Raw genomic sequence first — 55798 nt, 5'->3', positions numbered from 1 at the left:
GATGAATATAGACACCGAGAGAACCAATGCTATTTTGTACCACATGTTTCTCTCATCATTTCTCCCAGTCATACTTTCAATTCTGTCCTGGTATCGTATTAATTCGTGGTAATAAGCTAATTTAGTTTTTTCTTCCGTAGCATACGATTTGTTGTCTAAATAGGAAATGAAAATTTCTTTTGGGGAAGACCCCCTGTAAATCACTTTTTTAGGTGAAAGTAGATAAATATAAATTGAAAATGTTACCACAAAGAGAATTGCTGCAATCCATATAAATCTGTGATACGAAGGGGTTTTGAGAAAGTAAACCGTTGCGGCAATAGAGGATGCGGTCGTCGTTTTAATGAAGAAAAATGTTTTGTTGGTTATTGATTCAGATTCGGATAAAAGTTCTTCATACCGATCTTTTGCCTGGGTAAATATAAATATTAATGTTTCTAATGGGAGTAGTTCCCAGTCCTTTACAATGTCGTCCCAGGTATTTATTATTTCAGTCTCTTTTTTAGGCATTTGAGTTATGGTTTTTTGTTGCAAAATGATCGCTAATTTGATTTTTCACTTCTTTGGCTATGATGTCTATAAGTTGATTCGATAGCGGGATATTTACGGTGTTTCGAGTGTCTATAATGCCTGCGATCCAATCCAGTGAAACCCCAAAGAGCCGCGCAGCAGAAACAATCTGATCTACTGTAAAGGACTGCTTCCCGTTGCGGACAGCGTGAGCATTAGAGGCCTCAAGACCAATCAGGGCAAAGATTTCCTTTTCGGGTTCGCGGGTTAGGGAAACACGCTCAGCAACAAGTTCAAAAATCCTTTTATTCCAGATTTTTTCTGAATGAGCTGTTTTACTTTTTCTCTTCGCGATTCCCATTTGTGATATTTTGCGAGATAAGCGAACCGGGGAATAACATCATCCAGTACCTGTAGTTCAATCTCATAGTTTTTGTTTTTTCTAAGTATGATTAACACCCGTTCAAATAATGTAGCCCACCGGTGCGGCTCCCATTTTGCCTTCCAGGCCGCCTGCATGCCGATCCAATAGAGCGACATAGCAGTTTGTTTATCCTTTTTCTTAGTATCTGCCACAAAGCCCGCCCACATAAACTCCCTGGCAATATCCTCATCTTTCATCTTGTCGAACTGATGACGGGTTAAGCCTACATGCTTTAATAAGTCGTATTTATTGTACAAATCAGGTAACACGAGGCAAAAATAAGGCCCCTGTACCCCAATACAATCAATTTAGCCATTAATGACTATTAGAAGTTATAAAAATAATAAGTTTGATTATTGAATAAATAATTTGTATTTTGCACGTAAAACATTCAAGCTTTGAAGATAGGCGGGTTAAAGATGTCAAAAAGCACAGCGGCGCTGAAGATGTGGTACAGAAGTAACCCGGTTGAAGCTGCGGCGGCAATTAGCAAGCTAAACGCAATGGATGCGGCTTATAGGTTTGATAGTTTGAGGTTCTTGAAAGAACGGTTTGAGGGTAAGTATGGGACTATTTCGGATTTAAAAGGCGATGATCGGTGGTTGTTTATTGCATTAGCGTTTAAAGTGTTTTACCCCCAAGCGTACAAGAGCGATGATAAGGCGCTAAAGTTTGTAGGATTTGGAGAGCGGATGTGTGAGCTGCTACACATGCAGCCGCCGAACTTTTCAGACGCATTTAAGGCGGTCAGGCTAAACCTGACTACAAAAGATAGTGATTTACGAAAATTGGCTGATGAGGTGTTTTTTAAGTTAGGATACACTGAACCCTGTCAGCAGACTTTATTTGATCTTTAATATCGCGGGGTAGAGAAGTGGTTATCTCGCCTCTCCGACTAAGAGGAAATCGCAGTTTCGATTACTGCCCCCGCAACCAAATTGTTATTTGAAAATTTTAATTCTTGATGGAGTACAAAAACTCAAAAGAACTATGTCAGTTAATGGCTGAACGACAGAGTGGTATTACGTTGCTTCGCTTTTCATGCGGAAAGGACGCAATAGCTTCTTATATCCAGCTGAAACGTTACTTTCATACCATTATTCCGATTTACCATTACCTACACCCTGATTTGGATTTTATAAACAAGTCGCTGGAATACTATGAGGGGGTAATGGGGACACATATTTACCGGGTGCCGAACCAGATGCTTTACAAGCACCTCAACAGTGGGTTATTCCAGGATAAGCTAAATTGGGCGGTGATAAAAAAAATGGGGCTTCCTAATTTTGATAATGATGATGTAAATACAATGATTAAAGAAGATTTAGGCATTGATCAGAATGTTTACACGGCAATCGGGGTCAGATCATCGGATTCACTCAATAGGCGGCGGGCAATAATGATGTATGGGGCTGTGAACGATAAACGACAAACGTTTTACCCTGTTTACGACTGGAATATGGAAAAGCTCGTTCAGGAAATAGAGGATTCGGGTATTAAACTTCCTGTTGACTATAAGATTTGGGGAAAGTCGTTTGACGGGTTGGATTTCAGGTTTATTAAGCCATTAAAGGATAATTTCCCGAATGATTATGAAAAACTGAAACAATTATTCCCATTAATTGACGTAGAATTGAAAAGATATGGCTATTAATTACTCAAATAACAAAATATCAAAGAAAGCCCCTGTAAAGAAATCCGAAGGTAACCCGGGCAACATTGAGCAGGATAGCCTGGAAGAGGTGATGGAATATTCAGCTAAGGCTAAGGCTGAACGCGATAAGTTCAAGGACAATGTGGATGCCAATTACTTCACAGTAGTGACGTTTAATAATTCAAAGCAGCTGACAGAGTTCTTTAATAAGTTAGGGATAAACCCGTCTGACAAGCAGTACATTGACGGGAAAGCCCTGGCAAAGAAACTGGGAATTGAAATAACAACTCCAGACAAAAATCCTCCGGGATCGTTTAAGGTTAATAGCAAATTAAAGGATATGACATTGTAACATATTTCTTAACCAATAAATCTTAAAACACATGCGCAGACGTATCAGAAGGGTCGCCCCTATCACATCCCGTAGGAGCAGAGCGGCCGGAGGAAGGCCAAGAGTGAGTAGATCAACTCAGGGTAGCTAAACTTAACAGGGCTTCGGCCCTTTTTTACTATGGCAAAAAAGGATAACATAAGGAAGGTTCCAGCTAAGAAAAAAGCGGTTCATAAGCAGGAAAAGACCGGAGGCGTAAGGTTCAAGCCGGGGAATCAGGCAGCGGTGAAGTGGACGGACGAAACAATGATTCCTGAACTCAACAAGATACTTGCTGTGTTAGGGACGGATGATAACGGCCTGGAAAACACGAATATCGTAAGAGCGAATGATATAAAGTTCGCCGAAGAGGCTGTTATGTGCGCAGGCGTAGATCTTCGTTCCTGGGACTATTGGAATGAGAAAGAATTTCAAAGTAAACTACCAAAAGATGGGGTCGTTTTGGGGCTAATAAAGAAAATAAAGGATATTTGCCGCTTACGTTTAGCCTATTCGGGGGAAATAATGGATATATTTCTGCTCAAAAACCATTACGGGTATATGGATAAGATGGTGCAGGAGGTTGACGCTAACGTTAAAACTGAAAATACAAATACCACTACTGTTAAGCTGGACAATCTTAGTCAATCAACCATAAAAGAGCTGATAAAGTTAAAAGGTGTCGCGAAATAATGAACTCGAAGATCTGATTAATAGCATTCCGGTAACACTGCTTTATAAGCAATTGTTTGCCGGAGAATCTGGATTTTACGAGTTTGTTAAATACTTTTGGGACACAATAATAGCCGAAGATCCTATTTGGAATTGGCATATCAAACTAATTTGCGATGAGCTGCAGTGTGTCGTTGAACGCCTGGCCCGGAGAGAAAAGAAAGAATACGATTACTTTATCATCAATGTTCCCCCTGGATCCTCAAAATCAACTATAATATCCGAAATGCTGCCAATATGGGGCTGGACGGTCGATCCGTCATTTAGGTACATATGTGGATCTTACGCCTCAACACCGGCTGAGGATATAGCCGATAAGTGTTACAAGATCTACACGAGCGATAAATTCAGGGAGATGTACCCGGACCTGGTGAAAAACACCACCGGGGGTAAAACAAACTTCAAAAATGGATTAAAGGGCGAAAGGTATACTACCTCAACCGGATCGGGAATTACTGGGATTCACGCCCATTTGAAGATTGTGGATGATCCGATGTCACCGCAAATTGCTGCGTCTGATTTGGAAAGAGACAGGGCTAACAAATGGATAAGTCAAACGTTAGGTTCCCGGAATGTGGACAAGGATTTGACAGTGACCATAATCGTTATGCAGCGGCTCCACGAGGCTGATACTACCGGGTATTTGCTTGCTAAAAAGGGATTAAGGATAAAACACATCTGCATTCCTGCCGAATTGTCTGAAGATGTAAAACCTGCCGAACTAAAAGAGTATTACCAGGACGGACTATTTGACCCCGTAAGGGCATCCCGGCAGGTGCTAATCACACAAAAGGAGGATTTGGGTAGTTATGGGTACGCTGGTCAGATGATGCAGCGCCCGGCACCGGAAGGCGGTGGGATACTTAAGAAAGAATGGTTTCCAGTGGTTAATTCTCGCCCGCCAAAAGTGAGGATGTGCTTCCAGATAGATCCGGCGTACACAGAAAAAACAACTAATGACCCTACCGGTATATTGGGGTACTATGTTTTAAACAATCAGGTTTTTTTGACATCTGCAATAAGCGTTTGGAAGGAATTCCCGGACTTTATCGCATGGCTACCGAGCTATTTAACCGGAGTTGGATATACGCAAGGATCAATGATATACACGGAGCCTAAAGCATCAGGCCTCAGCGTTGTGCAGCAGGTTAAGAAAACAACCAATCTGAACATGACAATATCTGATCCCCCCAAGGAGGATAAATTAACCAATGTCCACATAATAAGCCCGAAGGTGGAGGCGGGCCGCGTCTCTTTGGAGTTTGGCGGATGGAACGATGAGTTTGTAAGCCAGGTTATTTCATTTCCTAAAGCATTACATGACGAATACGCCGACTGCCTGAGCGCAATAGTGAAAAGGGAGCTGTTAAAAGGAGCCCAGGATCTTTCCAAGGTTTTTGCTGGAGGGTTTTAAAAATTGTAAATTTGGAATATGAAGCAGTACACAATAAAACCGTTGGAGTGGGTGTTTAATAACTTGATTTCGATTAAGGCTGTCAATTGCCCGATCGACTTGAGAATTTATAAAGAAGGTCATCTGTATTGTGTGTATTCTGATCCGTCAACCGCTGGGCCCAATGGCTTTATTAGTTTGGATCATGCAAAAGAAAGAGCGCAGGAGATTTGGGAGAGGCACATTAATCAGTATTTGAATGGCATGGATCAACCCAAGTCTTCGGTATTTTGCAGGCAAGACGAGCCCCCTAATCCAAAGGACGGAGATGTATGGGTGCCTTTGAATCAGCCTGCATACAAGAGGGGTGTCTTTCTACGCGAAAACGGGCATTGGAACTTCAAAATGGTTATGACTAATGGAAATTGAATACGACTGCCCTTCTTGTGGGCTAAATATTGAATTGGAAGCTAAAAGGTATGAGAGCGTAAATGCAAAGTGTCCTGAATGTTTAGCCGATTTAATTATCGAATATGATTCGTATTTTGGTGAGGATTTGAGTATGGAATTTGATTTATGGACCGTAAGGCTGGGTAAATAATACAGAACTTAGCAACCACGTGTTGCTGTAGTATAGAAGCCGTTCTAAGAGAGCGGCTTTCGCTTTTAATAATTATTGCAATCCTTATCTTATCATATTTCGTTACCCTTAAAACATAAACCAACTTGCATGAAACGCATAATTCATGCAGATTGAGGAAATACTACAGGAAGAAGATCTTAATAAAAGGATACAATACTTACAGTCCCAAAGAAAAACCACTGATGATAAAATTGAGGAGGCCAAGAAGCAATTGGATCCCAATTTGCATGCTGTTACTGATCTTACTAAGAGAGAGAAACGAAAAGTAACCAAGGTTGAAGGCTCTGAAACTAAGGTCGAATATAAAGAGGTTAACCGAACTCCATTTGCCTATCAATCAGATATTATTGATAAGCGCGTTTCCTTTATGTTTGGGAATCCATTGCTTGTAAGCACCAATTCAACTAACGCCAACGCAAAGAAGGTTCTCGAAGCAATCCAGAAAGTAAATGAAGACGTAAAGATTGATAGCCGGAACAGAGAAATAGCAAGAACAAAGTTCTCTTACTATGAGGTCGCTGAATATTGGGCGACATCGCAAGCGGATAAGCAAGACAGATATGGATTTGAAAGCGAAATTAAGTTTCGTTTACAGGTTTTTAAGCCTGATGACGGAGATAGGCTCTATCCGTTTTTTGATGATCTTGGAGATCTGGTCGCTTTTTCCCGTGGGTATGTGATTACAAATGTTGAAGGAAAAGAAATAGAATATTTTGAGACATGGACCAAAGATAGCTACGCGCGATATTTTAAATCAGATACTGGATGGACTCAAGATGTATCCCCGTTCGTTAGCCTTGAAAACTCCAGAGTAAAGGAGCTGGGGTTAATTCCTGTGGTTTGGGGGTACCAAAAGCACACTGAATATTATAAAGTACAGCGCCTTTGCGATAGAAACGACACGCTTGCGTCTAACCATGGCGACATTAATGACCGTCACTCGATACCCATTCTTAAAGCGAAAAATGCAACAGTTACCTCCAAAATAGACGACTTTGTACAGATCGAGGGGCCGGATGCCGACTTGGATTATATCGCATGGGACAACGCGACACAATCTGTGGATTCTGAGTTCAGCCGAAATGAAAGCAAAATCTACTCCCTTACCAGAACACCAATGATGTCATTTGACGCCATGAAAGGGATGGGTAACATTCTTTCTGGTGAGGGGCTGAAAACTGCACTTATGGACCCGCATTTGGAGGTGTTCAACAAAATGGAGGATTTTGATGTGTATTTCACTCGCAGATATAATATTGTGAAGCGCATCCTTGGTGTAATGAATAAGGCTTGGTCTAATTCAATGAATGAAATTAAAGTCAGCGTCAAGGTTATACCGTATATGGCTGGGGACGATATAACCAAAATACAAACACTGATAGAGTTGTATCAGGCCGGCATGATCTCCCTGGAAACAGCATGTAAGCTCAATCCGTGGTTTGAAGATGCTTTAGCTGAATACAACCGTATAAAAAAGGAAAAGGAGGCGAAGGACTCAGACCCAGCCGAGTTGGATATGCAAATGAATCAGGATGAGTAATATTCTGCATTCCCACTGCTGCTACTGCAGGCGGAGATTTTCGGATGCTAACCCACGCACCAGGGATCATTTTATCCCAAAGAGCAGAACGGGGAATGATACGGATAATATACTTCAATGCTGCCACGAGTGCAACCAGTGGAAAGCTGACAAACAGCCGGACATATGGCTTACCGAGGTGCAGCGGCTATTAAAACACAGAACCAGGGTGAAAAACTACCAGATAATTGACTACAAACAGATAATTGGCAGCATTAACCACTGGATGAAATTCTTTAAGGGCAAGCAAATATGTAAATATAAACTATGACTGAGAGATTGCCATCAATAGACAGGCCTCACACAACAAAGGACAGTCCGGAAGTCGGCATCAGCGATAAATTGGACAACTTCCCAATCAATGAGGCTGAATACAGACTCAAGACTGATTTTACGAGCTATTTCAGACTTGTTGGGGTTCCTTACCCGGCATCTGAAAAGTTTCATGTGAAAATATTAAACCGGGATATAAGGGGGGCACTCATGGCTGTGAGACGATATTTAAGCCGGGCAGGACGCGTGGGAGTATTCAGGCACCTTGTCAATGCGGTTGAGCGCCTGGATGGACGAAAAGTTTATATCCGAAGAAAAAAGGGGCCTAAAAAGAGCAGCGGGGTAGCTGCGGATGTTGAGCGGTCATCTAAAGCTTTTAGTGAAAAACAGAAGACGATAAAACAAAATGCGAAGTCATTTATAGAGCGAATGAGGGCGCCGGTATTTACGGTAGCCGAAGCTAAACGCCACATTGCTGCACTAAGATAAAACTATTTTTATGATGAATCAAACGAAAAGTTATTCAATTGGCTTACTGTTCACGAAGGTGTTTTGCGGATTTGGCTTTATGATTAACAGATGCGGGCTTCAGCCTGGAATAAAAGTATCTTTTCAGGTAGAAGTAAAGGTGTTTTTTATAACCTTTTGGTTCGCGAAATTCATAAAGGAACGCCATGAAATAAACAAGCGAAAGTTGATAAGAGATTTTAAAGAAGCAGTACAGAAACACGATGACATAAATCGTGTTGAAATATCTACCGACGGCGACATGGGTATATATATTGTACCATACAAGAAATGACCCAGCGCGACCTTGAAAGAATAATTAAAGCCTACGAAGCAAAGAAGCGTGGCGATATATTGAGGCTGGTTAATAAAATTAACCGGCTTTTTGGCCGTTCGTTTACGGATGTTGGTCAACTTATTGCAAAAGCCAGGCTGATCAATGGCCGCAGGTTGGACGCGCTTACAAGAAATAAGATCGCCAAACTTGTAGATGAGCTGTTTAAGACCATCGGAGCGGAAATTGAACGCCAGGTATTAAACGCCGGTACATTTTCATCCAATTTCAATTATTCCGTCGAGAAAAACCTGTTTAAACGCCTGAAGGTACCGGCAAAGGCGATATTTCAAAAAGGAAGCGGCGCTGCAGTAAGATCGATCCTAAAAGAAAAGGACTTTGGCAAGAAGTTCTCAGATCGGATCTGGAAACAGAATAAGAACTACCGTAAGCGCATCGAAAACGTAATGGTGGACACCCTGAAGACAGGTAGATCCGCCAAGAGTGCTGCTAAAATGCTCGTTACGGCGCATTATAAAAACGCAGGCAGCGGTCCCGGAGTGTACAACGACCCGCGCAAGAACGCTGAGAGGCTTACTCGGACAACGATCAATAAAGCCTATCAGAAAGCAGACTATGAACGCTGGAAAGACGCGTGGTACATTAAGTGTATTGAGGTGAGGTTGAGTAACTCTCACCCACGGTATGATATCTGCGATAAGCTAGCCCGCCGGTATCCCAGAGACTTTCTTTTCCCAGGATGGCATACACAATGCCTCTGCGCAGCCATTCCTATTCTTGTTTCCGAGGCCGAGCAGTCCAGGTATGAGGACTATATGCTTGGGCTGCGCAAAGATCCGCCAAAGATCAGGTATGTGATCGATCCGCCGTCCTCAATGATTGAATGGATATCCGAAAATAAAGAGCGCATGAGCGGATGGAAGAACTTACCCGACTGGGTTACGGAAAACTCGAAATATATTAAAACTAAATTTTGATTATGGAATATTTATTTGAATACAAAGATGGGGATGTCGCATCTGATTATGTTATCGCCTGCTTTAATCGCAGCCTGCATTTTAATCTACCAATGATCGGAGGCAATAAATTGGTATATGGGATTAGGGATGGAGTTCCTTTTTATCGTGACAAAAAAGAGGACGATAACTTTTCCAAAGTATCAGATTTTATTATTGAGGCTCAAAAACTGGCCAACATAAAAGAATAAATGTTTTTTCTCATAGATAGTTTACCCCGGCTTAGTCTTAGGCTGGGGTTTTATTATGACCCTATCTACCGGAAGTTGGTGCCATTTACGTATGGCCCATAGCTATTGCTATAACTATTTCAACTATTGTACACATGCGCTTTCAGGCGCTTCATGCATTTCCAATTTTTGCCTTGAAATAGTTCTTTAAAACAAACTTTCAAAAAGCATGAAGGAAAAGATTGTAGCGGCTATTAAAGCCAAATTCCCGGCTTTGAATCTGCGCAAAACAAGGTTGGACGCTATTGCGGCTAAACTTGAAGCAAGGGTTAAAGACGAAACAGAAATAGACGCAGCGGTGACGGACTTTGATTCGCTATTCCCGTTCGCAGACATTGCAAAGCAAGACGACAAAATCGCTGAGCTGGAAAACAAATTAAAGGCACCTCCTAAAGCAGACCCGGCACCCACTCCAACACCTGAAGATCCGAAGCCTGCACCAGATCCAAAACCTAACCCAGGTGAAGAAGCGCCTGCATGGTTTAAGGATTACGCGGCAAAGAATGATCAACGTTTTGACTCACTCCTGAAGGAGAAGCAGACAAATACGCGGAAATCAGGCTATGAAGCTCTTTTTGCCGATGTGAAAGACGATAAAATGAAAGCCAATAAACTGGAGCATTTCGATCGCCTGGCATTCAAAGATGATGAGGATTACAATTCGTTCATCGAAAAAGAAAAAGAGTACCTCACTCAACACAATCAGGAAGTTTTAAAGACCGGCGGTCTGATGAAGGGCAGCCAACCCACCAGCGGCAAGGTGCCCGATGCAGAGCTTGACGCCGTTGTGGACACTTTTAAAATTTAAAACAAAAAATTAAATGGCAACAGTTGATTTAATAAACCCCCAGGAGGACTTTATCAATCCGAATGACAGCATTGTCATCGTTGATAACTTCCAAACTATCCGGGGCGGACGTACACTCGATGTTACGGGTTTTGCGCCATCTCACGTCTGGGGTGGTCATCCGATCATCAAGGAAACCGCCACAAGCGAGTATAAGCCGCTACCCGTCGTTCTGTCTGGTGCTATTCTGGCTTTAGGGACACTTACTCCCGGATCCGGATACACCAATGCGGGGACATATACTAATGTATCTCTTACAGGAGGTTCTGGAAGTGGCGCACAAGCTACGGTAGTTGTAGCCGGCGGGGCTGTGACCGGCGTGACAATTACAAATCCTGGATCCGGTTATGCCGCGAATGATAATCTTAGCGCCTCTGCTGCAAACATTGGTACAGGTGGTTCTGGGTTCGCTATTCGCGTGGCATCTGTTAGCATGGATGCGGTTTCCTATGGGGCACTTCCCGGCGGTCATACTTATGCCGGTATCCTAATTGCAACCATTCCCGCTAAGGCTCCTTTCGCCGGTATCATGGTGCGCGGTACAGTGAACCCCAAGGCTATGCAGTTTGACTCATCCAGCATTTTATCAGCTCTCAAAACAGCATTATCGCCGGCAATTGATTTCCGCAGCGATGACAAGTAATTGACAATTAAAATTAACCGATTAAATGGCACAAGATTTATTTATAAAATGGGCTGAAAAATACCTGCCAGGCATTACGATCCGGGTGGTTAATAAGCTGAACGATGAAAAACGTTTGCAGCCCTACCGTTTCACTCAAATGCTTACGCCTAAGTATTCCGCAACAGGTATGTGGAATACGGTTATCATAAATAACCGGATGGTGATGGCCGATGTGGTAGCAATGGATTCATCCTTGCCGCTGAAAAGCCGACCCACCTCATCCAGAGCGTCCGGGCGTATTGCGAAAATGGGTATGGAGTTTAGCCTGAATGAAACCCAACTTACAGAACTGGATACGATGGTAGCAACAGGTGTACCCGATAGGCAGATTGTAGCCGCTCTGTTTGCTGATGCGGTGAACGTTGTATCTGGTATTTATGAACGATTGGAATACATGCTGCTGGAAGGACTTTCCACCGGGGTATGTCTTACCAAAGATGATGACAATACCGGAACTGATGGTGTTCGTCTGAATTACCAGGTTCCTGTTGACCACAAGCGCGGTGTTGGGATCGTTTGGTCGGATCCGACTGCAAAGCGGATGGATGACATTCAGAAGGTTGTTGACGCGGCCGATCTGAATGGAGACGTGTTCGTTCATGCTATGGCAGACCGCACCGCAGTGACCGCCCTTCTTTCCGACCCTCAATTCATGCAATATTTTGCATTTGTTAGGGGTTTTGCAGGAGATAAGGCCATTATCCCTGTTTTGGACGAGGAAACTGTAATCGCACTGTTTCAGCGCAAATGGGGCATTACATTGGAAATCGTAAACCGGAAGTTTAAGGCGCAAAAGAACAGCGTTATTTCCAATAAAACCCCGTGGCAGGATGGTGTAATTACTTTCCTTACCGACAGGAATGTTGGGGACCTGGTTTATGCAACTTTGGCCGAAGATAACCACAGAGACGAGTCCGTTGTATACACAAAGCCGAATGAGTACATCCTGGTATCTCACGGGGTTGACTCTAAACCGTCGCTGCGTGAATACAATAAGTCTCAGGCCCGTGTAGCTCCTGCGATTAATGGAGATGCCCTCTATATTCTTGACACTAAAACAGTACAAGCATAATGGCACGACCAAGAAAACAGGCCCAGTTTGATCCGGGTATTGAGGGTTCAATTGTTGACCCGGTAATCCCGGATTCCGATTCGGTAGTGGATGGCGAAGGAATTACAACGGGTTTAATACCTGCCGACAGCTCGGTGATTATTGAAGCACCGGATCCATCACAGTCAAAATCCTATGTCATCGCGGCTCAATTTGTCGATAAAGACAACTTCAGCAAGGCGTATAACGTGGGGGATGACATCCCGGCCTCTTTCGATAAGCAAAGGATCGCAGATCTTTTAAAGCTCGGACTGATTAAAGAAAAATAATGACCAACCTGGAAGCCTTCAAGGTGTTACTGGACGATTCGGCAATTCCGGATCAGCGTATTTCGGATATACTGAATGTGTCTGGTATAGATCCTAACGGCTCCTGGGTAAAGTCAAAATCGAACCCTATCAATTGCGCCTTTTATGATGCGCTGATCAATCAGGTTTTGAAATCGGCGAACGCTAATACAGGCATTCGATCAATTTCAGAAGGCGGGATGAGTATCTCTTACGATTCGGCATCCCCTTATTTGAAAGCCAGAATAAACGGTTTGGTAAGTGATAGTGGTTGTAGCTCTTTGATTGATAGGTATAGCATGCGTCCAAAAATTAGGGACATTTCACACTTACTCTACCGTCCATGATTTGGTATGATGACACAGCGACGTTCACACAAGTAACAGGCGGCGGGTACGATCCGGAAAGCGGACTACCTACTTCTGGAACGAGTGTTGTTGTGAATTTGACAGGTAGGTATGATACGAATGTTAAGCGTTTTATCCAGCGTGGCGAAGATGGTAATTACACGGCCCCATCGTTTGTGTTTTACATGCCCTTGAGTACTCCGGTTGTTCCACTCGACGTAGAATTGAGTGTTTTCGATAGCACGTCCGGACAAACTTACAAAGGTGTTGTAACCCAGTTCAATAAAGGTCGCTTAAACGCTTACGTGTTATGCCAATAGTACCGCAGTTTACCACATTCCAGATAAAGGAATACATGCTGAAGAATATTGAGCGGTATGAAGCTACTATTCTGGATGCGTTCAAGAGAACAGGAGAGAAGGCCGTTGCTTACATGAGGTCGTTAAACACGTTTAAAGACCAGACAGCGAACCTGCGCAACTCGGAAGGGTATATTATATACAAGGACGGGGAGCTGGCTTTTGAAAGCTACCCTAATGATGCTTCTGGGCCAAAAGAAGGCCCAAAGGTGGGCGCATCGATTGGCAAAGGATTAGCGATTGAAGTAGCTCAGCAATTTGCGCCACGTAAAGGATTTATCATAGTAGTTACTGCTGGAATGGAGTACGCTCTATATGTCGAAGCAAAAGGATATGACGTGATAACTGGCGGAGCAAGAGAAGCCGCCAGGTTTATTAAGGATAGGATGTTTAAAATTCACAAGAAGATCAGTAGAGCCGCATGACCCCATTCCAAGCCATACAAGAAGTCCGATCCCTTATTTGGGTGCCATTGGTGAAAGCCCTGGTAAAGAATGTTTATCCTGGTGAAGTAGCATTGAGTGAATACGATCGGGCCTTTAATGCAAAAGAGAAGTTTGTGGTTGTCAATTTCCTTACCGGCGATTTTGAGCAGCTTCAGGATGTGATTTTGAATGTCAACATATACGCTCCGGACTTATATGGAGTAATGGACGGGAACGGATTGGATGTTGTCCACAATGCCATTAAGCCGCTACTTGAAGATGCGTACACTTCTTTAATCAATACAAAACTTGGAAGGATTAATATCCTTAGAGAGGAAGATAAACAATATACTTTTTATAATCAACGCCTGTTAGTTCAGGCGGTTAATTTGAATCAACAACAAAATATAAAATTGTAAACATGGCAAATTTCAAACCGTTTTATGGTATTAAAATATTAAAGGTGGGTGATGCGGTGGCAAACAATACGCCCCCCGCCTCATTAAAGGAGTTGCCCTTCACAAAGGTTGACACAGCGGTATACGGCAAGGCCGAAGATTCGTTTAACGATATTCCCGTTGAAGAGAGTGATATTCCGCTGACGCGCTTGAAAACGCAAGTTGGTCCGCGGACTTATCTTGTAACCACCTATTGCAACGACCTTGAATTAAAGGCGTACCTGGAAGGCGGAACATATACGGCCGGATCTGCCGGACCTCCTGCGGTGGGGGCAAAGTATTCCCCCCCGGTTCAGCAGCAAGCGATTAACCGGTATATCAAAATTGAATTGATTCAGGGTAAGACTATTGAGATTTTCAATGCGAGTGTTTCTTTCGTTGAAAATACGATTACCCAAAAATCTGGATTACCTGAATGGCAGGTCACATTTACGGCTCAGGCTGTTGACGCAACCTACTTCCCGGTTATCGAAACAGAACCTCCGGTAGCTTAATTAATTAACCTAATCTGAACCCAATGGGCGGTGAGCTAATCGCCGCCCTATTTATTTTATGGACATAAGAAAAGAGTATATCGACCGGAGGGAAGCGGAGGTTCTGCTGGAAAGGTCTGCGGTCGTTTCGGCTGTAGTGAAAGAAACCCCGAAATGGTGGCAGTTTTGGAAAAAGGAAAGGGTTGTAAAGTATTCCTTTGATGTGGTACCCATTCGGGGCGCACAACAGCACCGGATCCAAAACCGGTTGGCTGATCTTGACGAAACTCCATTTCATAACAATGAGCCCTTAGCATTGGTGTTTTCAAAGATGATCACGGCCCACTACGAGGATATTGTTTACTGCATTGCCGTGCTGTTATCCCATCCCAGGAAGGAACCTACAAAATGGCTTATTGATTTTGTTAAAACAGAGTTGAGCCATGAACAGTACGCCCAGATATTAAATATCGCTTACAGGGATTCGGATATGGTCCCTTTCGTCAATGGTATAATCTTGATGAAAGGCATAAGCCTAAACAAGGTGAACCCCAGCGCCTGAGTGAGAGCTATAGCACTTGGGAAACAATAGGAGGAGTAATGAAGTATTTCAGGATGTCATGGGATGAGATTATGCATGAACGTAGCTGGGCCAACATCTGCATGCTCATGGCAACGATTCCGGATCATTCAGTAGATAACGAAAGCGATGGGCTTTCTCCGGCAGCAAGAATGGCCAATTCATTAATGCAACAATAAAAATAAATGGCAGAGATAGAAGAAGGTAGCGCGCATTATAAAATTACGGCAGATACGTCAGACCTGCATGGCAAGGGGGTGAAAGATGCTGTTGATGCATTTCAGAAGATTTCTTCTGAGGCCGAGAAGGCTGGGAGCAAGATGGATCAGGCTTTCAAGGCTAAGCATGTTGAGCAGTACAAAAATGTTATTGATCGCCTGACGGGGACAATAGCTGAGAATGAAAAATTCTTAGCCACACTCATAAATGAGCAAAACGCTCACTCAGCATCCCTAAAAAATGGAGAAAAGGTTACCGCCGAATATCTTGCGAAGGAAGCTCAGCTGGCAAGTGAAGTGTCTTTTGTCACAAAAGTGTTGCAACAACAACGTATAGAACAGACTGCGGGCGCTGGATCCGTGGCGGCCTTAGATGCCCGGGTTAAACTTCTTACGCTAAGTTATAATCAGCTATCTCAAGCGGAACAGAAAGCACTTGTCGGGCAAACACTTCAGAAGGAACTCGGAACGGCTAAGGTAGCCCTTGAGCAAGCTAAAAAGCCACTTGACGATGTAGGAAAGACGGCGACAACCATGGGGAGTAAGGTTTCTTCGGGCGCTTCTGCTGCGTGGGGAGCGCTTAGAAAACTAGCCTACATAATACCTGGGTTGGGTATTGCAGGTTTGATAGGTATTTTAATTGACCCGATAGTTAACCTGTTTTCAAGGATATTAAAGGGGAGTGAGGCTGTTCAGCGATTGAAGAAAGAACTGGATGATTTGAAATCAGCCCAAAAGGATGCAAACAAAACGGCTGGAGAGCAAATAGGGCAACTGCATTCATTAAACGCAGTTTTACAGTCAACCACCGCATCGGCTAAGGCAAAAAAGGGGGCATATGATGAGCTGGTTAAACTTTATCCTTCGTATGCGGATCAACTCCGGGACGAGTACGAAAAGACGGGAAATGTAGCAAATGTTATAAACACGCAGCTTATACCTGCGATAGTAGCAGCTTCAAAAGCCAGAGCGTTGCAATCCAGAATGGATGCCCTTACTACACAAAACCTGGATCTCGATGACGAGATGTTGCGTATAGCGAAAGAGCAGAACAAAGCAGAGCAGGACCTTGCAGAAATACGCAAAAAGAATAAACGGGAGGGAAATGATGTTGGATTTGCTGCCGTGAACAGGGGTCCTGATCAGGAGGATATCGCTTCGACTAAAGTAAAAGCAATAAAGGATAGCTGGAAGGAGGTTTACACCCAACAGCAAGCGAATACTAAGCAGCTGGATGCCTATGCGGGGCAGATTACATCTATTCAGGCAAAAATGGGTAATCTCACCACCTCCGGAACAGATGCTGGACGAGGGTCAGGTAAGGGCAGAACGCCAAAAAATACAGACCAGGCCGAATTTGCGGCTAAAAAGGCGCTTGAAGACCTACGTCAGAAAATAGCAGACTCTAAAGGGAAATTTGATATTCAATTCGGAAGCAATATCGAGAGCGAACAGGATAAGATTAATGGATACTTCAACGGCCTGAAGCGTGATGTAATAGCATTTAATTCTAACCCAAAGAATAAACTACACCTTATTGATTCCAAGACCGCTTTTGCAGATATAGAAAATAACAGAAAGCATGCGCTTGGTCTCGCTGATTTTGACCAGGGGTCTCAAAATTTATTTAAACAACTTCAACAGGATAAGGCCGCATACAAGGACTATGAAGATTTTAAGTTAAAATACGGTAAAGATTCGGCTGATCGCCTGTATTCAGACCTTCTTACAAAAGGGGAGTCGTATTATCAAGAATTGAAGCTGTTAGAATACAGTATGACTAAAGCCGACGAGTCTGGAAGGCTGGATTCAGCGGGTAAGGCAAGATTGGTGCAGGTTAAGCAATTGGCTACTGAAGCAGCATTTGAGAGCGAACAAATGGCCAAGCGGCGCGTAGAAATCGAAACCAAAATGTATCTGGATCTACTTCAAAAGGCCGGGAACTACCAGGTGCAGGTCGATTTACTTGAAAAGGAACGCACCGCCCGTATGGCCGCACTGGAACGGGACAGAACGCATATAGGTGAAGAAGAGTATAAACGCCGGTTCGCGATAATAAATAAGGCCTATGAGAAGGGCACCAAGGAGCTGAGCATTTTCGAATCCGATCTATTTAAAAAGCTAAATAGCGATGTAGAAACCGGATCTAAGGAGCAGATTCAGGGAATCATTAAAGATCTGGATGAAGCTCTTCGCACCGGTAAATTAAAAGACGCCACCGGCAAAATGGTTGACGTTCCACCTGATGTGTTAATAAGGCTGGCTTCGGCCAAGGAGCAATTAAAAGGTATTATTGAGCAGATTATTGGCATACAGATCACAAGCTCTAAGATAGGCAGGGTTGCGGTTGATTTGGATAAAGTTGGGCAAGCGCTGACAGGAATAGGGGGCGCGTTGTCGAGCGCCGGAGATGGGAGTATGGGGGAGACGGTTTCTCGAATGGGTGAGTTGCTAATAAATATAAGCACCGCATATACGAGTATTAGCAAGGTCGTGAAAACGGCAAAGGATGCAATTAAATCTGGCAAAGACGTAGTAACGAACTTGCTGGAGTCAAATGACCTTTGGGGCGCGATTCTGGCTATTATCAATATTGTTGTTAGCCTGTTTGGGGCTGGAAAACGATACAAGGATTCTCTTATAGAAGCCCAAAGGGCGCTTGCCGATCAAAATTCGGACCTGATTCTTGGAGAGTATAAGATATCTGAGCAATTGCGTGAGCAAAATATGCTTCGAGCAGAAGGCATCAAGCTGACGAAAGAGCAGCTTGCGGCACGCAGGAAGGTTGCAGAGGAAAATGATAAGCAAATCCAGGACGAGACTAAGCGTCTGCTGGAGGAAATCCAGGGCGGCGAACAGGTTTATTATCGCTATATCGACAAACCGGGTGGGCTTAATAAACTTTTTGGCGGGAAAGCTACAACGAAAACAAGGTACGGCGGTTTAGGATCATATAAAACGGAGGATTTTATAGCCTATATGAAGGCGGCTGGGTATGGAGATCTTAATATTTTGAATGATATCGTAAATAAGTATGGGCAGGGAGGTACAATATCAAGAGCAGCCTTGGACGACTTAGATATTAAGGGATTGTTTGGGCAGAAGAACTCGCAGGGCATGAAGTCTTTTCATGAAGCCATAAGCCAGCTCGATGCTTCAGGTAAGCGAATTAAGGTCACTTGGGATGAATTGAAGGACCTTAACGCTAAGGGTCTTCTCGAGGGATCAACAAAAGCGCTATATGATCAGCTCGCCGCACTTGAACAACAGGGGGTGGATGTTCGCAATGTGCTAGCCGATATTGCGGCTGAAGAAAAGGAAATAGCAACCGCCACCACCGCCTCTGCCATCTCCGATTCAATCGTTCAGGGGTTCCGCGACGGCAAGAGATCCGCAGCTGATTTTGCCGGGGATTTTGAGTTACTTATGCGCGAAGCATTACTGAACAGCCTGCGGTACGATCCGGCTATGGAAAAAGCCGCCCAGGATTGGTATGATCAGTTTGCCGCCGCTGCTGCGGATGGCGTTATCGATGCTACTGAAAAGAATGTTTTGAATCAGGGGTATAAGGACATGATTGAACGAAACAATGCCCGGGCTAAAATGCTGGAAGAATCTACCGGCATCAGTCTTTCTGATCCGAAGGGCGGGAAATCAGTAAATAATTTGTCGGGGGCTTATGCTCAGGCATCACAGCAAAGCATTGATCTACTGACGGCGCAGTCAATGGGAATGCGTGTTGCCCAGCTAACTACCAATGACCTTTTAAAAACGGGCTTTGTGTCGCTGAACGACATTGCAAACAGAAGTCTGGACAACCTTCAAAAGATCGAGAGGAATACGTATAACACAGTTGAACGCCTGGATAATGCTGTAAAGTATTTGAAAAGCATGGACGGTAAAATGACCGATACTACAAATAATAACAGGCTAACAGGAATATAATGAAGTACACGATATACAGAGGGGCGACGAAGATTATTGAAAACCTGAAAGTAACCGGGGCGGCGAAGACTACGGTGATGCAGAACGATTACGTGGAGGTGAGCTTTCGGCTAACGGCTCCCGTGGAATTTAAGCCCGGGGATAAGATCACTGTTTTTGGCAAGGATTACTTTTTGAATATACCCGGAGAATACGAAAAGCAATCATCGAGGGATCATGTTTACAAACTTATTTTTGAAGCTAAATGGTACGATCTGAACCGGGTGCTGTTCAAGTTTCCGGATAGCTTCGATAATTTGACTGTTACCGAAAGCTCGGTTACTATCGATGCGGCGGGGGTGCTTGCTCTAATCGTTTCGAACATGACGGCCGCCGGTTATACCGGCTACACGGTTGGCCAGTGCGACGCCACCGACGAAAAGCAGTTTGATTTTTCGAACCAAAACTGTATGGAGGCTTTGGTTAAGCTTTTTGATACCTATAAGCTGGAGTTCTGGATCAGCGGCACGACGATAAATTTCGGATTGCGGACCTTGGCCACCGCCTACACAATGAAATACGGTCGCGGGAACGGATTGTACTCTCTTTCCCGTAAGAATAAATTCACTGCAAATCCGTTTAATAAGCTATATGTAAAGGGCGGTACGCGCAATATCCCGCCGGATTATGGGTCTGACCGCCTGCGGTTACCATCGGGGACGTTCATTAAGGATGACGCACTGATTACTGAGTATGGGGGAGTAATAGAGCAGGAAAAGACATTTGACGACATTTTTCCGAAGCGATATGGTACGGTGACCGCCATCGACGCCGGCAACCGGCTGGTATTTAATGATAGCTCCATCGACTTCGATATTAACGATCACATACTGGGAACGCCGGAGCAACCGGTTAAGCCAGTGATCCATTTTGAAACCGGCCTCCTGGCGGGTTATGACCTCTCTTTGGTTTCATATGATCATGCCACTAAGACCATCACCTTAGAGGTTAATACCAGCGAAAAACTGGCTGAAAAACCCGGCGCAACATTCTACCCTCAGGTCGGAGATAAGTACGGGATTTACGACATCCTGATGCCTCAGACCTATATCGACAATGCGGAGCTTGAGCTACTTACGGAAGGACAGAATTATTTTGATGAAAACAAAGCGCTCGAAAAGCGCTACCTGTATGGTTTGGAAGTAGATCCCCTGCACATCCGCCGGAATTATATTGAGCCAACTACGGAGAAAAATATTCGGGTAATTGACGAGGCTTTGGGTATTGATGAGGTCCTTCGGGTGAATTCCGTTTCCCGGCCGATAAGTAATGCTGATTCCCCGGTTGATATTTACAAGATTAATTGCGAACTATCTTCCGTTGTTTCTGCTTCTTATCAGTCGCTGACCCAGCTGGAAGAAAAGGAGAATGAAATCTACAAAAACGGGGTGACTGCCCGACTGAATATTAATACCCGGACTGCGAGACAGTACTATGCCGACTTTAACGACCTGCTGAAAACGTTGTTTGACCCTACCGGTGGGGATCTTCAGAATATATTGGCCCTGGCCGCTAAATTCGGCACCGACAACCAGAACCTGGACTTTGACGGCGTTACCTTTTCGCCAAATTTTGAAAACGACGAGAACAAAATCAATATCTCTGCCGGCAGCCTGATTCATTACATCTATAAAGTAGATGAGACGCATTACACCTGGACAATGTCGGCAACGACGGTTTCCGGGCTGGATCCCACGAAGCTGTACTATGTATATGCGAAAATCAGCAAAACAAGCGTGGTGGATACGGATTGGATCATCAGCGAGAATAAAATGCTGTACGATGCTGTTACCGGGTACTATATCATCCACATCGGTACACTCATGAAAGTGGTGGACGGCAAACGCCGGTACTACTTTGTAAAGGGGGTGACCACGATCCTGGGGGATACGATTACCACAGGTAAGATCCAAAGCGCCGATGGAACATCGTTTGTTATTGACCTGGACAATAATACACTCACGATCGGTGGAGGATCCGGAGGCGGTATGATAACCGTTTATACTGCCACTCCGACGGCTTACAAAGTTCAGGATCGATGGATCCCCGCGGCTGATACAACTATTAGCGAGGTGGTATTTAAAGCCGGAAAAACCTACGTAACCCAGTTCACCCGGTCATCCTTCACGGCAGCCGACTGGAAGATGGACACGATGGTGTATGTACAGTCCACCCAGCCGCAAAATTCAACAACGTTTGTTGGGGCAATATGGATCGATACATCGATAGGTAACATCACAAAAACCTACAACGGATCAACCTGGACTATAACGGATGCGTCCGGGGCAACGGTGTTCACAACTTTGCCCAGTGGATATAAGACTGGAGATCTGTACATCCCTTCCGCCAATCAAACGATCAACGGCCGGACATTCTACGCCAATAAAGTGTACAGGGCAACTACCAATGCCGGTACAGTGGACACCGATTTTGCTGAAATCGACTACACCGGAGCGACCATTTTTACCAGCCTGCCATCCGGGTGGAAGGTTGGCGATCTATATATCCCGTCTACGCAAGTAACTATCAACGGCAAAACATTCTACATAGGCAAGGTATACCGGGCCACAAGCGCCTCCGGGACCGTTGATACGGCATTTGTGGAAGTGGATTATAAGCCGGGCGCTCAGATTTACACAACGCAGCCTACAAGCTATGTAAAGGGTGATATCTGGGATGTAGCATCATCAACCGTTATAAGCGGTATCCAGTTTACAGCTGGCGATCGGTATATTTCCCAAATGACGGCCACATCTTTCAGTGCAACCCACTGGAAGAACGAGAAAATGATCTATGTACAGGGTACGGCGCCACAAACGAAAACGGCCCTGACGAACGCTCTATGGGTTGACACTTCTAAAGGCAATATTCAAAAGTTCTTCGACGGATCCAATTGGATTGAAAAAGGATCGCCCGACTCTAAAGTATATTCCCAATCGCCGGTGGCTTACGAAATCGGCAGCCTGTTCATCCCGAATACAACGACAGCCATAGGGAGTACAATATTCTATGTTGATAAAGCGTACCGGGCAGCTTCCAAGACGGGCGATATTCCGGCCGACTTTTTAGAAGTGACATCGGGAGATTATTACCGCTCCGCTCCTTCAGGGTGGAGTACAGACGATCTTTTTAGGCCCACGACTACAACGGTTATTGGCGGTATCACATTTTCCAGCGACAAAGTTTACCAGGCAACAGGGAATACCGGAAGTGTTTCGGCTGACTTTTTAGAAGTGCCTGCAGCTAATGTGTTTTGGACTAACCCCATGCCCTACAAAGCGGGGGATATGATTATCCCGTCTTCCAATTTCACAATTGGGTCCAAGACGTTTTATTCGGGCAAGATATACCGCGCGTCTGGAAATACGGGTGATGTGGTAACCGACTTTGGCGAAGTGAATTATGGTGCCAGCACTTCATATGTGGGGAACACCGCACCATCCGGTTCCGATTTTAAATTGTATGATACCTGGCTGGAAACAAATGCCAGCGGAGGCAAACTGTGGTATTGGAATGGATCTGCATGGACCGAAGGGGTAGTAGGGTCTGATCCATCCGGGGCTGTGGCCGATTATTTGAATGACGCGCTACTGGATATTAGTACCGAAATTACAAAGGGGCTTGTTTTGTCCGGTGTAATAGGCGCAAAAAACTCTTCAGGGACCGTTACAGCTTATATGAACGGATCAGATTACACAATCGGGTCAAGCCCTTCGCAAATCTGTTTTGCAGCCGGGGTTTCCAATTTTGGGCTGACAACCGAAACGCAGAAAGTGGCGATCCTGCGGGATGGTTCCGGATGGCTGGCTGGAGGGAATATAAGTTGGAATACTGCTGGGGATTTGACCGTAGATGCGACTGTTTATGCGACAAGCGGGGAAATAGGGTCTCTTTCGATCAATAATGACGGGTTATTTGCTGATGGCGTAAGTATAAATGCGACCGGAATTAGTTACGGCGTAATTAGCGAGGTTTCGGGTTGGTTTTATAGCAAAGGCTTCAACCTGGGAAAAGAGACTTCTTCTTATAAATCTGACTTCAACGAGAATAAGACGCTATTGTCGCTGAATGCAGAAAAACACTCATTGGATTCTTCTGGTAAATACGATTCAGGCGACATAGCGTTGCGTGTGCTTAATGGGTTTATCTACATGGATAATGTCAAGAACTCATCCGGGACATCGGCCAAGGGTCGCGTAAAATGGAAGTCAGACGGGACGAATAAAGTATTGTATATCGACGACTCAACTTTTTAAATAATAAGTATAATCATTATGAATAAAAGAGTAATTTTGAATCTGCTAACAACAAACTTTGTTGACCTATGACACTGGATTTAACCAACTTCGCGTTTACGGACGCCGGGGGTAAAAAGCGGGTAGTATTAACAGACGCCCAGCATCACCAATTTATTGCAAACACGGTCTGTTTCAATGTTAAAGATATTGGACTGTTTGAAAAGATGCGGGCACTTTACAATAATGGGTCGGTTGAACTAACAGATACCGAAAAAGACGCCGTTCTGTCTGTGATTAAAGATAAATTAAGCCCGTTCCTGGCTTATCAATTCACAAACTTTATCAATGGCTCCATGTAACGATCTATATTACTTAGATGGGGTGGATATGTACACTGCCTATGGGTTCGTTCCGGAGCCACAGTGCTCTATTGATATAATTTCCGACTTCCCCTTCAAAGAGCGCTATTCTCACGACTGGAAAGACGAGAACGGCACAGAAACAGATCTGGACGTACCGCCACAACTCGCTAATAAACCGATCACTTTAAAAGGCTACATACAGGCGGTTTCGGAAAGTGACTACGCGTCTAAAAGGGCGGCATTAGCCAATAAGCTAAAGTCTGCGGGCACAATGGCATTGTATCACACCGAGAGCAATCTTACGCACTATGTGTTTTGTAAGCAGCCCGTAAGGGTTCCAGAAAGGTTAACGCGCATCAGGTTTACTAATCCGGTATACATTAAAGTTGAAATTTATTTAGAAGCGCAGCACGAAAACCAAACAGGCATACCCGTAGTTGGTGCAGGCGGTGGCGCATACAACATAATTGGTGCATCATGAGTACAACAGTTAGAGTAAAAGATTTAATAACCGGCAACGATACAGACTTAGTAATCATGTCACCGGGGGAGCTATCGCAGTCAACAAAAGAGCAGCTAGACCCAACAAATCTATTTATTGTGGGTACGGTAACATCGGGTTCCTCCCCATCCGTTTCTATTATTGGCAGGACTGTAAATTTTGTTTTGCAGCAAGGGCCGCAGGGGCCGAAGGGCGCAGATGGCTCAATGAATTTTGAGGACCTTACACCGGAGCAAAAAGAGGAGCTTAAAGGAGATACTGGCGCGACCGGCCCGGCCGGAGAAACCGGAGCTACAGGGGAAAAAGGCGACACTGGCGCAACCGGATCCACCGGCCCTGCCAACACTTTGAGCATCGGAACGGTTGCGGGCGGCGCTTCTGCTGGAGCAACAATAACCGGCACCGCTCCAAACCAAACACTAAACCTTACCCTTCCGAAGGGCGATAAGGGTGACAAAGGCGACACCGGTGCAACGGGCCCCGGTGCAATTACTCCGTTTCTTTTATCGTTGGGTATTTCTTCGGCGCAGACACTGGTTTCGCAGGCCTTTGAATCGATAGCTTTCGTAAATGCTGCGGCCGAATGGGATAATACGAATAAGAAGTTCATTATCCCCGCTACAGGGACATACCTCTTTGTCTTAAAGGCAAGAGTAGTCGACGACGACTCAACAACCTCCTTCGGGCTTGGGGTTCATACCGCGATTGCAGACAACTCAACCTTTTCCTGGTCAACAAACGTCCCGGTAGGCCGAACGTCATTTTCGAATTCGCGTATTATGGCGTTGTCTGAAGGCGTCTCTGTGTATCCATTTGTCTTTTCGCAGGAGGTTGTCGATCTGGATGTGAATGGGACGAGCCTTGAAATCGTTCGTGTTTCTTAAAAAGTATCAAAGTACAGTAAAATGGCAGAATTAAACTTAACACAAAGAGCTGCGTTGAAAAACAGCACCCGTTTTCAGAACCGATTACACGCCGCAGCAACAAAGACGGCGCAGTATTGGAATAGCTTCCCGATCTCCACTTTTGAGGGGTATAATGAGGCGACCCGGAAAAGAAAAGAGTTAGCCAAGCGGATCCTGGAAAGAGGCATCGTGTCTGCGGGATACATTTCGGATTTCGTGAGCTCTTATAACAACTCAACGCCCGTTTTGGAGACGGCAGATCCGTTTGACGCAGAAAACAACCAGCTGGCCGATAACGAGCTTGCAGATAGCCCTACCAGCGCGTCCGTATTCGACCGGCAGGCTGGTGTAATCCCCGGCGATGACATACGGCAAATTGTATTATAGATAATAAACTGAAACCCGATGTCGGAGAGTGATTTAAATAAATACGGATTTATAAGTGCCGCGTGGAAGCGGGGGTTAGTCATCGGCATATTGACGTTGCAGACGATTGCCATTGTGTGGCTGGCGAAAACAACGGTGCCTAAATCATCATACAAGGATTGCATGGATGAGGCCGTTAGGAGGGAGGCGAAGTTGTATAAGTATGAGCGGGTACTAAATCCCAAGCTCGATTCTTTGGAGATGCGTCTTGAGCAGGTGAGGCAAAAGACCGACGACAATGAAACTATTTTAAATAAAGCAATAAAAATTAAAAACAATGCAGACAAATAAACACTTTGTGCTGCCCATTGTTGCAGCATTCGTTTTTGGTGTCATTATTTCGTTTATTCCGCCGTATCAGTCGCCTGCACAGCCGATACGCACTGATTCGGTTTCCACAAAAATAAACCGGATTGAAAGCAAAATTGAGGTTACGGAGAATAAGGTCGATTCTAATACAATTAAGACGCAGATACTACTCGCTTTCCTAAGCAAGCCCGATACTAAGCCAAAGGTTGTAACAAGGACGCAGATAAAGAAAATAATTGTGAGGGTGCCGGTTGAAGTTCCTGTTTGTCGGGATGAGAACATCTGGCTAACGGAAGGCCAGTACGTTAATCGCGCAATCATTATTTACCAGGCGTGCAGGTCTTACGGCGGCGATTCCTTCCGGCCGTATAGTTACGCAGAATGGAAGATGCAGCGGGGCTTACTTCAAAATAAATCCTATCGACTTTACGAAAAATATTTACATGAAGAAGCTAAGCAATAATACAGCGTTCTGGTGGATTGTGGTAATTGTTATGTGGATCTTAATGGGCATTGGACTACTGTCCTGCAATCCAGCTAAGCGGGCCGCAAATAAGCTGCAATGGGCGTACAGACATAGTCCCGGAATGGTAGCAAGGTTCGCCCGCGATTCGTTTCCCTGTATTGACAAGCCGGTTGATTCGGTGATCAGGTTTGTACCCGGTAAGCAAGATACAGTGACCGATTGGCAATATATATTCCTGAAGGATAATGACGGCAAAATTGATACAGTTCTGGCGCCTTGCAAATGCGCTGAAAAGGCCCCCGATACTGTGTATTACGACATTAATCACCGGGTACTGGACAGCGCGGCGGTTGATTTAGAAAGGAAGCGTGCTGATTCGTTAAGCAAGGTTGTGGCTGAAATAAGCAAGGCAAAAAAAGGCGCTCAAAAAACAAATAAGGTCCTGTGGTGGGTGGCCGGTGCCGGGATCCTGGGCACTGTCTTAATGGGCTTCGTCGGCTCAAAAGGCGGCTGGATCGTGGCGCTGATCAAGGGAATTCCTAAAATTATTCAACTATTTAAAAAGAAATAAATGGCAACAGTTAAATTAGATCCGGCAGGGATCGTAACAATAAACGGCAGGAGGTACCCGGCTGCCAAAGGCCAGGTAAGAGCCTATGAGGATGCGACTGACACCGGCGTCGTGTTCGCAATATCGGCGCTGACGAACTTCGACCGGTACGAATACACCGACTTTATTGACGAGAGTGGCAACCCATTTGCCTCCCGGCAGGCGGTGATCGAATATATCAACACAAATTTTCCTAAAGCATCCGGTGTGACCGCCGAGCAGTTGGATGCGAAGATCCAGAACAAAACCCAGGCGGAGTACGACGGGCTGACGACGGAAGAAAAAGAAAACGGAACGCTTTACTTAATCCCTATTGTGTAAGCCATGTATTATTTAGGACAGGAAACAGCGAGAATCTACCACGGAGGCGTCGAGATTGGTAAAGCGTACCGGAACGGATCCCTGGTGTTTGACAACAGCCTGCACGCGATTACGCAGGCGGTATTATCCTATGCCACAGGGCAGGGCTATACATTGCCGTCTGATCTTGGGGCTTATGATGCACATATCCGGGGCGTGGAGGTGGTCCTTGCAAAACTGGATCTGTATTATATCTTATGCGGCGATGGCGGGACGGGCTTTAAGCTGATCAACGTCGTGAAACCGGGAACCTACAACGGAACCGGTTTAGGGGGTCTTACCTGGTTGAGCGGGGGCGTGCAGGGCAACGGAACGAACGCCTACGTAAACACGAATTTCAATCCTTCTTTGCTGCCTGCGGGGCAAAAGTACCAACTGAACGACGCGGTGCATGGTGGCGTAGTGTATGCAGTTAACGGCGCGAATTGGTATGACAACATTGTCGATATTTCCGGTGGCGCTTCCAACGCGAACAGCCTTTTTTCTCTTTCGGCATCCGGCCACAAGATCAACCAGTCCGGAAACAGCCTGCCGGCAGCCGTGGACCTGGGAGGAACGGGACTAAAGATCATTCAGAGGAAGACGAGCGCCGGGGTGGAGCTGTACAATAAAGGCGTCATGTCAACGGCAACGATCGCCTCAACAGTGATCGACAATAGCACGCAGCGGCTGTTGTCTACCGGGTCCGTGAATTTCGGAAAGGGCACGATCGCCAGCTACCTGATGGGTGCAGCGCTGACGAGCACGAATGTTTCCACGCTCCGTTCCGCAACGAACACTTATTTAACCGCCTTGGGTTTAACCGCAGTGGCATAATAAAACAATATGATAGTAGCAATAATCACAGAAGAAAAAGCCGGGGAACTTGCCGGTACGGAATACGGACCAGGTGTGCAGTACAACCCAGTGCAGATGCCGGATACGCGGTGGTTCATATCCCTAGTGGAGGCGCAATACCTAACCGTTGGCGACATCGTGGATCTGATCGACTACACGCCGGATTCGGATTTGGAACCTTAATTTAAAAACAACAAAACAATATCATGAAAAAAATAATCAATTGGTTTATGAGCCTGTTTAATTCAGCCAAAAGAGCAATCGAAAAGGCAAGACCTTTCGCTCATGTTGCGGTGGACGCGGTAAACATATTCAAAAGCATCGTGGAAGGAAAGGAGTTTCAGTGGTTTTCGGAATTACTGCCTGATGATTTAGGGCAAGAGATAAAAAGCCGGCTAATGAAGGCCTATGAGAAGGCCGCCCCGGAAATACTGGCTGCAGTTGGAATACTAGAGTCCAACACCCCAATACTTTCCTTGATCGATTTTTTGAAGACAAAGATTGAGTCCGATCGGGGGGATTTTTACGCGGAGCTCGCCGGGCGGCTGATTCAGCATTTGGCAGATGGAAAGATCGATTTGAGCGAGGCTATCGACCTTGGGCAGATGGTTTATAAAGGAATTGTCAAAAAATGAGCGATAAACCTGTAAAAGCTAAGCCTCATTTTTATGCCTGCTGCCTGCTTCCGATGCAGGAAATCGCAAAAGATTTGGGCTATAACTTAATTGTTCACGGAAGCCTGAACCGGGATATGGACCTGGTGGCAATCCCTTGGGTTGATGATCCGAAGCCGGAAGCTGAATTAATTCAAGCATTGGATCGCTGGTTGCGTGGAGTTTCCTATACTGACGAATCAGTGGAAAGAGGGTACTTGTTCTCCGTGTTACCAGGTGGTCGGCACGGTTACGTCATCAACCTGAACCGGGGAGGTAGGTATAATCAATACACTGATGAGCAGTGGTATCTGGACATTTCAATTACTCCGTTACCAACAAAACAAATTTTTATTAATTCTTGCGATCCGTTTATGCCGGGACAGGAAAAAATATACTAAATGAAGTCTATTCTTACAGATAAAGACTACCAGGATGCGGCCCGAATATTGGGCGTGGAGGTGGCCGCGATAAAAGCCGTGGCACAGGTGGAAAGCGCAGGGGCTGGGTTCCTGCCGGATGGACAGCCGAAAATCCTTTTTGAACGGCATTATTTCCACCGGTTGACCGGAGGTAAGTATGATAAAGTTGGTCCGGATATTTCCGGACCATACAAGACCGGATCATACGGACCCGGCGGCCAGCACCAGCACGACCGGTTAGAAAAGGCTGCCGCCCTGGACCGGGACGCAGCGCTACAATCGGCAAGCTACGGGAAATTTCAGATCATGGGATCAAACTTCAAACTGGCAGGGTTCGCGACACTGCAGCTGTTCATAAACGCAATGTATTCCGGAGAACCCGCGCACCTAATGGCCTTCTGTAATTTCATCCGGAATACCGGCCTTCTGCCGGCCTTAAAGGCTAAAAACTGGGCGGCATTCGCACGGGGATACAATGGTACTGGGTACGCGAAGAACCGGTATGATGAGAAGATGGCAGCGGCGTATAGGAAGTATTCGCAATAAATATATCGGGGTAGTTCAATGGTAGAACAAGGGCCTCCAAAACCTTTGATGTGGGTTCGATTCCTACCCCCGGTGCTTCATATGGCAAGCAATCGTTTACCCGGTGTTTCTACGCCGGGTTTTTAGTGATAAAAAATATTTTTCAAAAAAAACTATAAAATATTTGGTGTAACTAAAACGTTACACTATCTTTGTTTTAACAAAAACAAATAACAATGGAACTTTACATCGAAACAAAACAGAAAAACCAAGGGGCAACTTCAATTATGGTTAACAAAATGTACATTACTGTTGACGATGTACATAATATTGAGTCTACGGTGATTGAGAAATTCGTAAAAAATACTACCTGGTCAACCCTTTTGTCTTGGAAAGTGGTAGCACGTTTAGATGGTGCCTGCAATACTATCGCTAAAGAGTATTACGCAGACCAGGCTGTGTGTGTAGAGGCAGCCAAAGAATACTACGCAGATACAAAAGAAGGGATGAAACTAATAAAAAGAACAGAAGCCATAATATATCATAAATTAGCTGCATGATTTGGGAATACATAAAGGCAGATAGTTTTTTTAGAGACTATCTGCCACATATAAAAAGCCACAAGCACAAAATTAGAGGCAAGAACGGTCGTGGTAATCCAACTGAATTTTCTACAGAAGAAAAAAGGGCCATTCGTGCCGCAATTAAAAAAATGCTGAAAAATGCAACACTGCCGTAAAACCCCGGCCCAGCGCCGGGTTTTTCATTTTCCGGTATTTAAAAGAAGCCTTATCTTTATTACCTACTCTTTAGTTAAATCTATAGAGTTACTGGTACTCCCGGCTTTTTCAGGCTGGGATTTTTGCTTATACCACATCTGGGGTATTTTTTTAAAATAATTGCTCTTCTTCTTGTTTTCTGTACGTACAAATACTATATTTGCTGTACAATTATTAACCGCCGCTGCAACGGCACAAAACAAAACAAAATGGAAGCTTACAAAAACGAAATCATCAGACAATTGGATGGCCTTAACAACGGTGGGCACTACGGTCCTTTTTCCGATTTATTAAGAAAGATAGATGAAGCGTTGTGCTGGGCCTGGAGAAATTGGGATGATGATATTATCGCGACCTACTACGAATTTGAAAAACCTGAAAGACCGAACGAAAAATTTATAACCAACTGGGTTGAAAACGAGGATTTTGAAGCAGACGGCTACGATAAAGAAGAATTAGAAGAAACTTTCGGTTAAAACAAAATCCCCCAGCCTGCAAGCCGGGGGCTAAATTTTTGAGCGACAAAACAATTATTAACCAGCTCAAAGAACAAAGATATGGCAAAGAAAAACAAGCGTATAGATCTGCGCACCACGAAACAGATTTTCGATTTGCTGCAGGAAAGCTCCGAAAGCATGAATGTGCCTCGGAATGAAATAATTGAAGATGCAGTATTCTTGTATTTAACAGAGGATAGTAATTTTATTAACTGTCCTAAATGCCGTGCCCGCCTGTTCCGGAAACACCGGATAAGTGTTGGGGGTGTGGTTACTTTTAATTGCAGTTGCGGCAATACCGTTGTGTGGGACGAAGAAGAGCAGGTGTATCTAAAAGGGACCTAATTCCGGATTCCCGTAAAAATCCCCCTTCCCGGCGCCTTACCTTGCGCCGATGATACTATGCACTGTTTACATCACCCATCGCGAACTGGACACCCTGGACCAAGTAAAAGAAGCGCTGCAGCTGGCCGGCTTTGAAGTCTTCCTGATCCATTCGGGGAGAGACCGGCAGCTGGCCGTCCCGGAGAAAGACCAGGACCGGGCTTGGGAGGTGGTGTGGGAGGTGCTCACCCGACAATAAAGCCGGAACTTTCGCCCCGGCCGGTAAATGAGAAATAATGGTCTTTATCTTGATGTCTCTTATTATTTGCTTCGCTAATATATAACGTTATTAGCCAATTTGCTTATAAAATACTTGACAAAAATTACATAAATTCGAACGAAAGTTTGATTTATGCCGTTTTTCAGGTTGCCGGATTCACGTATTGTTGATGTTCAGATAAAGTTTGATCCTCATTCTGACTCGTTTGCCGTTTCCTATGAAGGGAGATCTGCTGTTATGGAGCATGATCCGAATTTGGATCTTTATCTCCGGGTTTCAGGTGATTTGCTTCCGGACGAGATCGTGGTCCAGGTGAATGAGTACATAAAAAATGACAAGGTCGATTATACGCTTTATGGTCATTTTATTGTGCCGTTGGAGGATGAAAATAATAGGTATTACGCCTCCTGCAACTTTCATTATTTTGAGGATTATGACGGAATTGCGCCCGACGGGTCGGTGGATGTTTATCTCCTTCACCCGAAAAAAGGCAGCATTGTCACCCGCCTTGAGCTGGATGCGGAGAACGAAATGTATAATGTGGCTGAAGGTATGCCGGCGCTCGATAGCCTGGAAATAGACGCCATCAGTCAGGCGATTAAAGAATACAACGCGAAAATTAAAGGTTAAGCTATGTGCAATTTCAACAGCTACAAAATGTCAAAAGAGGAGGTCCGCCTCCAGGGATTCGAAGTTAAGCAGCCCGACATAAATATACCACTTGCCGGTTTCCATGAGTTCCCAGAGTGGCCCGTGGTTGTTAAAACAGATAGCGGTTACGACACTACATTAATGAATTGGACGCTGATACCTTCCTGGGCAAATAGCGTTGAAGAGGCTGCTAGATACAGCACACAGAACGCCGTCCTGGAAGATGTGTTTAATAAGAATTCATTTAAAGGAGCCGTAAAAAAGCACCGGTGTCTGGTGCTTTCTTCCGGATTTTACGAATGGCGCCATTTGCCAAAAATAGGGAAGAAGGGGGAGCTGCTGAAGACAACAGAAGCATTCCCTTACTTTATTAAAGAGAAAGGTAAGGAGGTGTTCTTTATGGCCGGGATATGGAACCCGTGGGATCGGAATGGTCAATTCCTGAACACATTTACTATTTGCACGCAGCCAGCAAACAAAGTCATGCAGGCGATTCACAATAAATTGGATGCAAAAACCGGGAAACCCAAGCACCGGATGCCTGTAATCCTGGATGAAGACAGAGCGGCAAAATGGTTAGATCCTAATTTGACAGATGCGGAAATATCGGCATTTGCTTCCGTAAGCCTCCCAGATACGGAGCTCGAATACTATACTATAGCAAAAGACTTTAAAACAGCAGCTAATCCACAAGCGCCGGCCCATTATGACCAGGTGCCGGAAATTGTGATTTAGATCATTGGAACCTCACTATAATCCTCAATCTCATCCAGGGGCATTTTGTACCATTTTTTCTGAATTGAAACAGCCGCGTATACTATGCCGTACTGAACCAAAAAGTCAAGCTTTATCTCCGATTTTGGGTTTACATATACATTTTCATTTTTTGAAAGCCAGTTGACGATTTTATGTCTAAATAATTTTGCGGCCAACTCTCTCGTATTATTTTGATCGGCCAATCTAAATGTAGCATAGTAGAGCTGATACCGGCCATCGATACGCATCATTTCCTTAACCTTCTCCATGTGTGCAGGGCTGCCGACATGGATTATTGCCGCATAACGGTCGTTTTTGATCTTTATCTTGTGAAACTCTGCATCTTCCTTGTTTTTATAGGGGGTGAGCAATATGGGTATTTTTAACTGGTTGGTTAGTGGGTTGAAAGCCCGATAATAGGTTTGCGACACCAGGTAGTTCACCTCATGAATAGCAAAACTGTTTATTTTTAAGGTCGTGAACACCTCCAACGGCTGCAGCATAATGATACATTTTCACCACAAATATTTACTAAAATATTTAGTATTTCAAAATCATTTTTTGAGGACTTGATTTTCATACATTTGTGTTATGAGACCTCCTTTATCGAGAATAGAAGCACTGGAAGCTTTTTTCGCAGGACGAAAATTGCCAGAGATGCTGCATCTCGACGCCGCTTCAACTCAATACAACCCCCAAGAGTTTGTTTCAGAAACCTTGCGAATGCTAAAAGATGGGTCATTTGTGGAAATAATTGCCTGGTGCCGGGTAGAGCATTTGGAAAAAATTCGAGATGCGATGGAAAAATCAATCTAAATGTTTTTTTATTTTACCGGCAATCTGTTCGTTTAGGATCCTGGCATATACTCTGGCAACATCCGGGGTATCGCCGAGTAATTCGCTTACCTCGTCGATATTTAAGCCTTTCTTTAACATCATCATTGCGAATGAGTGCCTCCCTGTATGGGGAGTAATGTTTCTTTTAGCGAGGTTTATTCCTATATCCTTAGCCACATCCCTGATAAATTCCCTAAATTCTTTTTCAGACATTTTTAAGGTGTGGTTTTTGCAATAAAGCAGAATTTCATCCAGTGGCTTATAGATTGGGATAGACACTATCTTCTTGTTCTTGTTCGCCCGGACAATCAAAATATCGTCTTTAACCCATTTATCATAGTCGAACCTGTAAAGGTCACTGATCCGGTATCCTCCGTGACACGATAGTAGAAAGTAATATCCTGCGGTTTTTTTATTTGGATTTACGAGTGATTTTGTTACAGTCATCCAGTCGTTAACCTCCTTAATAGTAAGAAATTCAGGTATATTTTTAACGCCCGGCGGAGGTGAGTATTTAGTGATTGCTTTAATTACTTTCGGGTTTGTGATTTTGTCTTTGTCTATAAGCGACAAAAGCAGCTGCTTTACTTTTTTTGTTTGATTGTAAAGGGTATTTTGATCCAAATTCTGACCTCTCAGCATTTTTTCATGATCCTGTAAAAAGTCAACGCCTATTCTGTTTATTGAAACTTCGGGCAGCTTTTTATAAATGGATTTAAGGGTCCTTCTCGTATTAAGTCCGGGAGTGTCTTCCAGGTATTTTTTAATATATGTTGATAGCTTATCCCGGCTGCCCGAATCCTCTGAAAGTAATTCCAGGGTAATGGCTATGTCTTTTAGAATAGCGTCAAGAATCAAAGTTTCCACCCGATGCCGTTCTTTTTGTATCAGGTCGTTCAGTTGTTTTCGGTTATGAACACCAGTTATTTTTTTACCCGTAAAGTCTTCTTTTTTTACCTTAACTGTGGTCGGCAGCCGGAAGTCGGCGCCGCCGCCTGTAACACGGACATAAACCTTACAGAAGTCTTCTTTTCCGGCGTTGCCGAGCATAAAACCTATATGATATTTTTGAGGCATTTTTGAGGCGTATTTTGAGGCATAAAAATAATAATTTTGGTGCTATCTGGTGCTATCTGGTGTTGAAATACAGGCTAAAATAGAAAAGGGCGTTGATTTACAACGCCCTTGAGTTGACCCATAAGGATTCGAACCTTAACTGACTGAACCAAAATCAGTAGTGCTACCGTTACACCATGGGTCAATCCGCCCTTTATGCTGACAGGTGTCAGATTTGGGATTGCAAAAATAGGGGATTCAATTGTTGTAACCATATGTTTCTGTATATTTTTTTCGATTTTTTTTATTTAATAATGGAATTTTTGCGGGCGTTGGTTTATTGAAACTTAATCAGTTAAATTTGTTTCTATTCAATTCATTTTTAAAACGATTATATGAAAGTTACTGTAGTAGGTGCCGGAGCGGTAGGCGCTACCTGTGCGGACAACATTGCCAGAAAAGAATTGGCGTCCGAATTGGTTTTGCTGGATATTAAAGAGGGCGTAGCCGAAGGAAAGGCGATCGACATGATGCAGACCGCTGCCTTGTTGGGATTTGATACAAAGATAAAAGGGGTTACCAACGATTATGCGGCCACCGAACATTCCGATGTAGTGGTGGTTACCTCCGGTTTGCCCCGTAAGCCGGGCATGACGCGCGAAGAACTGATCGGTGTAAATGCCGGGATTGTAAAAAGTGTTACGGAAAATATCCTGAAGCATTCCCCCGATACCATTATCATTGTGGTTTCCAATCCTATGGATACCATGAATTATCTTACCCTGCAAACCTCCGGGTTGCCTAAGAACCGGGTACTGGGTATGGGCGGGGCACTGGACTCGGCACGTTTCCGGTATTACCTTAGCCAGGAGCTGGGTTGCTCGCCTGCGGATCTGAACGCAGTGGTGATCGGCGGGCACGGCGATACTACAATGATCCCGCTGATTAAGCATGCTACCTGGAACAGCACACCGGTTACCAATTTCTTATCACAGGAGCAGCAGGATAAGATCGTGGCCGCTACAATGGTAGGGGGCGCCACATTAACCAAGCTCATCGGCACTTCGGCCTGGTATGCACCGGGCGCCGGCACCGCTGCCATGGTGGAGAGCATCCTGCGTGACGAGAAAAAACTGATCTCCTGTGGTGTGGCCCTGGACGGCGAATATGGTCAGAGCGATATTTCCCTGGTGGTACCGGTGATCATCGGCCGGAACGGATGGGAACGGATCCTTGACTTTAAATTGTCGGAAGCAGAACAGGCGGCCTTTAATAAAAGCGCAGACGCTGTCCGCAATATGAATGATGTGCTGAAGACCTTGTGATCTTTTAGGAGGACCTGTCAGGCTTTTAAAAACCTGACAGGTCTTTTGATTTACATCCGTTCCGGTACCCGGATTCCCAGCAAGTTCATGGAGGCGGCAATGGTGGCTGCAGCGAGCGTGCAGATCTTTAACCGCAGATCTTTCTTCTCCGGGCTTTCCGCATTGCGTACCGAGTGCGCCGTATAAAAGCTGTTGAACAGTTTGGAAATGGTAAAGGCATAGATGGCCAGCAGCGAAGGGTTGTGCTCACCGGCCGCCTGCTGTACTTGTGTCTGAAACTGCTCCAGCAAAATGATCAGCTCTTTTTCCAGCGGCAGTAACGGGCCAGGTGCTCCTGTATCCGCAGCCGGTGCTTCATTCCGGAGGATGGATCTGATGCGCGCATGCGTATATTGGATGAAAGGCCCGGTAAATCCCTGGAAGTCGATACTTTCTTCGGGGTTGAACACCATCCTTTTTTTGGGATCTACCCGCAGCAGGAAGAATTTTAAGGCGCCCAGCGCAATGGTATCGTGCAGCTCTTTTAGTTCCGTTTCGGAAAAGTCTTTTACCTTCCCCAGTTCTTCTGTTTTTGCGGCGGCTACTTTTACCAGTTCATCCAGCAGATCGTCGGCATCCACCACGGTGCCCTCCCGGGTTTTCATGCGTCCGCTGGGCAGCTCCACCATGCCATAGCTCATATGGTAGATGCCGCCTGCATAGGGTTTGTTCAGCTTTTGCAGGATCAGCTGCAATACTTTCATATGGTAATTTTGCTCATCGGCAATCACGTAGATGCTCTGGTCGTACGGAAAATCCTTATACTTTTCATCGGCCAGTCCCAGGTCCTGGGTAATGTAAACGGCTGTTCCATCCTTGCGCAGCACCAGTTTTTCATCCAGCCCTTCGGCGGTAAGATCGATCCATACACTGCCGTCTTCCTTTTTAAAGAACACGCCGTCCTTCAGTCCTTCTTCCACAAATTGCTTTCCTAAAATATAGGTATCGCTTTCATAGTAGATCTTGTCAAAGTCGGTACCGATGCGTTTATAGGTCTGGTCGAACCCTTCATATACCCACGCGTTCATTTTTTTCCAGAGCGCGATCACTTCCGGATCCCCTTTTTCCCAGTTTACCAGCATCTCCTGGGCGGCCTTCATGATCGGAGCATTCTTTTCGGCTTCCTCCTTACTCATGCCTTGTTGCAGAAGCGCTGCCATCTGCTCTTTGTGTTTTACGCCGAACAATACATAGTAATCACCCACGAGGTGGTCGCCCTTAATGCCGGTAGACTCCGGCGTAGCGCCGTTGCTATAAAGCTGCCAGGCCACCATTGATTTGGAGATGTGAATGCCCCGGTCGTTGGAGATGCAGCATTTCTGCACGGTGCTGCCGGTATAGGCCAGTATTTCAGCAATGGACCAACCCAGGAAATTATTCCGCAGATGGCCCAGGTGCAGCGGTTTATTGGTATTGGGAGAGGAGTATTCTACCATCACCTTCGAGGTCTGTTGCGCTTCCCTGCCCGGAGAAGGATCTTTATAATGCTGATCCAGAAAGCCGGTCCAGAAGCTTTCTGCGATGCTCAGGTTCAGGAACCCTTTGATGACATTAAAGGAATGAACCAGGTCTGCCCGGTGGTCAACCAGGTATTGCCCGATCTCCGTACCCAGCTCCTCCGGTTTTTTTTTCAGCTCTTTGATAAACGAGAATAAAACAACGGTATAATCACCTTCGAACTCAGGTTTGGTGCTATTGATCGCAATCGATGAAACTTCGATTTCCTTTTGATACAATTCTTTTAATGCAGCTGCAACAACCGGCCTCAATGTATCTACAATACTCATTCTTAACAATTTTGTGCAAAAATAAGGAACGCCGGCGCAGAAATCATTTTAATAAGGAATATCTTCGCCGCCGATGAGGCAACATCTGCATAGTGTGCGGGACCATATTCTCCCGCTGATCGATTTTTTTTATCCGCCGTTCAGGCGGATCATGCCGCTGCAAACCTTCCGGTATGCAGTTTCCGGGGCTTCAAACACATTCCTGGGACTATTGTCTTATTATATCACATATAAGTTCATTTTGCAGGGGCATGATTTTCATTTTGGTTTTTATGCCCTGAAATCGCATGTGGCGGCGCTGGCGGTTTCTTTTGTGGTCAGTTTCCTGGTGGGTTTTTTCCTGATGAAATATGTGGTATTCGACGACAGCCGGATCCGGGGACGGGTGCAGCTGTTCCGTTACCTGCTGGTTTGTGTGTTTAATCTTACCATTAATTTTGTGCTGCTCAAGATCCTGGTGGAAGCATGGGGGATCTATCCTGTTTTTGCGCAGATCGGCACTACGGTAGTGGTGATATTGCTCAGCTACCTGGCGCAGCGGCATTTCAGCTTTAAGCGGGTGCCGGAGCCTACCTACCTGGACGATGACCGGTCAGACCGGTAAAGTGTATAAAACCTTAGCCACTGTTTAAAGCGGGCAGTGTTTCCCGCGGATTTACGGTGATCTTTTCGATGTACCCATTGATCATTCCCTGCATTTCATCTGTGTAGATCTGCGGGTAGTGTTTCCCGCGGATCCTCGCAGATCTTTACGCTGTTCCTGTTGATCGTTCCCTGCCTTTCATCCGCGTAGATCTGCGGGCAGTGTTTCCCGCGGATTTTCGCTGATCTTTTGCTGTACCCGTTGATCGTTGCCTGCATTTGATCTGCGTAGATCAGCGGGCAGCGTTTCCCGCGGATCCTCGCTGATCTTTTCGCTGTACCCGTTGATCGCTGCCTGCATTTCATCCGCGTAGATCTGCGGGTAGTATTTCCCGCGGATTTTCGGTGATCTTTTCGATGTTTTCGTTGATCGTTGCCTGCCTTTCATCCGTGTAGATCTGCGGGTAGTGTTTCCTGCGGATCCTCGCTGATCTTTTCGCTGTTCCCGTTGATCGCTGCCCGCATTTCATCTGCGTAGATCTGCGGGTGGTATTTCCCGCGGATTTTCGGTGATCTTTCCTGGAAAAATTACCCGTTATTGAAAAATATACAGTAATTTTATTTATAACGCTTAAAACCTAATGAATCATGACCGAAAATGAATTATCCTACGAGATCCGTGGATGCATTTTCAAAATATATAACAACTTGGGGCCGGGATTGCTGGAGTCAGCGTACGAAGCCGCCCTTGCGTTTGAGCTGCAGCAAAAAGGATTATGCATCAACAGGCAGGTGGCCTTACCAATGGTATATGCGTCAATAAAACTTGATATCGGATATCGGATTGATATTTTAGTTGAACAAAAAGTGATTATTGAAATAAAATCGGTTGAGACGCTGTTGAACGTACATCATAAACAGGTGATCACTCATCTGAAACTATCCGGGTTAAAATTAGCCATACTTGTTAATTTTAATGTTGATAATATAACTAAAGGAATCTTCCGGAAAGTAAACCGGTTGTGAGCGGCTACTCTCATGAATTCTATTTCTGCATATCATCCGCGTAGATCTGCGGGCAGCGTTTCCCGCGGATCCTCGCTGATCTTTTGGCTGTACCCATTGATTGGTGCCTGCATTTCATCTGCGTAGATCTGCGGGTAGTATTTCCCGCGGATTTACGCAGATCTTTTCGCTGTACCCGTTGATCGCTGCCTGCATTCCATCTGCGTAGATCTGCGGGTAGTATTTCCCGCGGCTCCTCGCTGATCTTTTGGCTGTTCCCATTGATCGCTGCCTGCCTTTCATCTGCGTAGATCTGCGGGTAGTATTTCCCGCTGATTTTCGCTGATCTTTTCGCTGTACCCGTTGATCGCTGCCTGCATATCATCCGCGTAGATCTGCGGGTGGTATTTCCCGCGGATCCTCGCTGATCTTTTGGCTGTTCCCGTTGATCGCTGCCTGCCTTTCATCTGCGTAGATCTGCGGGTAGTATTTCCCGCTGATTTTCGCTGATCTTTTCGCTGTTCCCGTTGATCGCTGCCTGCATTTCATCTGCGTAGATCTGCGGGTGGTATTTCCCGCGGCTCCTCGCTGATCTTTTGGCTGTTCCCATTGATCGCTGCCTGCATTTCATCCGCGTAGATCTGTGGGCAGTGTTTCCCGCGGATTTACGCTGATCTTTTCGCTGTACCCGTTGATCGTTGCCTGCATTTCATCTGCGTAGATCTGCGGGCAGTATTTCCCGCTGATTTTCGCTGATCTTTTCGTTGTACCCGTTGATTGCTGCCTGCATATCATCCGCGTAGATCTGCGGGTGGTATTTCCCGCGGATCCTCGCTGATCTTTTGGCTGTACCCATTGATCGCTGCCTGCCTTTCATCTGCGTAGATCTGCGGGTAGTATTTCCCGCTGATTTTCGCTGATCTTTTCGCTGTACCCGTTGATCGCTGCCTGCATATCATCCGCGTAGATCTGCGGGTGGTATTTCCCGCGGATNGCTGCCTGCATATCATCCGCGTAGATCTGCGGGTGGTATTTCCCGCGGATTTTCGCTGATCTTTTCGATGTACCCATTGATCGCTGCCTGCATTTCATCCGTGTAGATCTGCGGGAATAGTAACAGCGCTGCTGTTTTTAAAATGGGTTCCTATAGATCGATCTCCGTTACCTTTAATAGAAAATCACCACTGCAGTAGGCGCGGACTGCCAGCCAGTTTGATTGTGGAAAAATACCGGCCACGGTAATGTCCTTAACCGTTCCTGCTCCCGTAACTCCTTTTATAAATTGCCGGTTGAGCTGCTGTTCCATATTGGTTTTTGCCGTTGTTAAAAGCGTACTGAGATCGTATTTCGCCATCTTTTCGATCTGCCCGGTGATCTTCCGGGAAAACAGCCAGTCGGCGGTCCTGAGCAGGGCATCCCGCGACTGGATATCAAAATCCACATCGGTTACCTGCAATATATGAGAACCGGCATAGTACAGGGGCTTGCCGGTTACATAGAAATAGCCGTCGTTGGAACCGGTAAATTTTACCTGCATCACCAGGCGGTTATCACGACTGCCCAGGAGCCTGCATTCCTGAAAAATAAACCGTTTTTTGATGAACGCTTTGGTGAAGGTAAATTCTTTTCCTGCGATCTGGCTGGTAAGGATCCGGCTAAGGGAGTCGTAGCTCATGACCAGGTCCGCATATACCTGGAACCCGTTGTTTTTGCTGAAGCTGCTGATATGTGGTACCGGAACAACTGCGGCCGCCGGCTTTTCAAAACGTACTACCGGCTTGGCCGCCATACCCACACTGATCTGCAGCTGATTGTTTGCCGTTTGAATGCTGTTGATGCGCACTTTTTGCGGGTTGATCTGCAGCCAGCCCATATTGCTGATATTGTAAGGCGTGTTCAGCTGGTTCCACAGGGTCTGGAACCGGGGCTTCAGGTCGATGCGACCATAACTTTTTTCAAGGTCGGCTTTTGAAACATCGAGCTCTTTTTTCAGGGCATCCATGATCACCGGGGTAATATCCTGCCCCCAGAAGCAAACCGTGCATTTGTCAACCGGCTCCGGCTCCTTACGGGTTACCTGCATCTTGATGGTATAATTGGTAAGGAGCGCGATGGCTACGGAAAATCCCACTTTTACCTTACGTTCCCCTTCCTCAAAACCGCACTGGCAGGCTGGCGTCCAGGGGGTGAGTGCCTTCCCGTTCACACAGGCTCTTGTAGAGCCGATGATCTTATAATAGCCGGTAAAAGAGATATCCAATGTTGTATTGTTGAGGCTGAATTGCAGTGGTCCCCGCCGGAAGCTGTATTTATAACGGGTGTCGCAGCCCTCCTGCACCCATTCGTCAGGAAAATGCGGCGAGGTGAAGAGGGTATCCACCTTTTTATCGGCCATTGCAAAAAAAGGAGCCAGGTCTATTTGTATGGGAATGTTCAGTTCTGATTCCGGTATGGTCGCAGCGGGGTATTCCGGCGCAGAAAGGACCGGTGTTGCAGGGGCGATCGGCTGCTGCCAGGCCAGGGATGCGTGGAGCAAAAAGAACAACAGGATCAGTACTTGTTTCATTCGCTCAAAAATAATAAGGATGAGCTAAAAAGCGCTATTTTTGAAAACAGAAGTAGATCAGCCACTGTTATGAAAAATCGATACCTGTTTTTGGGCATTGCCGGCCTCTTACTGGCCTGTAACCGCAATAAAGACGCTTCCCTTTCTTTTGACACCGATGGAAAAATAGCTTCCATTGAACGGTCTCCGGCTTCATCCGGTATCCAAAATCCCCTGGAGTTCCGGTACGATGAGCAGGGACAGCTGAAATTTATCGGCAATGAGGAACTCTTCTATGAGAATGGAAGGCTTTTCCGTTCCCGGTACTACCGTTTGGATTCTGTAAAGAACGCATATAGTGATGGATACCGTTATGCCCTCGATATCCGGAAGTATACCTATATCTGGAAGAACGGAAAGATCTCGGAGATACGGGATAGTGTCTATTATAAAAGATACACTTCAACAGATCCGCAGCTTAGCGAAGGATTTAGGGAGGGCGTATTGGCCCGTTTTTACTACCGGTCAAATGCCCTGCCGGATTCGATGTCCTATGCACAATGGCTGACCGATACTGAATACAGCATGCGAAATGTTGCTTTAACATATAACGGGGAAAATATTGTTTCCAGAACCTTCTTTGGATATGGCCCTGTTCCGCCAGCAGGTACTCCACCCGGTAATAATTATTTCCGGGTCGTGGAGCGTTATCTGTATGATAAGCGACCGGGATATTTGTATGCCCTGTATAAAAAACTGGGCGTTCTTCCTCCTTCACTGGGCTACGATTTTATTGCTTCCAGGAACAATGCAGCAAAAAACTGGAATGCCGTTTTTGCTCCGGGCAGCACTCCAACTGTACCCAATGATGCCGATTATAAGGACATTTATACCGAATTTGACGGAAAAAACCGGCCGGTAAAGATCGTTTACGACAAAGACGGGGCCGGTGCGTCGGCGATAACTGTAACCTATCATTAACCGTTCAGCCCGTGCAGTGTAAAACAGCTCCCATCTGACAAAAAGGGGTCCCTGGGCACCGGAGGTTGATCTTCAATGTCCTGATAGACAAGTGGAACAGGCACCGGTCGTTGAAGTCAATATGCCCAATGCGGAAGCCCCGCTCACCGGCAACCAGACGAATGGCTGCTCCCCGGCTTGATGACTGACATTTTTGCATATTTTATCACTGCGGCATAATCATTGAAAGCTAATAACTGCCATAAAATGTGGTAATTTTTAATAAAAGGAGAAATTTAAATATTATGGGTAAAATTATTGGTATTGACTTAGGAACCACCAACAGCTGCGTTGCGGTAATGGAAGGTAACGAGCCGGTGGTGATTGCCAACGATGAAGGGCGCCGTACAACCCCATCTGTTGTTGCATTTTTGAAAAACGGTGAGCGTAAGGTGGGCGATCCTGCTAAAAGACAGGCCATTACAAACCCGCAAAACACCATCATGTCTGTAAAGCGTTTTATGGGCCGCCGTTTTGATGAGGTTTCTGAAGAGATCAGCCACTGGAGCTATAAGGTAGCACAGGGTGACAATAATACGGTTCGTATTGATATAGACGGACGCCTGTACACACCCCAGGAAATTTCTGCCATGGTATTGCAGAAGATGAAAAAAACAGCCGAGGATTACCTGGGCCAGGAAGTGAACGAGGCGGTTATTACGGTGCCGGCTTACTTTAATGATGCGCAGCGCCAGGCTACTAAAGAGGCAGGGGAGATCGCCGGACTGAATGTACGCCGTATTGTAAACGAACCTACCGCTGCCGCCCTGGCTTATGGCCTGGATAAAGGCGGTAAAGATCATAAAATTGCTGTATTTGACCTTGGTGGAGGTACGTTTGATATTTCCGTTCTGGAACTGGGCGATGGGGTATTTGAAGTGAAATCTACGAACGGGGACACACACCTGGGTGGAGATGATTTTGACAAAGTGGTTATGGACTGGCTGGCAGAAGAATTTAAGAAAGACGAAAACATTGATCTGCGGAAGGACCCTATGGCCCTGCAGCGTCTGAAAGAAGCCGCTGAAAAAGCAAAGATCGAATTATCGTCTTCCAGCGAAACGGAGATCAACCTGCCTTATATTACGGCGGTGGACGGCGTTCCCAAACACCTGGTGAAAAAGCTGACCCGCGCTAAATTTGAGCAACTGGCAGACAACCTGTTCACCCGTTGTTTAAAGCCCTGTGAAGCTGCGTTAAAGGATGCCGGTATGAACCCTTCTGAAATTGATGAAGTGATCCTGGTAGGAGGAAGCACCCGTATACCCAAAGTACAGGAAATTGTAGAGAAATTCTTTGGTAAAAAACCCAACAAAGGAGTAAACCCGGATGAGGTAGTGGCTGTAGGTGCGGCCATACAGGGAGCGGTACTGACCGGGGAAGTAAAAGACGTTTTATTGCTGGATGTAACCCCGCTTTCCCTGGGTATCGAAACCATGGGCGGTGTAATGACCGCATTGATCCCGTCAAACACAACGATCCCCACCAAGAAATCGGAAGTGTTCTCCACTGCCAGCGATAACCAGCCGGGCGTACAGATCCATGTATTGCAGGGCGAGCGCTCGATGGCAAAAGATAATAAAAGCCTCGGTATCTTTAACCTGGACGGCATTCCGCCGGCCCCCAGAGGTGTGCCCCAGATCGAAGTGATCTTTGATATCGATGCTAACGGCATTATGCATGTAACGGCAAAAGATAAAGGCACCGGGAAGGAACAAAAGATCCATATTGAAGCAGGCAGTGGCTTAAGCAAGGAAGAAGTAGAAAAAATGAAGGCAGAAGCAAAGGCGAACGAAGCAACGGATAAAGCCGAACGCGAAAAAATTGACAAGCTGAACGCTGCAGACAGCCTGGTGTTCCAGACAGAAAAACAACTGAAGGAATACGGTGATAAGCTTCCCGCCGATAAAAAATCGGTGATCGAGGGCGCTGCTGAAAAATTAAAAGAGGCACACAAGCAACAGGACATTGCAGGTATCGATAAGGCCATGGAAGAGCTGAATGCCGCATGGACGGCTGCAAGTGAGGATATTTATAAATCCGGACAGGGTGCTGAAGCCGGGGCGCAGGCCAATGCAGGACAACCCGGCGACAACGGTCAGCAGGGCGGAGCTGCAGCCGGTGGTGCTGATGACGTAACCGATGTGCCGTTTGAAGAAGTGAAGTAAACGGATACACAATAGCAAAAAGTGATCCCGGTAAGCAATTACCGGGATTTTTATTTGATAGAAAAAGGGCTTCAGCAGTGAGCCGTCGGTTCCGAAGAGAATGTGTGAATCCGAAAATGTGGATCCAATACCCTGGCATGGAATGCTAAAAGACGATAGACGGGTTGGATCGCCTTTCACTTTTCATAGATCCATGGAATTTATCCCCGTAACCCCGGGACTGAAACAGGCACAAGACTCCAGGGGGCAGCCCCGAAACTTCGTATCTGCGTCGAGTTGATTTTACGAAAGAAATCAATGCGGCATTTGGATAAACCATGAATCACTCCGGGTTACAAAGGTCCCCCGGCGCGTTACCCGTCCGAACGGATCATCCGGATGGGCGCCTTTGCCTGTTTGCCTTTATTGAAGTTGCCCGCACCTGCTAAATCATTCCCGCCTGGCCAGGTCAACCGGCGGACAGGCGGGGATAAACGCTCATGGGATCGCCAAAAAACGGGAAGGATCAGCATTGCATTTTAATCTGCGGCAGACGGCGCCTTTCCTGAACCGTTCAATAAAATATAACAGAAGGCCGGTTTTTAAATTCAGAATAGGAGGACTTCAGCATCAGATGTGCACGGGACCCGGGCCGGAACTTTAAATGGGCCTGTTTTAGACAAAACCGGCCCTTGCTAACCGTGAAATACAAAGTTGAATAAAGTTTAATGCACGTCGTTATCGTTTTGCGTGCGTATATCGGGTATATTGTGTTCCGTTAACCAGCTGCGAAAACCGTCGGTGTCGCATGGACTGAAGTGCACAATGGCACCGGTTTTAAGCATGATGGTAAAAATTCCTGTGGCCTCAATGTATTTGGTCAATGCAGCGGGCTTGTGTTCAAATTCAGGGTAAGTAAGGGCAGCTGTGTAAGTTTTCGTCATGAGATTTTTATATTTGAAGGCGTACGATGCATCAAAAATACAATAAATATGCTTTACTCCTAATGTGTTTTAAAGAAGCACTATCACCAATTTTGGTGACAAGGATCACCTGCAACGGCAGGTGATCCGGACCGGCAGTTCCCGGCGCTTTCATAATCCCTTGTATTACAGTTTCCGGAAACCGGCTATTGAACAATCGTTTGCACAGTGCCGGTGATGCAATATTGGGTATTTTTATCTGCTTAACAACAAAATACTTCCATTATGAGTAACCGGAGAAATTTTCTTAAAAACATTGCTGTTGGTGCGGGTGCCTTTGCCATTGACCTGCCTGCATTTGCCGCTGGCGATGAAGCAATGCAACGCTCTTATGAACTGGAAAAAAGTGGTGCCCGTTTTAATATGAGCGGCTACCGGGCCCCCAGGATCGATAAAGTACGCATCGGCTTCATCGGGCAGGGGATGCGCGGCCCGGGTGCGGTGCAGCGGATGTCGCACATCGACGGCGTGGAGATCGTTGCCATTTGTGACCTGATCCCCCAACGCGCCACCAGATCCAATAACCTGGTGCAGAAAACCGGCCGCCCTGCTGCGAAGGAGTATTCCGGCGAAAATGGCTGGAAAGATATGATCCGGAAAGAGAAGCTGGACCTGGTGTACATCACTACGCCCTGGCATCTCCACACGCCCATGGCCCTTTTTGCCATGGAAAACGGCTGCCACGCCGCTTCCGAAGTGCCCATTGCACTCACCCTGGAAGACGGCTGGAAATTGGTGGAAACCTCCGAGCGCACCCGCAAGCATTGCATGATGCTTGAGAACTGCTGCTACGATTTTTTCGAGTTGCTGACCCTCAACATGGCCCGCCAGGGCATGTTTGGCGAACTGGTACATGCCGAAGGAGCGTACCTTCACGATCTGCGGAGTCTCAACTTCAAAAAAGATACCGGTTATCAGAACATGTGGCGCCTCCGCCAAAATTATGAGCATAACGGTTGCCTGTACCCCACGCATGGTCTTGGTCCGGTAGCGCAGTGCCTGAACATCAACCGCGGCGATAAAATGGACTGGCTTGTATCCGTGTCCAGCAATGACTTTCAGATGAGACAGATGGCAAAAGATCTTGCTGCCAAAGATCCTTACTTCCAGCAGTTCGTGGGCAAAACCTACCGCGGCAATATGAACACCACCACCATTAAAACCAATAAAGGAAAAACCATCATGATCCAGCATGATGTAACCTCGCCCCGCCCGTATTCCCGTATCCACCTCCTGAGCGGTACCAAAGGCATGGCGCAGAAATGGCCCGATCCAGAGCGCATCTCCTTCGGTCATGAATGGATCAAAGAGGAAGAGCTGAAAAAACTCTACGAACAATATACTCCTGAGATCGTCCGGAAAATTGGCGACCTTGCCAAACAAATAGGTGGCCATGGCGGTATGGATTTTATGATGGACTGGCGGCTGATCGATTGTTTGCGCAACGGTCTTCCGCTGGATCAGGATGTGTACGACGGTGTGGCCTGGAGCTGCCTGTTCCCGCTGAGCGGCAGATCCATTGCCAAACGCTCTTCCAGCGTGGATATTCCTGACTTTACCCGCGGTGCCTGGAAGACCAATGCCCCTGTAGAGCTGACGCTGAAAGGCGGTGGCACCACCGGGGTGGTTAACCTTGAGAAAAAAGAAGCATCCAAACAGCTGAACGTACATTGATCAGTATAGCGGTTTTTAAAAGCGCTCCTCACAAACCGGGGGAGCGCTTTTTAGCGCAAATGGTTCATTTTTCTTTTTCTTTTCCATGTCAATGAAAAACGGGCGGATAAAAATGCAAAGCGCCTGAAGTTTTTATTTTTGCAGGCATTATTCTCGGGGGTTTCGCTGCTTATCCTGCCTGTTACGGATCTTCGCTGAAATTTGTTTAAACAATTAAGCGAAACCGCTTCGTTTTTCTACCGGGGATTTGTATTTTTGAACGACCCCGGTTGCCAAAATACGATTGCCCCGGAAGATCAGAAAGAACGATATTTTTAAACAACAACCAACAATCAAGTGAAAAAAACAGTATGGTCGCTTTTATTTGTTGCAGTTATGAGTGCAGCAAGCGTAAATGCGCAGTGGAAACCGGTAGCAGGAAAGATCAAAACTTCCTGGGCCGAAAAAGTGGACGCAGCCAACCCGCTTCCGGAGTATCCGCGGCCGCAGCTCACCCGGAGCAATAACTGGAAAAGCTTAAACGGGCTATGGCAATATACCGTGCTTCCAAAAAGCGAAACAGGATCCGTTCCGGCCCAATACAGCGGTAATATCCTGGTGCCCTATGCGATCGAATCTGCACTGAGCGGCGTTGGAAAAACAGTGGGAAAGGACAGCGTACTGTGGTACAACCGTACCATAGAGGTACCGGCCGCTCTTCGCAAAGGCAAACTGTTGCTGCATTTTGGGGCGGTGGATTGGGCAGCCCGGATCTATGTGAACGGGATCAAAGTAGGAGAGCATGAAGGCGGTTATGACCCTTTTTCAATCGATATCACCCATGCCTTAAAAAAAGGAACCCGCCAATCGCTGGCTGTCCGGGTATGGGATCCAACGGATGAAGGCCCGCAGCCGGCAGGAAAGCAGGTCACAAAGCCACATGGCATCTGGTACACACCGGTCACCGGCATCTGGCAGACCGTTTGGCTGGAAAAAGTGCCCGCCACTTATATTGCATCGGTAAAGCACACGCCGGATATCGACAGGCAGCAGCTGGATGTTGCGGTCAATGTGGATCATCTCCGGCCGGGCGATGAGATCCTCGTATCCGCCTGGGACGGAGACCGCCAGGTGGCGGCACAGACTTCGGCAAACGGGAAGGGGATGGTACTGCCGGTTCCCGGTGCAAAGCTTTGGTCGCCGCAACACCCGTTTTTATACGATCTGAAGATCGCGGTGAAACGCAAGGGAAAGATCATTGATGAGGCAGGCTCTTATTTCGGCATGCGCAAGTCGTCCATAGCTAAAGATAAGAACGGCATTTTCCGGATGCTGCTGAACAATGAATTTGTTTTTCAGTATGGACCGCTGGACCAGGGCTGGTGGCCGGACGGGTTGTACACAGCCCCTACAGATGACGCTTTGAAGTTTGATATTGAGCAGACAAAAGCATTGGGTTTTAACATGATCCGCAAACACATAAAGGTTGAACCGGCCCGCTGGTATTATTACTGCGATCAAATGGGCATGCTGGTATGGCAGGACATGCCCAGCGGCGACAGGGGCGGAAACGTGTGGGATCAGTACCCGGGAGTTATTTCAGGTCTTCCGCAGGATAAGCAGCGGACACCGGAATCGGCGGCCATCCATAAAAAAGAATGGAAGGCGATCATGGATCATTTGCATAATTATCCCAGTATTGTTTGCTGGGTTCCGTTTAACGAAGCCTGGGGGCAGTTTGATACCCGGGAGATCGTTGACTGGACCGTGGCCTATGATCCTTCGCGGCTGGTAAATGCAGCGAGTGGCGGAAATTATGTAAAAGGACTGCCCGGTCATATAATGGACCTTCACCGGTACCCGGCACCCATGATGCCGGACCCGGAAATGTATGGTAATAAACAGGCCCTCGTATTGGGCGAATTCGGCGGCCTCGGTCTGCCGGTAGAAGGCCATACCTGGGTGTCGAGCGGCAACTGGGGGTACCAGAGCTTTAAGAACCCCGAGGAACTTTACAATAAGTATGAGGAGTTCATCAACCGGTTGCCGGTCCTGATCAAGAAGGGACTTTCCGCTGCCGTATATACACAAACAACGGATGTAGAAGTGGAGATCAACGGCCTCTACACCTATGACCGGAAAGTGCTGAAATTTTCAAAAGATAAAATGTTCCGCTTACACCAGCAATTGTATGACCGGTCGCTGGTGCCCTGATCTGCGGTCCGCTTTTCAGAGGTTTCTTGGAAGCTGTTTAAAAACGATCCGGGAGCATCCTTATCGTCACAAAAAGGGTACGGGCTTTTTATTGCCGCTACTTAGGGCTTTGCTGTAGCCGCCATCTGTAAAAAGCGGGGTTCAACGATCATTTTAGCAAAAGAGGCATAGCCTCGAAAGATCCGGCAAGAACGGGTTTCAACCCGTTTATATGTCCCAAAGAGCAACAGAGAGCCATGGGCTCGGGGCATAATGACCCGTGCCCATGGCACTAATGAAATTACAGCTTCGTTAAAGCCGTGCTAAAGCGCGGCTTTAACGACAACAACGCGCCGGATGGCGCTTATAAGGAGCATCAAAATATTATTTTTAAACGAGATTGTATCAAAAGTCGCTTTATAGCGTGTTGTCATTCTGAACTTGTTTCAGCATCTATCCGGCATCTATGCACGATTTAGGCAGATCCTGAAACAAGAATCAAGAATAGATCCCGGAACAAGTCCGGGATGACATCTTCAGGATAACCCAAAACATGTTATGTCATGGCTTCATTGATTTTGCAACGCAAATTGAAAACTCGGCATGACAAATGAAAAATTTTTGATACAACCTCGTTTTTTTTACCGCGAGGTTTGCAGAGCCTCTGCAGGGGTGCCTTGTTGCGCTCTTTGCGGCCGCCTTACGCGTACCTTGCGGTTATTTTTACCGCGAAGTGCGGACGTACGGTGCCAGCCTGTTCAGGCGTGGTGTTTGAAATAGTGTATTTCCCGCTCGTGATTTTTGGCGTCGGCTAACGTGTCAAAGGTCCCGAGGTTCCTGCGTTTATTTGTTCTCTTATCCGGTTTTCTTGAGTACAACCGGTATTTGCCGGATTTTAGCTTGCGTATCATAATGGAGTTGTTTAAAAACGATCTGCTGCAATAAGCAGGCCGTACGCTCCGGAAGGAACGGCATTCTTTTACAGATACCGGCAGCATTTTTGTTACGGCTATGATAAACAGGACTATGAAAAAAGAAACGTCTTCCCAGAAAATGAATACCATTAGCGAGTGTATCCATAGCGCCGTGAAGGCAGGATATACCCGGGATTTTTTTATGAATGATCAGGGGCTTTCTTACAACGGTGCTGGAAAAGTGTACTTACCCGATGAAGTGACCATAAAGAACTTTTACCGGTTTGAAGGCGAGAGCGATCCTGCCGATAGTTCCATATTGTATCTTTTGCGAACGCATGACGGGGCCCGGGGTACACTATTGGACGCCTATGGTGTGTATTCAGATGAACAGATTGCACAGTTTATAAAAGCTGTCGGTGAGATCGAAAAACACAAACCCGGAATGAGAACGGAACTCAGCCGCTATCTGAAGATCGGGATCGGCGCCCTTATAGCGGCAGGAGCTGTTTTCGGCCTCTTTTATAAAAGAAGAATGGGCCATTCCCGGAGGCTCGTTGCCGGTTGACGGCGGGTAAGATACAGGCATGTTCGATACAATCAACGATAAAAAACAAGACGCCCTTATGACGCTGGATCAATTTCTTCGGGCCAGTGAAGAAGAGCAGCTTCAGGTTTTGTGGGAAGCCCGGTTTGTTTCTGAAAGATCCGTTCAGGAATTCGTCTATACACGCTACCAGGTCTTCGATTTTTATATTGAAGTGTGTGTGAAGGACCATGCCGTAGTGGCGTTTGACTATTTTTCCGGGGAAAGGAGCGCTGTGCAGGCAGGTGCAGGATCGCCGTTTTATGGATGACCGTGCGGAAAAAAATCCACAGAATGGGTACTGCAGGCCCCGTGCGCTGCCCCTCCTGCTGCCGGCAGACCAGTGCCTGGCGTCATTATAACAGGAGATAACAGAAGCCTGCCGGCGATCTGGTGTTTCGCGATCGCAGGAGGATTGTTTAAAAAGCGAGGATGTAAAAATGAAAGAACAACCATTTGAATTATCGGCGCATGACCTTGCGGGGAATGCGGCCCTTGACCTGAATGGGGCGCTTGATGAATGCCTCGCAGCCATCTTCCCCAATTATCATTCTGAGCGGTTTACACCCGTAACGCTTAAAATTACCTTTGAAAAAGACCGGTTCGCTGTTGTATTGTATGCATACGATCATACAAAGGGAGCACCGGCAGATAGCGGGGAGCTTCCTGTCAAGAAGTTCAAGGGAGCGCTGACCCTTCCTGCATTTGCAAAATATGTGCATCACTTTTCCGCTTCTTTTTCAAACCAGCAGTTTGATATGGGGCAAATGCGTGTCCAGAATAAATAGCCGTACATGGATTGTCTAAAACCCCAACGCATATCCGGAAAAGAACGGGAGGGAAGGGCGCTTTTCCCGTTTATGTAACGCTGGTTTCAGGTTCAGAAAGAACATGCGTTCCGGCGTGGTACGCGCGGTATTGGCGCACTGCCTGTCCTGTTGAGAAGAGCAGGTATTTTATTCATTGGTAAAACAGCATCATGGAAAAAGAGAAAACAGAAAAGCTGCGGCCCGGCCAGATACAAGCCAGACCCGGAATGGAGCATGAAATGCTTCCCCGGCCGGAGAGCGAACCGAAGCAGCACGAGGGAGGAAAGCTTGCCGGCAAAACAGCATTGATCACCGGGGGCGACAGCGGCATTGGCAAGGCGGTTGCCTTGCTCTTTGCAAAAGAAGGCGCCCGGGTGGTGATCGTGTATTTGAGCGAGGATGAAGATGCCGTTGCTACCCAGGGCCTGATCGCAGCGGATGGTGGCATCTGTCGCCTGGTCAAAAGGGATATCAGCGAGGAAGCACAGTGCCGGAAGGTTGTTGAAGAAACGATAAAGGCCTTTGGCGGGCTCGATGTCCTGGTGAATAATGCAGGAACCCAGTGGGTGCAGTCATCGATCGAAGACATTAGTACCGAACAGCTTTTACAGACCTTTTATACCAATTTCTTTTCTTGTTTCTGGTTGGCGAAATATGCGATCAGGCATATGAAGAAAGGAAGCTGTATCATCAATACCACGTCAGTGACCGCCTACAGGGGCAGCCCCACGCTGATGGATTATGCGTCTACCAAGGGGGCCATTGTTGGCTTTACCCGGAGCCTCGCGGGCAATCTTGTAAAAAAAGGGATCCGGGTAAATGCTGTTGCGCCGGGGCCGGTATGGACACCGCTCATTGTTTCTTCATTTGATAAAGAGCGGGTAGCCGGTTTTGGCAGCGATGTGCCCATGGAGCGGGCAGGTGAGCCCAATGAGATCGCTCCGTGTTATTTATTCCTGGCCAGCGATGATGCCAGCTTTATGACGGGGCAGGTGCTGCATCCCAATGGCGGGGAGATCATCAATGGATAAAGCAGCCGGGCTGTGGCAAACAGGATAGAGCCCGGGGCGGTGCTGCTGCCGATTATTAAACAACTTAAAATTATTTTTATGATACGCTATTGTTTGGGAATGCGATTCCGGATGATCCTGCTGCTGGGCATGATTGCAGCAGCTTGTAACACAGCACCGGACAGCGAAAGGGCCGCGGGGGATTCCAATAAGCTCAAATTTAACAGGAGCGATTCGGCAAACCCGTCTCTGGCAACATTTGAAAGGGATGCTGATTTTGCGGTAACGGCAGCCGATGGCGGCCTGCTGGAAGTACAGCTGGGGCAGCTGGCCCAGCAGAACGGCCGGTCGGAGGATGTAAAAGAATTCGGCTTAATGATGATCAAAGATCATTCAGCGGCTAATAATGAATTAAGAGTACTGGCAGAGCAGAAAAGCATTTCGCTGCCCGACTCGCTGAGCGAGAGTATGAAAAGGAAATATACAGCCCTGCAGACGCTGAAAGGCGCTGATTTTGATAAAGAATATATGTCGCTGATGGTGGAGGATCATGAGGAGGACGTGGAGGTCTTCCGGAAATATGCCGGTAATGGTGCAGATCAGCGTCTGGCACAATGGGCGGAAGGCAAACTTCCGGTACTGCAGCGGCACCTGCAGCATGCCCGGCATACAGACAGCCTTCTGAAACGATAACAGTCTGTATTTTGAGTCCGGTATCGTCTTCACTACCTTTAGCGGGTACAGGCATTAAGAAGCGGAACAGGCTCCCCACGGATGCTGCATGCGCCGGATATTCTTTTGATTATCGATCAGTATTTCTTTTTGATACTGCAGTATATCCTGCAACCCGATGTTCAGGGCATCGCCGGCCAGTGCAATTTCGTAGGCCCTTATCGCGGCGTCTTCGTTGTATTCCAGTACTGCCAGGAGCCCGGGAGGCCTGTTGGCTGTATATACCGCCCGTAGGCCGTTCCAAACCTCGTACACGGCCCGGTTGCCGGTATTGGGCCTGCCGGACGCTGTCCCCTGCAGGTAGGAGCGGATCGACCAGATAAAACAATGGCTCTGCTGGATCAGGTCTTCAATGAATTCGGCGAGGTAGCATCCCGCGCAATGCACTTTAAACCGTTCATAGATCTCGATATTTTCCGTGTGGATCTCCATGAGATCGTTCAGCACTTCCATTTCCCGGATGTTGTTTTCTGTATGATGCATCATGTTTTTTTTGGGTCGTTTATCGGCAATTCGGGTCTCTTAAAAATTTTCAATTATTGCGCCAAATTTATAAAAGGCAAGAAAGGGCGCTTCCTGTTTATGCGCCAAGCTTTTTGAGGCATTGCCGCATATCAATGCCCTTGCCCAATACCGGCCGGAACAGGTCACCTACCCGGTTCAGCCGTTTGTGGATGGTCTTTATATCAAACTGCGACGGGTTCAGTCCCCGCTTTACCTCCTTCCAGTTTAACGGGGTCGATACAGTGGCGCCGGGTCTGGGCCGCACACTGTACGCGCTGGCAACCGTTTGTCCCCGGCGGTTTTGCAGGTGATCGATGTATATTTTTTGAGTGCCCCTTTTTTTAAGGTTCCGTTCCAGGGTGGTGGTTGCAGGCAGCAGGTTTACCACCTGGATGGCAATGAGGTGGGCAAAATCTTTGACCTGCTCATATAGGTATTTGTTGGCTAAGGGAATATAAATGTGCAAACCGGTAGCGCCGGAGGTTTTGCAAAAGGAGGCCGCGCCGCAATCATCCAGCACCTGCCGGGTGGCCAGGGCGGCTTCAATAACCTGCTCGAAACTGTTGTTTGCAGAAGGGTCAATGTCCATGATCAGGTAGGTAGGTGCATCCGGCTTTTTAACGGTACTGTTCCAGGGGTTGCACTCAATGCAGCCAAGATTGGCCAGGTACAGCAGGGAAGCCCGGTTATTGCACAAGATATAGTCGATCTCCTTTTGATTGCTTTCCGAGTAGATAGGAGCGGTGCTCATCCAGTCAGGCGCAATATT

Annotated in this window: 66 protein-coding genes and 3 tRNA genes (2 of these 69 cut by a window edge); 58 read left to right on the top strand and 11 right to left on the bottom strand. The window is 46.3% G+C overall.

Annotation, left to right across the window (positions count from 1 at the left end; translation table 11 throughout):
* Positions 1 to 510 carry the 5' portion of a hypothetical protein gene (locus tag B160_RS0117430; RefSeq protein ID WP_018629210.1) on the bottom strand. 45 nt of this gene lie to the left of the window's left edge, so the window shows 510 of its 555 coding nt (coding positions 1–510); the start codon lies at positions 508 to 510; its stop codon lies off the left edge, out of view.
* Positions 503 to 871, bottom strand: a complete 369-nt coding sequence (locus B160_RS31755) for a hypothetical protein (RefSeq protein ID WP_157558122.1) — start codon at positions 869 to 871, stop codon at positions 503 to 505. Before B160_RS31755 ends, B160_RS0117430 begins: the two co-directional genes overlap by 8 nt.
* A gap of 482 nt (positions 872 to 1353) precedes the next feature.
* On the opposite strand from B160_RS31755, the gene B160_RS0117420 reads away from it, so the two are divergent.
* The 45 genes from B160_RS0117420 (at position 1354) to B160_RS29470 (ending at position 33281) form a co-directional block, all read left to right on the top strand.
* Entirely contained in the window at positions 1354 to 1791 is a 438-nt protein-coding gene (locus tag B160_RS0117420) for a hypothetical protein (RefSeq protein WP_157558121.1), read from the top strand.
* A 3-nt stretch (positions 1792 to 1794) separates the two neighbouring features.
* Positions 1795 to 1870: transfer RNA gene (locus B160_RS0117415), tRNA-Val, on the top strand.
* Between the two features lie 28 nt (positions 1871 to 1898).
* Entirely contained in the window at positions 1899 to 2588 is a 690-nt protein-coding gene (locus B160_RS29515) for an adenine nucleotide alpha hydrolase family protein (protein WP_018629207.1), read from the top strand.
* On the top strand, positions 2578 to 2940 hold the full coding sequence (locus B160_RS0117405) for a hypothetical protein (RefSeq protein ID WP_018629206.1): 363 nt from the start codon (positions 2578 to 2580) through the stop codon (positions 2938 to 2940). The genes B160_RS29515 and B160_RS0117405 overlap by 11 nt, the downstream gene beginning before the upstream one ends.
* 159 nt (positions 2941 to 3099) lie before the next feature.
* Entirely contained in the window at positions 3100 to 3651 is a 552-nt protein-coding gene (locus B160_RS0117400; protein ID WP_018629205.1) for a hypothetical protein, read from the top strand.
* Positions 3638 to 5104, top strand: a complete 1467-nt coding sequence (locus B160_RS0117395; protein ID WP_018629204.1) for a hypothetical protein — start codon at positions 3638 to 3640, stop codon at positions 5102 to 5104. Before B160_RS0117400 ends, B160_RS0117395 begins: the two co-directional genes overlap by 14 nt.
* Before the next feature lie 18 nt (positions 5105 to 5122).
* On the top strand, positions 5123 to 5512 hold the full coding sequence (locus B160_RS0117390; protein WP_018629203.1) for a hypothetical protein: 390 nt from the start codon (positions 5123 to 5125) through the stop codon (positions 5510 to 5512).
* A complete protein-coding gene (locus B160_RS0117385) occupies positions 5502 to 5684 on the top strand; it encodes an FmdB family zinc ribbon protein (protein WP_018629202.1) in 183 nt (60 codons plus the stop codon). The genes B160_RS0117390 and B160_RS0117385 overlap by 11 nt, the downstream gene beginning before the upstream one ends.
* A gap of 145 nt (positions 5685 to 5829) precedes the next feature.
* Complete coding sequence (locus tag B160_RS0117380) at positions 5830 to 7266, top strand: phage portal protein (protein ID WP_018629201.1); 1437 nt, start codon at positions 5830 to 5832, stop codon at positions 7264 to 7266.
* Complete coding sequence (locus tag B160_RS32575) at positions 7259 to 7576, top strand: HNH endonuclease (protein WP_018629200.1); 318 nt, start codon at positions 7259 to 7261, stop codon at positions 7574 to 7576. Before B160_RS0117380 ends, B160_RS32575 begins: the two co-directional genes overlap by 8 nt.
* Positions 7573 to 8067 carry an RNA-binding protein gene (locus B160_RS0117370; protein WP_018629199.1) on the top strand — a complete coding sequence of 165 codons (495 nt, stop codon included), beginning with the start codon at positions 7573 to 7575 and terminating at the stop codon, positions 8065 to 8067. The genes B160_RS32575 and B160_RS0117370 overlap by 4 nt, the downstream gene beginning before the upstream one ends.
* Before the next feature lie 309 nt (positions 8068 to 8376).
* Positions 8377 to 9357 carry a hypothetical protein gene (locus tag B160_RS0117360; protein ID WP_018629197.1) on the top strand — a complete coding sequence of 327 codons (981 nt, stop codon included), beginning with the start codon at positions 8377 to 8379 and terminating at the stop codon, positions 9355 to 9357.
* Positions 9358 to 9359: 2 nt separating this feature from the next.
* Complete coding sequence (locus tag B160_RS0117355; protein WP_040680034.1) at positions 9360 to 9587, top strand: hypothetical protein; 228 nt, start codon at positions 9360 to 9362, stop codon at positions 9585 to 9587.
* 208 nt (positions 9588 to 9795) lie between these two features.
* Complete coding sequence (locus B160_RS0117350) at positions 9796 to 10434, top strand: hypothetical protein (protein ID WP_018629195.1); 639 nt, start codon at positions 9796 to 9798, stop codon at positions 10432 to 10434.
* A 13-nt stretch (positions 10435 to 10447) separates the two neighbouring features.
* A complete protein-coding gene (locus tag B160_RS30760) occupies positions 10448 to 11116 on the top strand; it encodes a hypothetical protein (protein ID WP_018629194.1) in 669 nt (222 codons plus the stop codon).
* A 25-nt stretch (positions 11117 to 11141) separates the two neighbouring features.
* The gene (locus B160_RS0117335) at positions 11142 to 12230 is read left to right on the top strand and encodes a major capsid protein (protein WP_018629193.1); all 1089 of its coding nucleotides are present in this window, start codon (positions 11142 to 11144) and stop codon (positions 12228 to 12230) included.
* Positions 12230 to 12538 (top strand): hypothetical protein, encoded by a 309-nt coding sequence (locus tag B160_RS0117330; protein WP_018629192.1) that lies wholly within the window; start codon positions 12230 to 12232, stop codon positions 12536 to 12538. The genes B160_RS0117335 and B160_RS0117330 overlap by 1 nt, the downstream gene beginning before the upstream one ends.
* Entirely contained in the window at positions 12538 to 12903 is a 366-nt protein-coding gene (locus B160_RS0117325) for a DUF6706 family protein (RefSeq protein ID WP_018629191.1), read from the top strand. The genes B160_RS0117330 and B160_RS0117325 overlap by 1 nt, the downstream gene beginning before the upstream one ends.
* Before the next feature lie 310 nt (positions 12904 to 13213).
* The gene (locus tag B160_RS29490) at positions 13214 to 13687 is read left to right on the top strand and encodes a hypothetical protein (RefSeq protein WP_018629189.1); all 474 of its coding nucleotides are present in this window, start codon (positions 13214 to 13216) and stop codon (positions 13685 to 13687) included.
* The gene (locus tag B160_RS0117310; protein ID WP_018629188.1) at positions 13684 to 14106 is read left to right on the top strand and encodes a hypothetical protein; all 423 of its coding nucleotides are present in this window, start codon (positions 13684 to 13686) and stop codon (positions 14104 to 14106) included. Before B160_RS29490 ends, B160_RS0117310 begins: the two co-directional genes overlap by 4 nt.
* Positions 14107 to 14108: 2 nt before the next feature.
* Positions 14109 to 14639 carry a hypothetical protein gene (locus tag B160_RS0117305; protein WP_018629187.1) on the top strand — a complete coding sequence of 177 codons (531 nt, stop codon included), beginning with the start codon at positions 14109 to 14111 and terminating at the stop codon, positions 14637 to 14639.
* Positions 14640 to 14697: 58 nt separating this feature from the next.
* Complete coding sequence (locus B160_RS0117300) at positions 14698 to 15180, top strand: hypothetical protein (RefSeq protein ID WP_018629186.1); 483 nt, start codon at positions 14698 to 14700, stop codon at positions 15178 to 15180.
* A 203-nt stretch (positions 15181 to 15383) separates the two neighbouring features.
* Entirely contained in the window at positions 15384 to 19361 is a 3978-nt protein-coding gene (locus tag B160_RS0117295) for a hypothetical protein (protein WP_018629185.1), read from the top strand.
* On the top strand, positions 19361 to 23656 hold the full coding sequence (locus B160_RS0117290) for a hypothetical protein (protein WP_018629184.1): 4296 nt from the start codon (positions 19361 to 19363) through the stop codon (positions 23654 to 23656). Before B160_RS0117295 ends, B160_RS0117290 begins: the two co-directional genes overlap by 1 nt.
* Before the next feature lie 68 nt (positions 23657 to 23724).
* Positions 23725 to 23997 (top strand): hypothetical protein, encoded by a 273-nt coding sequence (locus B160_RS0117285; RefSeq protein WP_018629183.1) that lies wholly within the window; start codon positions 23725 to 23727, stop codon positions 23995 to 23997.
* Positions 23984 to 24481: a phage tail domain-containing protein gene (locus B160_RS0117280; protein ID WP_018629182.1), complete on the top strand. Its 498-nt coding sequence runs from the start codon at positions 23984 to 23986 to the stop codon at positions 24479 to 24481. The genes B160_RS0117285 and B160_RS0117280 overlap by 14 nt, the downstream gene beginning before the upstream one ends.
* Entirely contained in the window at positions 24478 to 25386 is a 909-nt protein-coding gene (locus B160_RS30755) for a collagen-like domain-containing protein (protein WP_018629181.1), read from the top strand. The genes B160_RS0117280 and B160_RS30755 overlap by 4 nt, the downstream gene beginning before the upstream one ends.
* Before the next feature lie 21 nt (positions 25387 to 25407).
* A complete protein-coding gene (locus B160_RS0117270; RefSeq protein ID WP_018629180.1) occupies positions 25408 to 25794 on the top strand; it encodes a hypothetical protein in 387 nt (128 codons plus the stop codon).
* An 18-nt stretch (positions 25795 to 25812) separates the two neighbouring features.
* Positions 25813 to 26124 carry a hypothetical protein gene (locus B160_RS0117265; RefSeq protein WP_018629179.1) on the top strand — a complete coding sequence of 104 codons (312 nt, stop codon included), beginning with the start codon at positions 25813 to 25815 and terminating at the stop codon, positions 26122 to 26124.
* A complete protein-coding gene (locus tag B160_RS0117260; RefSeq protein ID WP_018629178.1) occupies positions 26111 to 26605 on the top strand; it encodes a hypothetical protein in 495 nt (164 codons plus the stop codon). Before B160_RS0117265 ends, B160_RS0117260 begins: the two co-directional genes overlap by 14 nt.
* On the top strand, positions 26586 to 27179 hold the full coding sequence (locus B160_RS0117255; protein WP_018629177.1) for a hypothetical protein: 594 nt from the start codon (positions 26586 to 26588) through the stop codon (positions 27177 to 27179). The genes B160_RS0117260 and B160_RS0117255 overlap by 20 nt, the downstream gene beginning before the upstream one ends.
* On the top strand, positions 27180 to 27539 hold the full coding sequence (locus B160_RS0117250) for a hypothetical protein (RefSeq protein WP_018629176.1): 360 nt from the start codon (positions 27180 to 27182) through the stop codon (positions 27537 to 27539). It begins immediately after the preceding gene.
* 3 nt (positions 27540 to 27542) lie between these two features.
* Positions 27543 to 28394, top strand: coding sequence for a hypothetical protein (locus B160_RS0117245; protein ID WP_018629175.1), 852 nt, complete (start codon positions 27543 to 27545; stop codon positions 28392 to 28394).
* A 9-nt stretch (positions 28395 to 28403) separates the two neighbouring features.
* Positions 28404 to 28598 carry a hypothetical protein gene (locus tag B160_RS0117240; protein ID WP_018629174.1) on the top strand — a complete coding sequence of 65 codons (195 nt, stop codon included), beginning with the start codon at positions 28404 to 28406 and terminating at the stop codon, positions 28596 to 28598.
* 23 nt (positions 28599 to 28621) lie between these two features.
* A complete protein-coding gene (locus tag B160_RS0117235; RefSeq protein WP_018629173.1) occupies positions 28622 to 29050 on the top strand; it encodes a hypothetical protein in 429 nt (142 codons plus the stop codon).
* Positions 29047 to 29469, top strand: a complete 423-nt coding sequence (locus B160_RS29480) for a hypothetical protein (protein WP_018629172.1) — start codon at positions 29047 to 29049, stop codon at positions 29467 to 29469. Before B160_RS0117235 ends, B160_RS29480 begins: the two co-directional genes overlap by 4 nt.
* The gene (locus B160_RS0117225; RefSeq protein ID WP_018629171.1) at positions 29470 to 30036 is read left to right on the top strand and encodes an N-acetylmuramidase family protein; all 567 of its coding nucleotides are present in this window, start codon (positions 29470 to 29472) and stop codon (positions 30034 to 30036) included.
* A 4-nt stretch (positions 30037 to 30040) separates the two neighbouring features.
* Positions 30041 to 30111: transfer RNA gene (locus B160_RS0117220), tRNA-Trp, on the top strand.
* A 140-nt stretch (positions 30112 to 30251) separates the two neighbouring features.
* The gene (locus B160_RS0117215) at positions 30252 to 30575 is read left to right on the top strand and encodes a hypothetical protein (protein ID WP_018629170.1); all 324 of its coding nucleotides are present in this window, start codon (positions 30252 to 30254) and stop codon (positions 30573 to 30575) included.
* Positions 30572 to 30754: a hypothetical protein gene (locus B160_RS31750; protein ID WP_018629169.1), complete on the top strand. Its 183-nt coding sequence runs from the start codon at positions 30572 to 30574 to the stop codon at positions 30752 to 30754. The genes B160_RS0117215 and B160_RS31750 overlap by 4 nt, the downstream gene beginning before the upstream one ends.
* Positions 30755 to 31003: 249 nt before the next feature.
* On the top strand, positions 31004 to 31270 hold the full coding sequence (locus B160_RS0117200; RefSeq protein ID WP_018629167.1) for a hypothetical protein: 267 nt from the start codon (positions 31004 to 31006) through the stop codon (positions 31268 to 31270).
* 81 nt (positions 31271 to 31351) lie between these two features.
* Positions 31352 to 31636, top strand: coding sequence for a hypothetical protein (locus B160_RS0117195; protein WP_018629166.1), 285 nt, complete (start codon positions 31352 to 31354; stop codon positions 31634 to 31636).
* Between the two features lie 49 nt (positions 31637 to 31685).
* Positions 31686 to 31874 carry a hypothetical protein gene (locus tag B160_RS0117190; protein WP_018629165.1) on the top strand — a complete coding sequence of 63 codons (189 nt, stop codon included), beginning with the start codon at positions 31686 to 31688 and terminating at the stop codon, positions 31872 to 31874.
* A 153-nt stretch (positions 31875 to 32027) separates the two neighbouring features.
* Positions 32028 to 32525, top strand: a complete 498-nt coding sequence (locus B160_RS0117185) for a hypothetical protein (protein ID WP_018629164.1) — start codon at positions 32028 to 32030, stop codon at positions 32523 to 32525.
* A gap of 27 nt (positions 32526 to 32552) precedes the next feature.
* A complete protein-coding gene (locus B160_RS29470) occupies positions 32553 to 33281 on the top strand; it encodes an SOS response-associated peptidase (protein WP_071597048.1) in 729 nt (242 codons plus the stop codon).
* Here the strand turns inward: B160_RS29470 and B160_RS0117175 are convergent.
* The gene (locus B160_RS0117175; protein ID WP_018629162.1) at positions 33278 to 33805 is read right to left on the bottom strand and encodes a hypothetical protein; all 528 of its coding nucleotides are present in this window, start codon (positions 33803 to 33805) and stop codon (positions 33278 to 33280) included. The genes B160_RS29470 and B160_RS0117175 overlap by 4 nt on opposite strands.
* Positions 33806 to 33893: 88 nt before the next feature.
* Between B160_RS0117175 and B160_RS29465 the strand changes: the two genes are divergently transcribed.
* Entirely contained in the window at positions 33894 to 34118 is a 225-nt protein-coding gene (locus B160_RS29465) for a DUF6965 family protein (protein ID WP_040680030.1), read from the top strand.
* Here the strand turns inward: B160_RS29465 and B160_RS0117165 are convergent.
* Entirely contained in the window at positions 34110 to 35189 is a 1080-nt protein-coding gene (locus B160_RS0117165) for a tyrosine-type recombinase/integrase (protein WP_169540094.1), read from the bottom strand. The genes B160_RS29465 and B160_RS0117165 overlap by 9 nt on opposite strands.
* A gap of 140 nt (positions 35190 to 35329) precedes the next feature.
* Positions 35330 to 35400: transfer RNA gene (locus B160_RS0117160), tRNA-Gln, on the bottom strand.
* A gap of 190 nt (positions 35401 to 35590) precedes the next feature.
* Here B160_RS0117160 and mdh point away from each other — a divergent pair.
* Positions 35591 to 36520: a malate dehydrogenase gene (gene mdh, locus B160_RS0117155; protein ID WP_018629159.1), complete on the top strand. Its 930-nt coding sequence runs from the start codon at positions 35591 to 35593 to the stop codon at positions 36518 to 36520.
* Between the two features lie 50 nt (positions 36521 to 36570).
* On the opposite strand, the gene argS is transcribed toward mdh, so the two are convergent.
* Positions 36571 to 38346, bottom strand: coding sequence for an arginine--tRNA ligase (argS, locus tag B160_RS0117150; RefSeq protein WP_018629158.1), 1776 nt, complete (start codon positions 38344 to 38346; stop codon positions 36571 to 36573).
* 73 nt (positions 38347 to 38419) lie between these two features.
* Between argS and B160_RS0117145 the strand changes: the two genes are divergently transcribed.
* A complete protein-coding gene (locus B160_RS0117145) occupies positions 38420 to 38950 on the top strand; it encodes a GtrA family protein (RefSeq protein WP_018629157.1) in 531 nt (176 codons plus the stop codon).
* Positions 38951 to 39576: 626 nt separating this feature from the next.
* The gene (locus tag B160_RS0117130; protein WP_018629155.1) at positions 39577 to 39954 is read left to right on the top strand and encodes a GxxExxY protein; all 378 of its coding nucleotides are present in this window, start codon (positions 39577 to 39579) and stop codon (positions 39952 to 39954) included.
* 442 nt (positions 39955 to 40396) lie between these two features.
* Here the strand turns inward: B160_RS0117130 and B160_RS31990 are convergent, their stop codons facing one another.
* Both B160_RS31990 and B160_RS0117100 read right to left on the bottom strand, forming a co-directional pair.
* A complete protein-coding gene (locus B160_RS31990; protein WP_018629151.1) occupies positions 40397 to 40543 on the bottom strand; it encodes a hypothetical protein in 147 nt (48 codons plus the stop codon).
* Between the two features lie 534 nt (positions 40544 to 41077).
* A complete protein-coding gene (locus B160_RS0117100) occupies positions 41078 to 42499 on the bottom strand; it encodes a DUF4403 family protein (protein ID WP_018629146.1) in 1422 nt (473 codons plus the stop codon).
* 69 nt (positions 42500 to 42568) lie between these two features.
* Between B160_RS0117100 and B160_RS0117095 the strand changes: the two genes are divergently transcribed.
* Together B160_RS0117095 and dnaK are read left to right on the top strand one after the other, a co-directional pair.
* A complete protein-coding gene (locus tag B160_RS0117095) occupies positions 42569 to 43459 on the top strand; it encodes a hypothetical protein (protein WP_018629145.1) in 891 nt (296 codons plus the stop codon).
* A 284-nt stretch (positions 43460 to 43743) separates the two neighbouring features.
* A complete protein-coding gene (gene dnaK, locus B160_RS0117090) occupies positions 43744 to 45666 on the top strand; it encodes a molecular chaperone DnaK (RefSeq protein WP_018629144.1) in 1923 nt (640 codons plus the stop codon).
* A 704-nt stretch (positions 45667 to 46370) separates the two neighbouring features.
* Here the strand turns inward: dnaK and B160_RS0117075 are convergent.
* On the bottom strand, positions 46371 to 46589 hold the full coding sequence (locus tag B160_RS0117075) for a hypothetical protein (RefSeq protein WP_018629141.1): 219 nt from the start codon (positions 46587 to 46589) through the stop codon (positions 46371 to 46373).
* A 264-nt stretch (positions 46590 to 46853) separates the two neighbouring features.
* Between B160_RS0117075 and B160_RS0117065 the strand changes: the two genes are divergently transcribed.
* The 7 genes from B160_RS0117065 (at position 46854) to B160_RS0117020 (ending at position 54486) form a co-directional block, all read left to right on the top strand.
* Positions 46854 to 48302: a Gfo/Idh/MocA family protein gene (locus B160_RS0117065; RefSeq protein WP_018629139.1), complete on the top strand. Its 1449-nt coding sequence runs from the start codon at positions 46854 to 46856 to the stop codon at positions 48300 to 48302.
* A gap of 375 nt (positions 48303 to 48677) precedes the next feature.
* Positions 48678 to 50495 (top strand): glycoside hydrolase family 2 protein, encoded by a 1818-nt coding sequence (locus B160_RS0117055; RefSeq protein WP_051107214.1) that lies wholly within the window; start codon positions 48678 to 48680, stop codon positions 50493 to 50495.
* Between the two features lie 1005 nt (positions 50496 to 51500).
* A complete protein-coding gene (locus B160_RS29450; RefSeq protein WP_051107198.1) occupies positions 51501 to 51956 on the top strand; it encodes a hypothetical protein in 456 nt (151 codons plus the stop codon).
* A gap of 19 nt (positions 51957 to 51975) precedes the next feature.
* Positions 51976 to 52245, top strand: a complete 270-nt coding sequence (locus tag B160_RS0117035) for a hypothetical protein (protein WP_040680025.1) — start codon at positions 51976 to 51978, stop codon at positions 52243 to 52245.
* 169 nt (positions 52246 to 52414) lie between these two features.
* Positions 52415 to 52762, top strand: coding sequence for a hypothetical protein (locus B160_RS0117030; protein WP_018629132.1), 348 nt, complete (start codon positions 52415 to 52417; stop codon positions 52760 to 52762).
* Positions 52763 to 52953: 191 nt separating this feature from the next.
* Entirely contained in the window at positions 52954 to 53814 is an 861-nt protein-coding gene (locus B160_RS0117025; protein ID WP_018629131.1) for a glucose 1-dehydrogenase, read from the top strand.
* A gap of 78 nt (positions 53815 to 53892) precedes the next feature.
* Positions 53893 to 54486, top strand: coding sequence for a DUF4142 domain-containing protein (locus tag B160_RS0117020; protein ID WP_083927729.1), 594 nt, complete (start codon positions 53893 to 53895; stop codon positions 54484 to 54486).
* A gap of 54 nt (positions 54487 to 54540) precedes the next feature.
* Here the strand turns inward: B160_RS0117020 and B160_RS0117015 are convergent, their stop codons facing one another.
* Positions 54541 to 55011, bottom strand: a complete 471-nt coding sequence (locus B160_RS0117015; protein ID WP_018629129.1) for a ferritin family protein — start codon at positions 55009 to 55011, stop codon at positions 54541 to 54543.
* A 94-nt stretch (positions 55012 to 55105) separates the two neighbouring features.
* Positions 55106 to 55798: the 3' end of a DNA ligase D gene (ligD, locus tag B160_RS0117010; protein WP_018629128.1), read on the bottom strand. The gene runs 1854 nt beyond the window's last position; only the last 693 of its 2547 coding nucleotides appear in the window; the start codon falls outside the window, past its right edge — the gene reads right to left on this strand; its stop codon occupies positions 55106 to 55108.

This window comes from Niabella aurantiaca DSM 17617, from assembly GCF_000374125.1.
Taxonomy (GTDB): Bacteria; Bacteroidota; Bacteroidia; order Chitinophagales; family Chitinophagaceae; genus Niabella; species Niabella aurantiaca.
Note: the sequence above shows the minus strand (reverse complement) of the source record. Positions and strands in the feature narration are given on the sequence as shown.

Coding starts and splice junctions, on each gene's coding strand:
- B160_RS0117310 (WP_018629188.1), top strand. CDS start 13,684: ATGACCCCATTCCAAGCCATACAAGAAGTCCGATCCCTTATTTGGGTG.
- argS (WP_018629158.1), bottom strand. CDS start 38,346: ATGAGTATTGTAGATACATTGAGGCCGGTTGTTGCAGCTGCATTAAAA.
- B160_RS30755 (WP_018629181.1), top strand. CDS start 24,478: ATGAGTACAACAGTTAGAGTAAAAGATTTAATAACCGGCAACGATACA.
- B160_RS31750 (WP_018629169.1), top strand. CDS start 30,572: ATGATTTGGGAATACATAAAGGCAGATAGTTTTTTTAGAGACTATCTG.
- B160_RS0117280 (WP_018629182.1), top strand. CDS start 23,984: ATGGCTCCATGTAACGATCTATATTACTTAGATGGGGTGGATATGTAC.
- B160_RS0117025 (WP_018629131.1), top strand. CDS start 52,954: ATGGAAAAAGAGAAAACAGAAAAGCTGCGGCCCGGCCAGATACAAGCC.
- B160_RS0117245 (WP_018629175.1), top strand. CDS start 27,543: ATGTATTATTTAGGACAGGAAACAGCGAGAATCTACCACGGAGGCGTC.
- B160_RS0117035 (WP_040680025.1), top strand. CDS start 51,976: ATGTTCGATACAATCAACGATAAAAAACAAGACGCCCTTATGACGCTG.
- B160_RS0117100 (WP_018629146.1), bottom strand. CDS start 42,499: ATGAAACAAGTACTGATCCTGTTGTTCTTTTTGCTCCACGCATCCCTG.
- B160_RS0117305 (WP_018629187.1), top strand. CDS start 14,109: ATGGCAAATTTCAAACCGTTTTATGGTATTAAAATATTAAAGGTGGGT.
- B160_RS32575 (WP_018629200.1), top strand. CDS start 7,259: ATGAGTAATATTCTGCATTCCCACTGCTGCTACTGCAGGCGGAGATTT.
- B160_RS0117015 (WP_018629129.1), bottom strand. CDS start 55,011: ATGATGCATCATACAGAAAACAACATCCGGGAAATGGAAGTGCTGAAC.
- B160_RS0117030 (WP_018629132.1), top strand. CDS start 52,415: ATGAAAGAACAACCATTTGAATTATCGGCGCATGACCTTGCGGGGAAT.
- B160_RS0117250 (WP_018629176.1), top strand. CDS start 27,180: ATGGCAACAGTTAAATTAGATCCGGCAGGGATCGTAACAATAAACGGC.
- B160_RS0117215 (WP_018629170.1), top strand. CDS start 30,252: ATGGAACTTTACATCGAAACAAAACAGAAAAACCAAGGGGCAACTTCA.
- B160_RS0117390 (WP_018629203.1), top strand. CDS start 5,123: ATGAAGCAGTACACAATAAAACCGTTGGAGTGGGTGTTTAATAACTTG.
- B160_RS0117285 (WP_018629183.1), top strand. CDS start 23,725: ATGACACTGGATTTAACCAACTTCGCGTTTACGGACGCCGGGGGTAAA.
- B160_RS29480 (WP_018629172.1), top strand. CDS start 29,047: ATGAGCGATAAACCTGTAAAAGCTAAGCCTCATTTTTATGCCTGCTGC.
- B160_RS0117360 (WP_018629197.1), top strand. CDS start 8,377: ATGACCCAGCGCGACCTTGAAAGAATAATTAAAGCCTACGAAGCAAAG.
- B160_RS29450 (WP_051107198.1), top strand. CDS start 51,501: ATGAAAAAAGAAACGTCTTCCCAGAAAATGAATACCATTAGCGAGTGT.
- B160_RS0117255 (WP_018629177.1), top strand. CDS start 26,586: ATGAAGAAGCTAAGCAATAATACAGCGTTCTGGTGGATTGTGGTAATT.
- B160_RS0117075 (WP_018629141.1), bottom strand. CDS start 46,589: ATGACGAAAACTTACACAGCTGCCCTTACTTACCCTGAATTTGAACAC.
- B160_RS0117300 (WP_018629186.1), top strand. CDS start 14,698: ATGGACATAAGAAAAGAGTATATCGACCGGAGGGAAGCGGAGGTTCTG.
- B160_RS0117405 (WP_018629206.1), top strand. CDS start 2,578: ATGGCTATTAATTACTCAAATAACAAAATATCAAAGAAAGCCCCTGTA.
- B160_RS31755 (WP_157558122.1), bottom strand. CDS start 871: ATGGGAATCGCGAAGAGAAAAAGTAAAACAGCTCATTCAGAAAAAATC.
- B160_RS0117130 (WP_018629155.1), top strand. CDS start 39,577: ATGACCGAAAATGAATTATCCTACGAGATCCGTGGATGCATTTTCAAA.
- B160_RS0117240 (WP_018629174.1), top strand. CDS start 28,404: ATGATAGTAGCAATAATCACAGAAGAAAAAGCCGGGGAACTTGCCGGT.
- B160_RS0117190 (WP_018629165.1), top strand. CDS start 31,686: ATGATACTATGCACTGTTTACATCACCCATCGCGAACTGGACACCCTG.
- B160_RS0117095 (WP_018629145.1), top strand. CDS start 42,569: ATGAAAAATCGATACCTGTTTTTGGGCATTGCCGGCCTCTTACTGGCC.
- B160_RS30760 (WP_018629194.1), top strand. CDS start 10,448: ATGGCAACAGTTGATTTAATAAACCCCCAGGAGGACTTTATCAATCCG.
- B160_RS0117200 (WP_018629167.1), top strand. CDS start 31,004: ATGGAAGCTTACAAAAACGAAATCATCAGACAATTGGATGGCCTTAAC.
- B160_RS0117145 (WP_018629157.1), top strand. CDS start 38,420: ATGAGGCAACATCTGCATAGTGTGCGGGACCATATTCTCCCGCTGATC.
- B160_RS0117325 (WP_018629191.1), top strand. CDS start 12,538: ATGACCAACCTGGAAGCCTTCAAGGTGTTACTGGACGATTCGGCAATT.
- B160_RS0117185 (WP_018629164.1), top strand. CDS start 32,028: ATGCCGTTTTTCAGGTTGCCGGATTCACGTATTGTTGATGTTCAGATA.
- B160_RS0117355 (WP_040680034.1), top strand. CDS start 9,360: ATGGAATATTTATTTGAATACAAAGATGGGGATGTCGCATCTGATTAT.
- mdh (WP_018629159.1), top strand. CDS start 35,591: ATGAAAGTTACTGTAGTAGGTGCCGGAGCGGTAGGCGCTACCTGTGCG.
- B160_RS0117295 (WP_018629185.1), top strand. CDS start 15,384: ATGGCAGAGATAGAAGAAGGTAGCGCGCATTATAAAATTACGGCAGAT.
- B160_RS0117350 (WP_018629195.1), top strand. CDS start 9,796: ATGAAGGAAAAGATTGTAGCGGCTATTAAAGCCAAATTCCCGGCTTTG.
- B160_RS0117055 (WP_051107214.1), top strand. CDS start 48,678: ATGAGTGCAGCAAGCGTAAATGCGCAGTGGAAACCGGTAGCAGGAAAG.
- B160_RS29465 (WP_040680030.1), top strand. CDS start 33,894: ATGAGACCTCCTTTATCGAGAATAGAAGCACTGGAAGCTTTTTTCGCA.
- B160_RS29490 (WP_018629189.1), top strand. CDS start 13,214: ATGCCAATAGTACCGCAGTTTACCACATTCCAGATAAAGGAATACATG.
- B160_RS0117260 (WP_018629178.1), top strand. CDS start 26,111: ATGCAGACAAATAAACACTTTGTGCTGCCCATTGTTGCAGCATTCGTT.
- B160_RS0117195 (WP_018629166.1), top strand. CDS start 31,352: ATGGCAAAGAAAAACAAGCGTATAGATCTGCGCACCACGAAACAGATT.
- B160_RS0117330 (WP_018629192.1), top strand. CDS start 12,230: ATGGCACGACCAAGAAAACAGGCCCAGTTTGATCCGGGTATTGAGGGT.
- B160_RS0117225 (WP_018629171.1), top strand. CDS start 29,470: ATGAAGTCTATTCTTACAGATAAAGACTACCAGGATGCGGCCCGAATA.
- B160_RS0117165 (WP_169540094.1), bottom strand. CDS start 35,189: ATGCTCGGCAACGCCGGAAAAGAAGACTTCTGTAAGGTTTATGTCCGT.
- B160_RS0117420 (WP_157558121.1), top strand. CDS start 1,354: ATGTCAAAAAGCACAGCGGCGCTGAAGATGTGGTACAGAAGTAACCCG.
- B160_RS0117400 (WP_018629205.1), top strand. CDS start 3,100: ATGGCAAAAAAGGATAACATAAGGAAGGTTCCAGCTAAGAAAAAAGCG.
- B160_RS0117335 (WP_018629193.1), top strand. CDS start 11,142: ATGGCACAAGATTTATTTATAAAATGGGCTGAAAAATACCTGCCAGGC.
- B160_RS29470 (WP_071597048.1), top strand. CDS start 32,553: ATGTCAAAAGAGGAGGTCCGCCTCCAGGGATTCGAAGTTAAGCAGCCC.
- B160_RS29515 (WP_018629207.1), top strand. CDS start 1,899: ATGGAGTACAAAAACTCAAAAGAACTATGTCAGTTAATGGCTGAACGA.
- B160_RS0117175 (WP_018629162.1), bottom strand. CDS start 33,805: ATGCTGCAGCCGTTGGAGGTGTTCACGACCTTAAAAATAAACAGTTTT.
- B160_RS31990 (WP_018629151.1), bottom strand. CDS start 40,543: ATGGGAACAGCCAAAAGATCAGCGAGGAGCCGCGGGAAATACCACCCG.
- B160_RS0117020 (WP_083927729.1), top strand. CDS start 53,893: ATGATACGCTATTGTTTGGGAATGCGATTCCGGATGATCCTGCTGCTG.
- B160_RS0117370 (WP_018629199.1), top strand. CDS start 7,573: ATGACTGAGAGATTGCCATCAATAGACAGGCCTCACACAACAAAGGAC.
- B160_RS0117290 (WP_018629184.1), top strand. CDS start 19,361: ATGAAGTACACGATATACAGAGGGGCGACGAAGATTATTGAAAACCTG.
- B160_RS0117385 (WP_018629202.1), top strand. CDS start 5,502: ATGGAAATTGAATACGACTGCCCTTCTTGTGGGCTAAATATTGAATTG.
- dnaK (WP_018629144.1), top strand. CDS start 43,744: ATGGGTAAAATTATTGGTATTGACTTAGGAACCACCAACAGCTGCGTT.
- B160_RS0117270 (WP_018629180.1), top strand. CDS start 25,408: ATGGCAGAATTAAACTTAACACAAAGAGCTGCGTTGAAAAACAGCACC.
- B160_RS0117065 (WP_018629139.1), top strand. CDS start 46,854: ATGAGTAACCGGAGAAATTTTCTTAAAAACATTGCTGTTGGTGCGGGT.
- B160_RS0117235 (WP_018629173.1), top strand. CDS start 28,622: ATGAAAAAAATAATCAATTGGTTTATGAGCCTGTTTAATTCAGCCAAA.
- B160_RS0117380 (WP_018629201.1), top strand. CDS start 5,830: ATGCAGATTGAGGAAATACTACAGGAAGAAGATCTTAATAAAAGGATA.
- B160_RS0117265 (WP_018629179.1), top strand. CDS start 25,813: ATGTCGGAGAGTGATTTAAATAAATACGGATTTATAAGTGCCGCGTGG.